The organism is Arthrobacter sp. UYP6, assembly GCF_040547315.1.
In the GTDB taxonomy this organism is placed as follows: domain Bacteria; phylum Actinomycetota; class Actinomycetes; order Actinomycetales; family Micrococcaceae; genus Arthrobacter_B.
The window spans coordinates 109549-165975 of the sequence record NZ_JBEPPM010000007.1 but is presented as its reverse complement, the minus strand read 5'-3'; the positions used below and the strand labels follow the sequence as shown (position 1 = coordinate 165975).

Genomic DNA, 56427 nt, shown 5'->3' with positions numbered 1-56427 from the left:
GCGCCGCAGCGGGATCAAAGCCTGGAAGGTCATCAGGGAAATCGGGCAACGCACGAAGCATCTGCCGGAAGGAATCACTCATGGCCCAAGGGTAGCCGCTGGGCCTGAAGACAGGCCCCCACAGCAAGGGGAGGAAGCCGAAAGGACCCCGGACGTTATGCAACGCTCCAGGGCCCTATCGTGCATCTCACCCGATCAGGCGGTGTATCCCCGCGCAGAGGCAAGCTCGGATTTCAGGGCTGCCAGCTGCGCTTCCACGGCAGACCGGGCGGTCCCGCCCTGGGCGCTGCGGCTGTCCAGGGAGCCTTCAGTGCTCAGCACTGTGCGGACCTCCGGAGTCAGATGCCCGGAAATCCCGGCGTAATCCTCGTCCGTCAGGTCCCAGAGCTCGACGCCGCGGCCCTCGGCAAGCTTCACAGCCGCGCCGGAGAGCTCGTGCGCTTCGCGGAACGGCACTCCCTGGCGGACCAGCCACTCAGCTATGTCCGTGGCCAGGGCGAACCCCTGCGGGGCAAGGGCCTGCATCCGCTCGGTGTTGAAGGTCAGCGTGGCGATCATGCCGGAGACAGCAGGAAGCAGGACCTCCAGCGTATCTGCAGCATCAAAAACCGGCTCCTTGTCCTCCTGCAGGTCCCGATTGTAGGCCAGGGGCAGGCCCTTGAGCGTGGCCAGCAGGCCGGTGAGGTCACCGATCAGGCGGCCGGCCTTACCGCGGGCCAACTCGGCAACATCAGGGTTCTTCTTCTGCGGCATGATGGACGAACCTGTGGAGAAGGCATCATCGAGGGTAACAAAGGAGAACTCCTTGGTGGCCCAAATGATGATTTCCTCGCTGATCCGGGACAGGTCCACGCCGATCATGGCGGCAACCCAGGAAAACTCGGCGTAGACATCGCGGGAAGCGGTGCCGTCAATGGAGTTCCACACCGCAGAATCAAAGCCCAGCTCGGCAGCCACAGCATTGGGATCCAGACCCAGCGAAGATCCCGCCAGGGCGCCGGAACCGTACGGGGACACGGCGGCCCGCTTGTCCCAGTCCATCAGGCGCTGCACATCGCGCAGCAGCGCCCAGGCATGGGCCAGCAGGTGGTGGCTGAGCAGCACCGGCTGGGCGTGCTGCAGGTGGGTGCGTCCGGGCATGGCCACGCCCAGATGCTTCTCGGACTGCTCCACCAGTGCATCCACCGTGGCCAGGACGCCCGCAGCGATGATGCGGGCATGGTCGCGCAGGTACATCCGGCCCAGCGTGGCAATCTGGTCGTTGCGGGACCGGCCGGCGCGCAGCTTGCCGCCCAGGGCCGGGCCGGCACGCTCAATGAGGCCGCGCTCCAGGGAACCGTGGACGTCCTCATCGGAGTCGGCGGGTGTGTAAGCGCCGGAACGGACGTCGTCGTCGAGCGCATCCAGGGCGGCAAGCATACCCGCCAGTTCGGCGTCATCGAGCAGACCGGCAGTGTGCAGCACGCGGGCATGCGCCCGCGAGCCGGCAATGTCATAGCCGGCAAGCCGCCAGTCGAAGTGGGTGGACTTGCTCAGCGCCGCGAGGGCATCCGCGGGTCCGCCGGCAAAGCGGCCACCCCACAGTGCACCCTGAACGGTGGAGCCAGCTGATCCGGTGCCGGTTGCGTTCGCCGGCGGCTTGCCGTGATTCATTTTCTTACTTACCTTCTGCCAAACGCTGGTCGCGGCCGGAGGCCACCTTGGAGGACATGCCGAACAGTTCAATGAAACCGCGGGCCATGGACTGGTCGAAGCTGTCACCGGTGTCGTACGTGGCCAGGTTGAAGTCGTACAGCGATGAGTCCGAACGGCGTCCGGTCACCACGGCACGGCCACCGTGCATGTTCATTCGGATGTCGCCGGAAACGTACTTCTGGGTGTCCTCGACAAAGGCGTCCAGGGACTTCTTCAGCGGGGAGAACCACTGGCCGTCGTAGACCAGTTCGGTCCAGCGCTGGCCAACGGTCTTCTTGAAGCGGGCCTGCTCGCGCTCCACCGTGACGTTCTCCAGTTCGCGGTGCGCGGCCATCAGCGCCATGGCGCCGGGGGCTTCGTAGATTTCGCGGCTCTTGATGCCCACGAGGCGGTCTTCGACAATGTCGATGCGGCCGATACCCTGGGCGCCGGCGCGGCGGTTCATCTCCTCGATGGCCTGCAGCGGGGTGACGGGCTTGCCGTCGATCGCCACGGGAACGCCTTCCTTAAAGGTGATGACCACTTCATCGGCGGGCAGGCCGGCAGCGGGATCGGAGGTGTACTCGTACACGTCCGGGGTGGGGCCGTTCCAGATGTCTTCCAGGAAACCGGTCTCCACGGCACGTCCCCAGACGTTGGCGTCAATGGAGAACGGGTTCTTCTTGGTGGTGACGATCGGCAGGTTCTTTGTCTCGGCAAAGGCAATGGCCTTGTCACGGGTCAGGGCCAGGTCGCGGACCGGAGCAATGCACTTCAGGTCCGGGCCCAGGGTCTGGATGCCCACTTCAAAGCGGACCTGGTCATTACCCTTGCCGGTGCAGCCGTGCGACACGGTGGTGGCACCGAACTGGCGGGCCGCAGCCACAAGGTGCTTGACGATCACCGGACGCGACAGGGCGGACACCAGAGGGTAGGAATCCATGTACAGGGAGTTGGCCTTCAGCGCCGGCATGCAGTACTCGGAGGCGAATTCGTCCCGGGCATCGGCCACATAGGCTTCGACGGCGCCGCAGTCCAGGGCGCGCTGGCGGATGGTCTCCAGGGACTCGCCGCCTTGTCCAACGTCCACCGCCACGGCGATGACTTCGGCACCGGTTGCCTCGGCTATCCAGCCGATGGCTACTGAGGTATCAAGGCCACCGGAGTAGGCCAGAACAATGCGTTCGCTCACGAAATATGCTCCTCTTGCGTTGTGCGCAGCCGCTGAAGGCTGCTGTGTTGATAAAGGTAGGTGGAAAGTTAGGTGGCCGGAACCGGTGGCGGACCCGGCATCGGACCCAGATTTACAGAATCCGGCTGTCCGGAGCCTGGCCGTTTGCGGTGGCTTCATCTGCGATCCGCAGGAATCGCGCCGCCACGTCGGGGCCGCCGTCGGGCTCGCGGGTCACCATCAGCACTGTGTCATCCCCTGCAATGGTGCCCAGGATGGACGGAAGCACTGAGTGGTCGATAGCCAGGGCCAGGAAGTTCGCGGCACCCGGAGGAGTCCGCAGCACCACGATGTTCCCGGAGGCCTCGGCCGTGACCAGCAGTTCCCCGCAAAGCCGGGCCAGGCGGGCATCCAGAACTTCGGGGGAAACACCGGACTGCGGCGCGCGCTGCCCGCCCTCGGAGGGCACCGCGTAGACCAGCACGCCCTCCTTGCCGCGCATGCGCACCGCACCCAGTTCCACCAGGTCCCGGGACAGGGTGGCCTGGGTGACCTGGACGCCGTCGTCCGCGAGCAGGGCGGCCAGTTCCGCCTGGGACCGGACCGAGAGGCCGGTGAGCAGGGCGCGGATGCGCGCCTGCCGCGCGGTCTTGGTGGCGGGCATGCTCATGATGCGGCTCCCGGAACTGTTGCATTCTCCGGAGCTGTGGCTCCCTCCGGAACGCCGGTCAGGCCCGAGCGCGCCATCAGCCAGACCATGAGCGCCTTCTGTGCGTGCAGGCGGTTCTCTGCCTCATCCCAGACCACGGACTGCGGACCGTCGATGACGTCGGCGGAAATCTCGTAGCCGCGGTAGGCGGGCAGGCAGTGGAGGACGACGGCGTTCTCCGCGGCCTGCACCATTGCTGCGGCGTCCACGGCATAGCTGCGGAACAGTTCGGAGCGGGCGGCCTTCTCGTCTTCCTGACCCATGGAGACCCAGGTGTCAGTGGCGACGACGTCGGCTCCGGCCAGTGCCTCAGCGGCGTCGGTGGTGATCATCACCGAACCGCCGGTTTCCTCGGCACGGACGGCCGCGGCGTCGACCACTTCGGGATCCGGCAGGTACCCGATAGGACCGGCCACCCGGACGTGCATGCCCGCGGTGACCCCGGCCAGGAGGTAGGAGTTGGCCATGTTGTTGGCGCAGTCGCCCAGGTAGGTGAGGGTGAGCCCGGCGAGGGTGCCTTTGTGTTCGCGGATGGTCATCAGATCCGCCAGCAGCTGGCACGGATGATAGTCATCCGAGAGGGCGTTAATCACAGGAACCGAAGAAGTGGCAGCCATTTCCTGAAGCCCGGCCTGCGCGTAGGTGCGCCAGGCAATGGTGGAGACCATGCGATCCAGGACCTTGGTGGTGTCCGTGACGCTTTCCTTGTGACCCAGCTGGGACTCCCCCGCGCCGATAATCAGCGGAACGCCGCCCAGATCGGCCACGCCCGCGGCAAAGGACACGCGGGTTCGGGTGGAGGTCTTATCGAAGATGACGGCCACGGTCCTGCGGCCCGTGGCCTCACCGGCATACGGCTGGTACTTGTACGGGTCCTTCTTCAGCGCGTCGGCAAGGTCCAGCACCTCGGCCTGTTCGGCCTGGGTGAGGTCGGTGTCGACCAGGAAATGGCGGGTCATGATTGTCCTTCTGTTGTTCCGGTGGCTTCATCGACAGTGCCGGCGGACGCCAGGATTCCCGGCAGTGCGTTCAAAAAGGTATCGGCTTGTTCGCGGGTCAGGATCAGCGGCGGAGCCAGACGCAGGGTGTGCGGCCCGGTGGCGTTAATAATGAAGCCGGCGTCCAAAGCTGCGGACACCGCGGCCGGTGCGATCTCATCGGCTAGGTCAAAGCCGATGAGCAGCCCCTCTCCGCGGACGCCGGTAACGCCCGGCACCGCGGCGATTGCCGGGCGCAGGTATGCTCCCGTGTCGCGGACCTTCTCCAGCAGGCCGGTGGATTCTATGACGTGAAGCGTGGCCAGCGAAGCCGCTGTGGCTACGGGATTGCCGCCGAACGTGGTGCCGTGCTGGCCGGCAGAGAGCAGCGACGACGTCCTCTCCCCGAAGGTGATCAGCGCCCCCACAGGGAACCCGCCGCCCAGACCCTTGGCCAGAGTCATGGCATCCGGCGTCACGCCTTCGGACGCGAACCACTGTCCGGTCCGGCCAATGCCGGTCTGCACTTCATCCACAATCAGCAGGGCGCCGGCGGCAGCGGTGATCTCCCGGGCAGCCTGCAGGTACCCGGGAGGCAGCGGAACCACTCCGGCTTCACCCTGGATGGGCTCCACAAAAACGGCGGCCACGGTGTGATCCACTGCAGCTCGGAGTGCTTCGACGTCGCCAAAGGGTACGTGCTCCACTCCCCCGGGCAGCGGTTCAAACGGAGCCCGGTAGGCCTTCTTGGCCGTCAGCGCCAGAGCGCCCAGGGTCCGTCCGTGGAAGGCACCTTCCAAAGCGATGATCCGGGTGCGCTGCGGCCCGCCCTCGGTGGAAGCATCGCCGCCTGCTGGAGCGCCATCTCCGCCGAGGGTTCCGGTGTTGCGCCGGGCCAGCTTGAAAGCAGCTTCGTTGGCTTCGGTGCCGGAGTTGGCGAAAAAGACCTTGGATCCGTCAGGCGCGCCGGAAAGCTGCAGCAGTTTCTCGGCCAAAGCCACCTGGGTGGGGCTGGTGAAGAAGTTGGAGACGTGGCCCAGCGTGGCGAGCTGGCTGCTGATCACCGAGGTCAGGAAGGGGTGGGCATGGCCTAGCGCGTTCACGGCAATGCCGCCGAGCAGGTCCAGATACTCCTTGCCGTCAGCGTCCCAGACGGTGCAGCCGCTGCCGCGGACCAGAACGCGCTGCGGAGTGCCGAAGACACCCATCAGCGAGGAGCCGTAACGCCGCAGCCAATCCTCCGAGGAACCGGTGAGCCCGGCAAGGGCAGCATCGCCGGGAGTTTGCTCGGCCTGGGTCTGGGCCTGGGCCTGGGCCTGGGCGTGTCCCTGGGCCAGTGCAGGGGAAATGTTGCTCATGCCTGTTCCTCCGGAACAACTTGGGTGCCGATGCCGGCAGTCGTGAACACTTCCAGCAGCATGGAATGGGCCATCCGCCCATCCACCACAGCAGCGCGGTCCACACCACCGTCAACAGCGGCCAGGCAGGCCTCCATCTTGGGAATCATGCCTGCTTCCAGCGAGGGAAGCATCGCCCGCAGTTCGCCGGTGGTCAAGGACGAAATCAGCGAGGTCTTGTCCGGCCAGTTGGAATACAAACCCTCAACATCAGTCAGCACCACCAGGCGGGACGCGCCCAGGGCCACGGCCAGGGCCGCAGCAGCAGTGTCCGCGTTCACGTTCAGGACCGCGCTGGTGCGGCCGCCGTCGGCGTCGATCTCGGGAGCAACAGTGGAAATCACGGGAATGCGGCCGGCGTCGAGCAGGTCCACAATGGCGCCGGGATTGACCCCCGTCACTTCGCCCACCAGACCCAGGTCCACTTCTTCGCCGTCAACCACGGTTCCAATGCGGGTGGCCTGGAGCAGCCCGCCGTCTTCCCCGGAGAGCCCGACGGCGTACGGGCCGTGAGCGTTGATCATGCCCACCAGCTCGCGGCCCACCTGGCCGGTGAGCACCATGCGGACGGCGTCCATGGCTTCGGGTGTGGTCACGCGCAGGCCGCCCTTGAATTCGGACTTGATGCCCAGGCGTTCCAGCAGGGAGCTGATCTGCGGCCCGCCGCCGTGCACCACCACCGGATGCACTCCGACGTGGTGCAGGAAGACAATGTCCTCGGCGAAGGCACGCCGCAGGTCATCGTTGACCATGGCGTTTCCGCCGTATTTGATGACCATGATGCTGCCGGCAAACCGCTGGATCCAAGGCAGCGCCTCGATAAGCGTGGCGGCCTTGTCCTGGGCAGCCAGTTGTTCCCGAACTTCTGCTGATGTACTCAAGGTGTCCCCGATTAACTGCTGTAGGCCGAGTTTTCGTGGACGTAGTCCGTGGTCAGGTCATTGGTCCAGATGGTGGCGCTTTCCGTCCCGGCCTGCAGGTCAATTTCAACCGTAACCTTTCGGCCGGTCAGATCCACCAGGTCGCGGGAATCACCGATTCCGCCGTCGCGGCACACCTGCACACCGTTGATGGTCACGCTGATCCGGTCCGGTTCAAACGCCGCGTCGGTGGTGCCGACGGCGGAAAGGACCCGGCCCCAGTTCGGGTCATTGCCGAAGATGGCGGTCTTGAAGAGGTTGGAGCGGGTCACGGCGCGGGAGGCCGTTTCAGCGTCGGCCACGGTGGCGGCGTTGAGAGTGGTGACCGCGATGTCGTGGCTGGCACCCTCGGCGTCGGTGATCAGCTGCTGGGCCAGCAAGTGGCAAACCTCGGTAAGCCCGGCCGTGAATTCTGCCGGGTCGGGGGCCGTGCCGGAAGCTCCGGAGGCCATCAGCACCACGGTGTCGTTGGTGGACATGCAGCCGTCCGAGTCGGTGCGGTCAAACGTGACGGCAGTGGCTGCGCGCAGCGCCTCATCCAGGCCGGCAGCGGCCAGCTGCGCGTCGGTGGTCAGCACTACCAGCATGGTCGCCAGGCCCGGAGCCAGCATGCCGGCACCCTTGGCCATGCCGCCGATGCTGTAGCCCGATCCGGTGAAGACGGCCTGCTTGGAAACGGTGTCCGTAGTCATGATCGCCTCGGCGGCGGAAGCACCGCCGTCGGCCCTCAACGCGTCGGCAGCAGCCTCGACGCCAGGCAGGATTTTCTCCATCGGCAGCTGTTCGCCGATAAGTCCGGTGGAGCAGACCACCACGTCGGAGGCGGAGACGCCCAGCACGTCCGCTGTCTTCTCGGCCGTGGCGTGCGTGTTCTGGAAACCCTGCGGTCCGGTGCAGGCGTTGGCACCGCCGGAGTTCAGGATGACGGCGTCGGCCCGGCCGTCCGAAATCACCTGGCGGGACCAGTGCACCGGTGCTGCGGCCACCCGGTTGCGGGTGAAGACGGCGGCTGCCGCCTTGGACGGACCGTCGTTGACCACCAGGGCCATGTCGCGGCCGCCGGAAAGCTTGACGCCGGCCGTGATGCCGGCGGCGCGGAAGCCGGCCGGTGCGGTAACGCCGGTGGAGGCAGTTTCCGCGGGGGTTCCAGCGGCGGTTCCGGTAAGGCCTGCTGAGGCCGTGCTGTTTTCGGTGCTGCTCATTACGGGGCTACTCCCTGCGTCATCAGGCCGGCGGTTTCTTCCAGGCCAAGGGCAATGTTCATGGATTGCACCGCTCCGCCGGCGGTGCCTTTGTTCAGGTTGTCGATCACGCAGGTGACAATCACGCGGTTGGCATGTGCGTCGTACGCCAGCTGCAGTGCGGCGTAGTTGGAGCCCACCACCATCTTGGTGGCCGGCCACTGGCCCTCGGGAAGCAGCCGGACAAAGTGCTCGCTGCCGTAGGCATCCTGCCAGGCCGCACGCAGCTGTTCGGGGGTGACCCCGGGGCGGACCTTCGCCGTGCCGGTGGTGAGGATGCCGCGGGCCATCGGCGCCAGGGTGGGAGTGAAGGACACGGCCACGGATTCACCGGCCGCGGCGGAGAGGCCCTGCTCGATCTCCGGTGTGTGACGGTGTCCGCCTCCCACTCCGTAGGGGCTCATGCCGCCCATGACTTCGGAGCCCAGCAGATGCGGTTTCGCGGCTTTACCGGCGCCGGAGGTGCCGGAGGCAGCAACAATCACCACGTCGTCGGGCTCCAGCAGGCCGGCGGAGAAGCCGGGGGCCAGCGCCAGCAGCGAAGACGTGGGATAGCAGCCGGGAACCGCGATGCGGGTGGCACCCTTGAGCCGGTCTCGGTGGCCGGGCAGTTCCGGCAGCCCATAGGGCCAGGAGCCGGCGTGCTCAGACCCATAAAACTTTTCCCAGGCCAGCGGATCTTCCAAGCGGTGGTCCGCCCCGGCATCGATCACCAGGACAGAGGGATCCAGCTCGGCGGCAATGGCAGCACTGGCTCCGTGCGGCAGGGCGAGGAACACGACGTCGTGTCCGGCCAGGTTTTCCACTGTGGTGTCCGCCAGGACCCGGTCCGCGAGCGCATGCAGATGCGGCTGCAATTCGCCCAGGCGGGAACCGGCGTTGCTGTGCGCCGTGATCGCGCCGATAGTGACGGACGGGTGTCCGGCCAGCAGGCGGAGAACCTCACCGCCGGCGTACCCGGAGGCTCCTGAGACAGCAACTGAAATCGTCATGACTTCACCCTACAGCAGATTTATGCAGGAACCTTCATAATTATGCATAGATGACGCCGTGCCGCTTTCGGCCCGCTGCCCGGACTGCGGGAAGGGACCGGTGCGCCGGAGGACACCGCTGCCCTACCATATCAGCAACACCGATGCCGTAACGGAAGAGACATTCCATGCATAAAGCTATTGTGGTCCCCGCGCCCGGCGGGCCTGAAATCCTGCACTACGAAAATGTGGGCCTCCCCGAGCCCGGCCCCAAGGAACTGCTGGTGCGGGTGGCCGCCGCCGGAGTGAACTTTATCGACACCTACAAGCGCAGCGGCATCTACCCCATGGAATACCCCTTCATTCCGGGCGCGGAAGCGGCCGGAACCGTGGTGGCCGCTGGCCGCGATGTAGCCGCCTTCCGCGAGGGTGCCCGGGTGGCCACTGCCGAGGGCGGCGGTACGTATTCGGAGTACACCATCATGGAGGCGGACAAGGCGCTGCCAATCCCCGACGGCGTCAGCGACGAGGTGGGCGCGGCCCTTCCCCTGCAGGGAATGACCGCGCACTACCTGTGCAATTCCGTCTTCCCTGTGGAAGAGGGCCAGACGGTCCTGACCCATGCAGGGGCCGGCGGCGTGGGACTGCTGCTGATCCAGCTGCTCAAGGCCAAGGGTGCAAGGGTCATCACCACCGCCTCCAGCGAGGAGAAGCGGGAGCTGGCACGCTCCGCCGGCGCCGACCACGCCCTGGGCTACGAGGGCTTCGCCGAGGAGGTCCGGCACCTGACGGACGGTAAAGGCGTGGACGTGGTGTACGACGGCGTGGGCAAGGCAACGTTCGACGGTTCCCTCACCAGCCTGCGCAGGCGCGGCATGCTGGTGTTGTTCGGCGGTGCCTCCGGGCAGGTTCCGCCGTTCGATATCCAGCGGCTGAACTCCGCCGGATCCCTGTACCTGACCCGGCCCACGCTGGCCGATTACCTGCTGACGCCGGAGGAACGCCAATGGCGTGCACACGACCTCTTTGAAATGGTGCGCGAGGGAACCCTGGACGTACGGATCGGTGCAACATATCCGCTGGCCGAGGCCGCGCGCGCACAGGAGGACCTGGAAGGGCGGAAGACCACGGGCAAGGTGCTGCTGATTCCCTAAGCCGCCGCCCCCTGCGGGTCAATGAGGCTTGCGGATCGATGAGGTTTGCTGGGCCACAGCACGTGAGCATCGACCATTGTGAGTGCACTTTGAGTGCACTAGAGTGCACTCATGGACAACAGTACGACAACGCTCGCCGTGGCGATCGGTGCCCGGGTCAAGCAGGAAAGGAAGGCTCGCGGCTGGACCCTGGACCAGTTGGCGCAGGCCGCAGCGGTCAGCCGCAGGATGGTGGTCAACGTCGAGCAGGGAACGGCCAACCCCAGCGTGGGAACCCTGCTGCGGCTCAGCGAGGCGCTCGGCGTCGGACTGCCGGCACTGGTGGAGCCGCCGCGGAGCAAACCGGTTCGGATCACCCGCAGCGGTGAAGGCGCCACTTTGTGGAGCGGGGACAGCGGCGGCCGCGGCGTGCTGGTTGCCGTTTCCGGGCCGCCGGACGTGGTTGAGCTCTGGGACTGGACGCTTGAACCTGACGACCGCAAGATAAGTGAGGCCCATACGGCGGGCACTACGGAGCTTCTGCAGGTTCGGCACGGAACCATCACGGTGGAGGCCGCAGGCCGGGCATTCACCCTTGCTGCCGGAGATGCGGTATCTTTCCCCGGCGACACGGACCACGCGTACGCGAATACGGGCACGGAAACGGCGCAGTTCTCCCTGGCCGTCTTTGAGCCCGGCGTATCGTCCGCGCACCGGCAGGCGGAGGAAACCAATGCCTAAAACGGAGACGCTGCAGGAATTTCTCAACCACGTGAGGCTCACCCGCCTTGGCCCGGAGATTACGGTTGCTCACCGGACGATTTCCAGCGACGGCCGGCAGTGAAGCGGATCAGCATCCAGGCTCCGCCGTGGGGGCTGGCCGTCACGGCGATGCTGTCGGTCCAGCTGAGTTCGGCCCTGTCGGTGGAGCTGATTTCGGCCGTTGGACCGGCAGGGACAGCTTGGCTGAGGCTGACCATGGGCGCACTTATCTTCCTCGCCCTGGCCAGGCCTCCCCTTCGGTCCCTGCGCCGCGGCGACATCCCCGTGCTGGTGGGGTTGGGCATCGCCACCGGGCTGATGACCATCGCGTTCCTCGCCGCCATTGACCGGATTCCGCTGGGCACGGCCGTCGCCGTCGAGTTCCTTGGCCCACTGACCGTCGCGGCGGTGCGCAGCCACAGCACGCGGGCGCTTCTCTGGCCTTGCCTGGCACTGCTGGGAGTCGTGCTGCTCACCGAGCCGTGGCACGGTCATATCGACCTTGCCGGGGTGGGATTCGCCGGGATTTCAGCTGTGGGATGGGCCGGCTATATTCTGCTCACGCAGCGGATCGGCGACCGCTTTACCGGGATCGGAGCTCTCTCGCTCACGGTGCCCGTCGCAGCGGCCACTGCGGCGGTCGCAGGCATCCCGCAGGCCTCCGGACACCTTACTCCCGGGATCCTGGCCACCGCCGTCGGGCTGGCCGTCCTGATGCCGGTGCTTCCGTTCACGCTTGAGATGCTGGCTCTGCGCCGGATGACGCCCACTGCCTTCGGCACCCTGATGTCCCTCGAACCGGCCTTCGGCGTCCTCCTCGGACTGCTGATGCTGCATCAGCAGCCCTCACCCACCCAGTTCGGCGGCATTACGCTCGTCGTCCTTGCCGGCGCCGCCGCGCAACGCGGCGGCCGGAACCATCCGCAGGTCTCCGCTGCCGACGCCGGACCCGCACCCGTACCAAAGGAGCTGTAAATGTTTACCGGACTCAGTGCGTTCCCGCTGACACCCCTGTTGGAGGATGCAGTTGACGAGGCCGCGTTCACCGGTCTCATCCGCCGTCTTGCCGAGGCAAAGGTGGACTCCATCACCGCACTCGGTTCCACCGGTTCCTACGCCTACCTCAGTGGCAGGGAGCGGGCACGGGTCGCCCGGCTTGCTGTTGAGCATGCGGGAGAAATACCTGTCTTTGTTGGAATTGGCGCACTGCGGACATCGCAGGTGCTCGCCAACGCCGAAGCAGCGGAACAGGCCGGCGCCTCCGGACTGCTGCTGACGCCCCTGACTTACCAGAGCCTCACCGAGGATGACGTGTTCGCGTTGTTTGCCACCGTCACCCAACGTTCGTCGCTGCCTGTGATCCTTTATGACAATCCAGGTACCACGCACTTCACTTTCTCCCTCGAGCTCTACGCACGGATCGCAGCGCTGCCCGGCATCGCCTCCATCAAGATTCCCGGTGTACCCGAGGAACCACTGCGGGCACATGAACGCATTCAAGAGATCCGAGCCGCCATTCCGGAACATGTCACCATCGGAGTCTCCGGTGACGCCAGGGCCGCAACTGGGCTGGCTGCGGGCTGCGATGCTTGGTACTCCGTCATCGGAGGCACGGTGCCGTCGCCGGCCCTGCGGATCATCCAAGCAGCGCGGGGCGGACGGCATTCCGAGGCCTTCGCAGAATCCGAGCGTCTGGCACCCCTTTGGGAGCTCTTTGGCGCGTACGGCGGAAGCATCCGGGTCGTAGCCGCCATTGCCGAAGAGCTGGGCCTGGCAGGCCCAGCTTGTCTGCCGCTTCCCCTTCAGGGCTTGACCACTGAACAGAGGGCCTGCGTACGCGGGATCATTGCCGATCTGGAACTTTATTCATAACTTCGTCAAGAGAGCCCTCAGGGCCCCAGATAGTGCTGCCACTGCCGAAGTAGGCCACGTGAAGCACTGCCGTAGGTGGCCGGATGGGTGATGCCCGGCACCTGAAGATCACTCTGACGCTTCCCCGCTCCGAACGGGACCGCGGCACTCACCACAGCTGGTGGCTTTGACCCAAACGCCCGGCATCTCCCAAGCGGTTCACGGGACTCCAAAAAAGCAGCAGGTCCCGTCCGGATTCCGGACGGGACCTGCTGCTTTTATGCTTCAGCGGCAGCGCGGGTTAGCGCTGGACGGCATCAAAGCGCTCGGCGGCCAGTGCGACGGCGGCGGCCCGCGACTCCGAGGCCTCGTCGGCTGTCAGAGTCCGGTCCGGCGCGCGGAAGCGCAGGGCGAAGGCCAGGGACTTGTGCCCCTCTTCAATGCCCTTGCCGGAGTAGACATCAAACAGCGAGATGTCTTCGAGCAGTTCCCCGGCGCCTTCGCGCAGGGTCTCGAGGACCGACTCGGCCGGAATGGAAGCCTCCACCACCAAGGCCACATCCTGGGTGGTGGCCGGGAACGAGGAGATCTCGCGTGCCACGATGACCTCGGGCGCGGCGTCGAACAGTGCGTCGGCGTCGAGCTCCAGTGCCACCGTGCGGGCCGGCAGGTCCCGGGCTGCAAGCAGCTTGGGATGCAGTTCGCCGGCGTAGCCCACGGTTTCGCCACTGCGCAGCGCAAGCTTGGCGGTACGGCCCGGATGGAAGGCCTGGTGTTCACCCTGGCTGACCACCAGTTCCACACCCAGCACATCACCCATCAGGCGGGCAGTATCCACGGCGTCGGCCCAGTCCCAGGCCCGAGGTGTGAATCCTGCGCCGGGCTGGGACTCGTGGCCGGTGAACAGCACGCCGATGTGCAGCGGCTGGTCCGGAACACCCTCGTACAGGGCATCCAGGACTTCCTCGGAGGGGCGGACGCCCAGCGGAGGAATGGAGGCCGTTCCCAGCTGCTCGCCGGGCAGGAAGACCGACCCGGATTCAAACAGTGCCAGGTCGCGGAAACCGCGGGACAGGTTGCGTTTGGCCACCTCGAACAGTCCCGGCAGCACCGAGGTGCGCAGGAAACCGAACTCGGCGCTCAGCGGATTTGCCAGCTTTACTGCGGCCGGCGAGGTACCGGCGTCGGGCGTTCCAAAGGTGTTGTTGTCCTCTTCCGTCACGAACGGGTAGGACAGCACCTCGGTCAGTCCGGCGGCGGCGAGCGCCTGCTGCAGGCGGCGGCGCTGCTGCTGGATCCGGGTGAGGCCGCGGCCGGGAGGAGCCGTGGGCAGCGTGGACGGAATGTGCTCATACCCCACCAGGCGGATGATTTCCTCGGTAAGGTCCTCGCGCGTTTCCAGGTCAGAACGCCAGCTCGGCGGGGTAACGGAGTAGCCGGCAGCCGTGCGGGCCACCTCGGCGCCCAGCGCGGTGAGGGTGCCGGTGATCTGGTCCTCGCTGAAGTCGTAGCCGATCAGCTTGGAGGCGAAGTCCGCCGGCAGGTCGATGGCCTTGGCTTCGGGCTTGGTTCCGACGTCGGTCACTGACGCATCGGCGGTACCGCCGGCCAGTTCGGTCAGCAGGTCCACGGCACGCTGCGCGGCGACGTCGGCGACGTTCCAGTCCACGCCGCGCTCAAAGCGCTTGGACGCTTCGGAGGGCAGCTTATGCCGACGGCGGGACCGGCCGATGCTGACTTCCTCGAAGTGCGCGGCCTCGATCAGGATGTTGCGGGTATCCGCGGACACCTCGGTGGTGGCGCCACCCATGACACCGGCAATGCCGATCACGCCGGAATCATCGGTGATGAGCAGGTCCTCGGGATCGAGGGTGCGGACCTTCTCGTCGAGGGTCTTCAGAGTCTCCCCGGGAACCGCACGGCGCACCACGATGTCGCCGGAGAGCTTGTCCAGATCGTAGAAGTGCAGCGGCTGGCCCAGTTCGAGCATCACGTAGTTGGAAATATCCACGATCAGCGAGATGGAGCGCATGCCGGCCAGACGCAGGCGCGAAGCCATCCACGGCGGCGTCGGACGGGTCGGATCCACACCGCGGACGGTGCGGGCCACAAAACGATCGCAGCCGGCTTTGCCGTAGATCGGCGCGCTATCTTCCAGGCGCACGCCGTAGCCGTTGCCGTCAGCTTCCGGAACAACGACGGCGGACGCCGGGTCCGTGAACTGTGTTCCGGTGGCATGGGCGTACTCACGCGCGGCGCCGCGGATCGAGAACACGTAGCCCCGGTCCGGGGTGACGTTGATTTCTGCAGCCTCGTCGTACAGTCCGAGCAGGTCCATGGCGTCGGTGCCGACCTCCGGGTCCAGTCCCAGGCGGGAAAGGACCAGGATGCCGTCGTGGTCATCGCCGATGCCCAGTTCGCGCACCGAGGCGATCATGCCGGCGGAGACGTGGCCGTAGGTCTTGCGCGGGCTGATGCGGAAGTCTCCGGGCAGAACGGCGCCGGGCAGGGTGACCACAACCTTGTCCCCCACCGCGAAGTTGTGCGCACCGCAGACGATGCCCTGCACTCCCGAGGGGTCAATGCCGTCGCCGGTGAGCGTCTGCTCGGTGCCCTCGGGCACCACGCGGACGGTGCACCAGTTGATGGTCTTACCGTTCTTCTGCGGCTCGGGCTCCATGGAGAGCACCTGGCCGACAACAATCGGGCCGGAGAGCTCATCGGTGGGACGGTGGACGTCCTCTTCCTCCAGGCCTACCTTGACCAGTTCTTCCATGACGTCTTCGGCGGTTGCGTCTGCCGGAACCTGGGCATACTCGCGCAGCCAGGAAAGTGGGATTCTCACTTAGATCTCCATCCCGAAGTGTTCGCTGAAACGTACGTCGCCCTCGATCATGTCGCGCATGTCCCCTACTTCGTTGCGGAACATCAGTGCGCGCTCAATACCCATGCCGAAGGCAAAACCTGAATAAACCTCGGGATCAATGCCGGCCGCGCGCAGCACGTTCGGATTGACCATGCCGCAGCCGCCCCACTCGATCCAGCGCGGACCGCCCTTGGCGCCCGGATGCCAGATATCCAGCTCGGCGCTGGGCTCGGTGAAGGGGAAATAGTTCGGGCGCAGGCGCACCTTGGCTTCATCACCGAACAGCATCCGGGTGAAGTGCTCCAGCGTGCCCACAAGGTCGGCCATGGTCAGGCCCTTGTCGATGGCCAGGCCCTCGAACTGGTGGAAGACCGGGGTGTGGGTGGCGTCGAGCTCGTCGGTGCGGAACACCTTGCCCGGGCACAGCACGTAGATCGGCAAGTCGCGTTCCAGCATGGAGCGCACCTGCACCGGCGAGGTGTGCGTGCGCATCACCAGGTGGGCCTCGGGCGGCTCGACAAAGAAGGTGTCCTGCATTTCGCGGGCGGGGTGGTCCGGCTTGAAGTTCAGCGCGTCGAAGTTGAACCACTCGGATTCCACCTCGGGGCCCTCTGCGATTTCCCAGCCCATGCCCACAAAGACGTCGATGACGCGGTCCTGCAGGGTGGAAAGCGGGTGTCGGCCGCCCATGCGGCGGCGGCGCGGAGCTGCGGTGACGTCCACCGCCTCCTCCACCAGGATCCGCGCGTCGCGCTCTGCTTCCAGCTCCACGGTGCGGGCGGCGAGCGCCGCGTTGATGCGGCCGCGGGCGGGACCCACAAGCTTTCCGGCGGCGGACTTCTGGTCCTTGGGAAGGGAACCGATGGTGCGGTTGGCCAGGCTCAGCGGCGACTTATCACCGGCGACGGCGATGCGGACGTCCTTGAGCGCGTCCAGATCAGCTGCGGCGGCGATGGCTGCGAGCGCGGAGTCGACGGCGGCAGCAACGGCCGCATCATCGAGCGGGTTGGGCGGTTCGGGGGCGGTGTCTGGGGAGTGCGTCCCCGGTATGGAGTTCGACATGTACAGTTCTTACCTATTTCCGGCCCTGTTGATGGACGTTTTGATGGGCGTTGGTTGTATGAAAGCAAAGGAAAATGCCCGTAGCGTCCAGTCTAACCAACGCAACCTCCGAACCGGGGCAGGGCGCCGGGGATGACCGTCCCGTGACGCGCTCCTGCATTACGCGCTGCGCTGCTCCAGCGCTTCTCCTACACTGGCAGCGTGGACCTGCGCCAAGTGCTGAACTTCCTCAACCTGACCACACCGGCAGGGCTTTTCCTCGCCCGTGCGGGCCGCTGCTCTGTGACGCGCGGACCGGACGGACTCCTGCTGGCAGCAGACTGGACGTGGCCGCTTCCTAAGGCGGCAGCCTTCACGATAGGGAACGTTATTCTGTACCGGCCCCGGGTTGCCCCGGCCTTCTCCTCCGGCTGTGCCGGCCCCGGGCCCAGCCCCCTGCTCCGCCACGAAGCCCGGCATTCCGACCAGTACGCGGCCCTGGGGCCCGCATTTTTGCCGTTGTATTTCGCAGCTGCCGGCATCTCCCGGCTGCGGACCGGCGATCCGGCGTCGGGCAATGTCTTTGAGCGGCTGGCAGGCCTGGAGGACGGCGGCTACCGGACGGCACCCGTTCCCGCCAGGCCGTTGCGGCGGCGGCAACACTGAGCCGGTAACGGACCTACCTCATCAACCGCAGGAGAAGCCCCCTCGGGAAAATCGAACATGTGTTCTAATGGTGGTCATGAGATGGGAAGCGCAGGAACCCAAGGCGGCGGGCTCGGAAGATGCGCTGCTGGCGCTGCAGGGCGTGGTCCGCAGCGTGAAGACACCGGAGTTTGCCGGCATCACCTTCCATGAGGTGCTGTCCAAATCCGCGCTGAACAAGGTGGGCAAGACCTCCGGGATGCCCTTCGGCTGGACCATCAACCCCTACCGGGGCTGCAGCCACGCCTGCGTGTACTGCTTCGCACGGAAGACGCACACCTATCTGGACCTGGACAGCGGGCTGGACTTCGACAGCCAGCTCATCGTCAAAACCAACATCGCTGAGGTCCTCCGGCGTGAGCTCGCTCGTCCGTCCTGGCAGCACGAGCATGTGGCCATGGGAACCAACACCGATCCCTATCAGCGGGCCGAGGGCCGGTATGCGCTGATGCCGGGGATCATCAAAGCGCTGGCGGCCTCCGGAACACCGTTTTCCATCCTGACAAAGGGCACGCTGCTGGCCCGGGACATTCCGCTGCTGAAGAGCGCCGGACAGGACACGGAAATTGGCATGGGCATTTCTCTGGCCCTTCTGGATCCGGAGCTGGCGCACCGTGTGGAACCGGGAACCCCCGCCCCCAAAGCCCGGCTGGAGTTGATCAGCAGGTTGCGCGACGCGGGGCTGCCCTGTTCGGTGATGGCCATGCCGATTCTGCCCTGGCTCACCGACGGAGACGAGTCCCTGGACGCCCTCTTCGGGGCGCTGGCTGCCGCGGGCGCCACCGGAGTCACCGCCGGGGCACTGCACCTTCGGCCCGGAGCCCGGGAATGGTACCTCGCGTTCATTGCCCGCGACTATCCGCATTTGGCCGGCAAATATGCCCGGCTCTACGGCGGGGGAACCTATGCGTCCAAGGAATACCGTCAGTGGCTGGCCGGCCGGGTGCAGTTTTTCAAGAAGAAACACGGTTTCACCGCGAAGGCGCAGTTCCTGCCCTCTCGCAGCGATTCTGCCGGACGCCCCGAGCAGCCAACCCGTGTCACGGCGGCATCCTCCGCCGTGACCGGCGTGTCCGGCTCCGGCCCCTCGGGCGTGTCCGGCCTGTCCGGCCCGGCTGCCCAGACGCTCTTCTAAGCCCGATTCCGTGCCAGGGCGCTACGACTGGCGAGCGGTCTCCAGCATTGCTCCAACGATGGGCAGATCGGCGGGGATCCACAACAGAGAATTCAGCTCATCGACGTCAAGGGCTACCCACCGCAGCTCATCGTGATCCTCCAGCGGCGCCGGCGTCCCTTCGGTGACCTCGGCAAGCCAGACCCGCATGGCAGCCTTGGCATTGAGCGGCCAGCCCTGTTCACCCGGGCCACGCACCTCGGCACCGAGCCGGACCCGGACGCCGAGCTCTTCGTGCAGCTCCCGGTGCAGGCCCTCCTCACAGGTTTCCCCCTGCTCCACTTTCCCGCCGGGGAACTCCCACATGCCGGCATACTGCTCCGGAGCGGTTCGCCGGGCGGCCAGCATTTTGGTGGGCGCAGCCAGACTGTCCACGAGCGCGGCGCCGACAACTTGTTTCAGTTCGGAAATAGACACGGATCGAGTCTACGGCCCGTCCTGGACTAAACTGGGCCCGACAGCGCTGTCGCGGGGAACCGCCCAGCCCGGGCTGCAGGTACGTCCTGCATCCCGGCGACCGCGCGTCTGCCCCGCCATCGGCGCTTTGCTGTGCCCGTGCCGCGGGGTTCAGCGGCTTCCTGCTTCGCTCAGTTATCTGCGGTTTACTGCGGACTTTCGGCTGGCGGCATGCACTTCACCCGCATCCTTTCTGAAAGAGTTTCATGTCTTCAACACCCGCGCTCCACGCCAAGCGGGCTTCCTTGGCTATTTTCGCCCTCGCTGTGGGTGGATTTGCCATCGGCACCACCGAGTTTGCGATCATGGGCCTGCTCCAGGAGATGGTCACCGATCTGAACATCTCCGTGCCTTCAGGCGGTCATGTCATCTCCGCCTACGCCCTGGGTGTGGTGGTCGGAGCTCCGATTCTCGCTGCTTTGGGTGCGCGGATGCCCCGCAAGAGACTGGCCGTGGGGCTGATGATGCTCTTCACCGTGGGCAACCTATCCTCCTTTTTTGCTCCCGACTACCAGTGGCTGCTGGTGAGCCGGTTTCTGTCCGGACTGCCGCACGGAGCCTTCTTCGGCGTCGCCGCCGTCATCGCCGCTTCACTGGTGGCGCCCACCCGCCGTGCCCGCGCCATTTCCATGGTGATGCTGGGACTGAGCATTGCCAATGTGGTCGGCGTCCCGTTCGCCACGTGGTTGGGACAGCAGGCCGGATGGCGCTGGATGTTCGTGATGGTCGGAATGATCGGCCTGCTCACCGTCGCGCTGATGGTGCGCTTCGTTCCGCACCAGGCTGCCCTTCCCGGAGCCAGCATCCGCCGGGAGCTCGGCGCCCTTCGCCGGATCCAGGTGTGGCTGGCGCTTCTAGTCGGCACCGTGGGCTTCGGCGGGTTCTTTGCGGTGTACGCGTATATCTCCCCCACCATGACCAACGTTGCCGGGTTCAACGCCGACCTGCTGCCCTTGATCGTAGGCCTGTACGGCGTGGGGAACGTGGTGGGCAACATTGCCGGCGGCCGGCTGGCGGACCGCAACGTCATGGGCAGCATCTACGCGATTCTGCTGGGAACTGTCGTCATCCTGGCCGGATACGCCTGGCTCGTGCAGTACAAGGTTGGGGCGCTTGCTCTGGTCTTCCTGGTCGGAGCGATCGGCTCAATGCTGGTGCCGCCGCTGCAGACCCGACTGCTGGATGTGTCCCCCGATGCCCAGTCCCTGGCGTCCTCCCTGACCCACTCCGCGTTGAACATGGCCAACGCCCTCGGGGCCCTGCTGGGCGGGCTCGTCATCGCCTGGGGCTGGGGCTACCGCTCCCCCGCCGTCGTCGGCGCCGTCCTGGCCCTGATGGGACTGGGCATCGCCCTGGTTAGTGGGCTACTGGACCGGAGGGGTCCCCGGGAACCTGCTGCGGCCGGTGCGGCACGAACACATCCGGTTCCAGATAAATCAGGCGCGCAATAGGCACTGCCGACCGGATCCGATCTTCAGCGCCGTTGATGGCCTCAGCGATGTGCTCACCGGTCTCCCCCTCATCCACCGAGATCTTCGCGGCGACCAGCAGTTCCTCAGGGCCCAGGTGCAGAGTCTTAAGATGAATGATGCGCGTTCCGTCTGAGGTGATGGCCTCCTCAATCCTGCGAACGTCGCTCACAGTGGCGGACTCACCCAGCAGCAGGGACTTGGTTTCCACTGCCAGCACCGCCGCGATGGCCACCAGCAGCAGGCCGATCATGGCGGTTCCGGCCGCATCCCACAGTCCGTTGCCGGTAATCAGGGTCATGCTGACCCCGAACAGTGCGAAGACCAGGCCCAACAGGGCGCCAACATCTTCGAGCAGGACCACGGGCAGCTCCGGCGCCTTAGCCGTCCGCACAAACTCGACCCAGGGCTTGCGGGCGCGGACCTGGTTGGACTCTCTGATGGCCGTGCGCAGCGAGTAGCTTTCCGCGATGATCGATCCGCCCAGGACCGCCAGCGGCACCCACCACCACTGCCCCTCGATCGGATGCGGATCCTGCCACTTGTGGTATGCCTCGTACAGGGCAAAGAGACCGCCCACGCTGAACAGGACGATCGAGACGATGAACGCATAGATGTACCGCTCACGGCCGTAGCCAAAAGGGTGCTCCGGGCTGGCCTGGCGTGCGGCGCGCTTGCCTCCCACCAGGAGCAAAACCTGGTTGCCCGAGTCCGCCACTGAGTGGATTGCCTCGGCAAGCATTGAGGATGAGCGTGTCAGCCCGTAGGCCACAAATTTGAGAACCGCAATGATGAGATTGGCGGTCAGTGCCGCAACAACCGCCTTGGTACCGCCGCTGGCAGACATGGTGGAGGCCCGTTCGCTAAGTGTCCCTGGCGCTGCCCCCGATTGGAGGAGTCCAGCGATCACTTTAGCGGTTCGAAGGGTACTTAGCACCGGCAGGACCCGACTGTACCGGCGGGTCCGCCGTATCAGCACTTCTCCTGCAGCGTCCTAACGGTTTTGGGCGCGCGCCGAGGCATACAGGCACACGGTGGCTGCGGTGCCCACGTTGAGGCTTTCGGCACGTCCGTAGACGGGGACGGCCACCCGGTAATCGGCGTCGGCAAGCTGTGTATCGGAGAGGCCCTGGGCTTCGTTGCCGAAGAGCCAGGCGGTGGGGTTCTCCAGCCTCGGCTGGGACGGCTCAGCGGTAGGCGCCGGTTCGCCGTCGGGGTCTTCTGAGGTGGCCGGGGCCAGCCGGCGGAGGGCGCTTTCGTCCTGCAGTCGGTCCAGGTCCACGTTGCCGTAGCCGTCCGCTGCCAGGACGGTGAGCCCGTGGGCGCGGAAGGCGGACATCACGAAGTCGAACTCGACGCCGGTGACCACGGGCAGGTGAAACAGGGAGCCGGCGGTGGAGCGCACGGCTTTGGGGTTGTGAATGTCCACGCTGGAGGCGGTCAACACCACGGCGTCGGCGCCCGCGGAATCCGCAGCGCGGAGGATCGTTCCTGCATTGCCGGGGTCGCGGACTTCGCACAGCACGGCAATCAGGCGGGCTCCGGAGGCCAGCACCTCATCCAGGTCGTAGTCCTGGATGCGGCAAACGGCCACGATGCCCTGCGGGGAAATAGTGGTGGCCATCGCGCCGATCACTTCATCAGTGGCCAGGCGCAGCGATACGTCTGCTGCCAGATCCGCCAGCTCGGGCAGCCGGTCCAAGCACCCTTCAGTGGCAAAGACTTCAAGTACGACGCCGGTGCCGCCGCTGTGAACATCCGCCCGGTGGCTCAACAGCGCCTCCCGGACGGCTTGCGGCCCCTCGGCCACGAAACGTCCGGTCTTTAAACGCGCTGGGCGCCCGGCCAGCTTCGCCACGTCCCTCACCCGATCTGCTCGGGGGTTGGACATTAGCGGAGCCGGCGGGCGCCCATCGATACTCATGATCGGTTAATAACCGGTCTTTAGCCCTGGAACTTCTGGCGGGATTCTCCGCCAGCAGGCTCCAGGCCGGCAGCCTTGGCTGCTTCGACGGAGTTGAACCAGTATTCGGCTACGGTCTGCTCGTACCAGGTGGAACCCGGAACGTGGTACTTGCCCGAAGCCTGGTTTCCCTTGATGACATAGCCTTCGGGGGCGTCGCCCTCAGAAGCCTTGAAGCCACCCTTGGCCTCAGCTACAGCAGCGGCCGGCTTGGAGGCAGCCGGAGCAGCCTTTGCAGCGGGAGCAGCGGCGACGGCCGGGGCGGAAGTATCGGAGGGCAGTGCGTTCTTGGCGATCTGCACCAGCGTGGCGAACGCTGCGGCGTCGTTGACGGCCAGTTCGGCCAGCATGCGGCGGTCAACCTGGATCTCGGCAGCCTTCAGGCCCTGGATCAGACGGTTGTAGGTCAGGCCGTTGGCGCGGGATGCAGCATTGATGCGCTGGATCCACAGGCGACGGAAGTCACCCTTGCGCTTGCGGCGGTCGCCGTAGCTGTACACAAACGAGTGCAGCAGCTGCTCTTTGGCCTTGCGGACCAGGCGTGAACGCTGTCCGCGGTAACCCTTGGCGCGCTCGAGAATAACCCGACGCTTCTTGTGGGCGTTTACCGCCCGCTTCACACGTGCCACGTGCGTACTCCTTTAGATAAATCTTCCGTGCACCGCGAGGTGCTCGGCCTGGTACTCAGGCCCGGAAAAGCTTGGTGGGGTGACGGCAGCCCGGACGGGCCGCCTGTCGAGGGAAAAGACTAGATGCCCAGCATCTTCTTGATGACCTTGGCGTCTGCCGGGGCAACAATCTTGTCACTGGCGAGGCGGCGCGTCAGCGTGGACGGCTTGTGCTCGAGGTAGTGGCGGCGGTTGGCCTGCTGGCGCTTGAGCTTGCCGGTTCCGGTCAGCTTGAAGCGCTTCTTGGCGCCACTGTGGGTCTTCATCTTCGGCATGACTACCGATCTCCTTTAGGTTTCCGCGGGCCTGGGCCCGCGGGGCTTTGGGCACCTTTGCAGGTGCCAGGGGTTACTGGACGCCGGGACGTCCTGCGGGAAAAGCTGAGACTTACTCCGCAGTTCCGGGCTTATTCTGGCTCGCTGCGCCCCGTGAAGGAGCAGCCTTGCCAGCAGGTTTGGGCGCTGCAGCCGGCTTGGGCCGGGCTGCAGGCTTCGGTGCGGGCTTCATTGCCGTGGGCTTAGGCACTGCAGCAGGCTTGGGAGCAGCTGCGGGCTTCGACTCGACCGGGGCGGCCGGAGCAGCGGGAGCCTCTGCGGCCGGCTGGGGAGCCGGAGCCTTGGCAGCCTGTGCCGCACGGCGTGCATCGGAAGCAGCCTTCTCAGCTGCTGCCTGTGCGCGCTTTTCGGCCATTTCCTTGTCAGCCTGTTCCTTCTCTGCACGGGCCTTGTCAGCCTCGGCAGCGGAGGAACCGAGGCGCAGGCCGTCCGGCAGAAGATCTGCCAGGCTCTGCGTCAGCGGCGCCTTGTTCTCGGCGGAGGTATCCACCCGAGCGGGGGCTTCGCCGTTCTTGGCGGCCTCGTTGGCTGCCTTGGCGTCTGCGCGCTGCGTTGCGCGGCGGGCTTCAGCCTTGGCCTCTGCCTTGTTCTTCAGCGGGCCAATGACCATGACCATGTTGCGGCCGTCGATGCGGGGAGTGGATTCAACCACACCAACCTCGGCGACGTCAGCTGCGAACTTGTTCAGCAGCTTCATGCCCATTTCCGGACGCTGCTGTTCGCGGCCGCGGAACTGGATCATGGCCTTGACCTTGTCACCGGCTGCGAGGAAGCGCATGGCGTGGCCGCGCTTGGTTTCGTAGTCGTGAGTGTCAATCTTCAGACGGAACCGGATTTCCTTCAGGACGGTGTTCGTCTGATTCTTGCGAGCCTCACGGGCCTTGACAGCGGCTTCGTACTTGTACTTGCCGAAGTCCATTAGTTTGCACACCGGAGGCTTGGCCTGCGGTGCTACCTCAACAAGATCAAGGTCGGATTCGGCTGCCAGACGCAGGGCGTCTTCAATACGGACAACCCCAACTTGCTCTCCAGCCGGTCCTACCAGCCGCACCTCAGGGACGCGGATTCGATCATTGATTCTTGGCTCGCTAATGTTGCAGCTCCTGTTTATTCCAAAACGGCTACCGCCTGCAACTGAAGAAGGCCCCCAATTGCATGCGCAATCGGAGGCCTCGAGGGGTCGGCATGTGCCGCGTGAGCAGCAACCTCCCGGGGTAACTGGCCAGGCAATGCCTGGACCCGCCACCGGGGGCCGACCATACCCGGCAACTCTGCTTCTGCACCTGCGCCCTACAGGGCACATGAACTGAAGATTCAGGTTGACGCGGGTGGGAGGAGTCTCCGCTTGCATACTGGTTGAAGTGGAACTTTCAACATCCACCTTGTGAAGTGCAGTGCCCTTACGGGCAGTACCTCTAAGGGCAGTGAAAGTAACGACAACCAGTCGGTCTGTGACAAGCTTACCAGTATGAGTACCCCACAGAGCAACCCGGCGGGCGAGCCCACCCGCCATTCCTTCCCCGGCACCACGGAAGAGGTGCACGCCCCCTCCGCTGAAGAGCAGGAAGTGGCGGCCCAGATGCGCGACATCGCCGAGGTTCCCGCAATTGAAGTCATCACCACCGCTGCCGTTCACCTGATGAGCGCGGCCGCCGTCAAGTGCGGCCTGGCCGACGGCGACGACGCCGAGGAACTGAAGGACCTCGACGAAGCCCGGAAGCTGATTACGGCCCTGGCCGGCTTCGTGACCGCCGCCGCTCCCGAGATCGGCAGCCAGCATGCCGGTCCGTTGCGCGACGGCCTGCGTTCGCTGCAGCTGGCCTTCCGTGAGGCCTCCGAGCTGCAGGACGCTCCGGGCAAGGGCCCAGGCGAGAAGTTCACCGGCCCCGTCAACTAACCCAGCACCAGCCTGCGCCCGGAGTGCCTGCCCGCTGAGGCAGGCACTCCGGGCTTTTCTGTGCCCGGCGGCGGCGCGTACCCTGTACGGGACATTCAAGGAAAGGCGGCGACTCGCAATGACCGGCAGTGGTGCGGAGGCTTACCGAAAACGGCTGGAACAGGCGGCGCGACTCAAAGCCGCCGGAACACCCGAAGCTGCCGGTTACAAGCTGCCCGAGGGGCTGGGCACTGCCGAATCCGATGAAGCGCACGAGAGACGCCGGAAGTTCACCGAGGCGCAGAAGGCGGACTACCTCATTCGGGATGCCATGAAACGCGGCGAGTTCGACAACCTCAGCTACGCAGGCAAACCCATTCCCGGCCTTGATGATCCCGATCCACACTGGTGGATCAAGCGGCTCATCCAACGGGAGAACATCAGCGGGCTGGGCCCCCCGGCCCTACTGCTTCGGGTAGAGGACGAGGAGTTCGAGGGACGCCTGGATCAGTTACCCTCCGAGGCTCAGGTGCGCGACGCCGTTGAGGACTTCAACTCGCGCGTCATCAACGCGCGCCGGCAGCTATTGGGCGGTCCGCCGGTGATTACCAAACTGCGCGACGTCCAGGACGAGGTGCACGGCTGGCGGCAGCGCCGGGGATTGCCCGTTGCTGACGCCGGAGCAGCGGCGGAAGTCGGCGCTGGGGAACCGGATGCTCCGGAACACGGCAGACGCGGCCGGAACAGCCCGGGCAATCCATCCGGCTGGGGGCGCCGACTGCAGCGGTGGCTGCCGGGTTGGCTGAGGGGAAGGAGCCTTTGGCCCTAGACCTCCGACAGACGCTGTCCGCGCCGGCTGAACCTGCGCACCGTCAGGATGACCAGGACCAGCAGCGACGCTGAGACTCCGGCGAAGGCGAAACCTGCCCACGGCCCCACAAAATCGATGGCGGCACCGGCCAGCGGAGCTCCCAGAGCGGTACCGGAGGTGAGCGCAGACCCGTACCAGCCCATCGCTTCACCGCGGCGCTCCTCGGACACCAGATCGGCCACGCGTTCGGAAGCAGAGGACAATACGGGGGCGCAAAGCAGCCCGGCCGGAATGGACAGCAGCGCCAAGCTGATCGTGTCCGTTGCCAGGGCCATGGGAAGCGTCAGGACGGCCATGGCCAGCAGGAGCAGCATGGGTGAAATCCGGCGGCTCATGGCTCCGTAAATCAATCCGCCCACCACCGAGGCTGCGCACCAGACGGCGAAAACAAGGCCCACCTGCTGGGGCTTTCCGGAGGACTCCACCAGGGCGACAATGCCCACATCGGAGCTGGACAGCAGCAGACCGGCACCCACCGCTACGGCAAAGACCACGGCCACACTGACCGTGAACCAGGAGAACCCCGAGCGCAGCCGCGCCCCGCGGCTCAGGACCGCCAGGGGCTGCAGTTCCGCCGAAGCCTCCGCCAGATGTGCCGGCGCAGCGGCAACCACGGCGGCGTTGGCCGCGTCGCGTTCCTGGACCTCGGTGGCGGCGTCGCGCGGGTTCTCCGAACGTGTGGGCGGGTTGAACCAGATCAGCAGCAGGCCTGCGAGCGACGTGGTAATGCCCACCATGGTTAGCCCCACCACGGAGGAAAGCGAGGTGGCGAGGACGGCGCCCAGGGCGGGCCCGCCCATGAAAACAACCTCGGTGGCAATGGAGTCCAGGGCGAACGCCGTCCGCCGCTGGTCCCCCGTGGCCAGCACGCCCAGTGACTGCCGGACCACGCTGAAGACCGGAAGCGTGAAGACGCCGCCGATCAGCGCCAGGACCAGCAGCCACTCATAGCTGGCATGCGGGGCGATGGACCAGATGACGGCCTCGGAGATGACCGAGGGAATCAGCGCCCGGCGCAGGCCCACATTGTCCACGCGGCGGCCGCGCCACGGGGCGCCGAAGGCAATGCCCACCGTGACAACCGCCGCAACTGCGCCGGCCTTGGCATAGCCCATGTCCATGGTCATGACCACATGCAGGGTCAGGAGCACACCTGCTGCGGAGTGCGGGAAACGGGCAATCATTCCCACCAGCAGCAGACGGCGGATCGGGGCAACACGAAGCAGCTCCCCGTAGGCGGCAAAATTCACGGCACTTCTCTTCCGGCGGTCCCCCGCCCAACGGGTCAGCGCGTGATTTTGAGTTCCAGTGAATCCACGCGCTCGACAAATAAGGGATCGGCAGCGAGCCGTTGCTGCAGCGTTCCGGCGATGCCCTGCACCGCCTGCGCATCCAGTCCCGGTGCCAGGTGAAGAACCATTCTAAGCTCAGGACCGGCACCGCCTCCGGCCATGACGGACCCGCGCGCCGACCGCGTGGCCGTCCCCGGCCCCTGAACCAGCTCCACCCTGGTAACTGAGGGTTCGACGTCGACGGCTGCGGACACAGCCCGGCCCACCTCTTCGTCGGCGTAGGAGGGGGTCCAGTCCCGCTGCTGGGCCAGTGCCCACATGGCCGGCCGGCGCACCACAAAGGTGACGTCAGCACCGGGATCCACGACCAGCAGCTGCGCCTCCTCCGACACGGCGGAGAGCGCGGCCCGGGCAGCGTACACCGCCACCGGGCGGGCTTCCGGATGCCACTTCTGCAGGGCAGGAACGGAGGTGAACACCGGCAGGGCCTTGCGGCCGTCCGGGGCCGTCAGCGTGACCAAGGCCATGTCCGCTTCTTTGTCCGCGGCCAGACCGTGCTCGGATGCCGCTTCCTCGGCCAGGGTCGCGACGATGGGCACGAACACGCGGGCGCTGGCCAGCGAGGCCACCACCTGCGCCTCGGTGCCGGTGCCGGCTTCCAGCGCCGCCAGGGCGGCGAGGTAACCTGCGTCGGCACTTCCGTCGTCGGCGTCAAAGTTGTGCAGCGGGTTGCCGTCACCGGACAGATCCCGACCGGCCCAGGACTGTCCCGCAGAGTCGGCCGGCCCGCCGGCGCCGGCAAGGGCGGCGGCGATGTGTCCGGGAAGGGCGCGCTCAGCCATGGGTCCTAGCGCTCCGGGTGGCCGGCGACGTCGAAGGCCTGCGGCAGGGTGAAGGCGCCGGCATAGAGGGCCTTGCCCACAATGGTGCCTTCCAGCCCCAGCGGAACGAGCTCGCGCAGGGCAGCCAGATCATCCAGGGACGAGATGCCGCCGGAAGCGACAACGGGACGGTCGGTGCGCTGAAGGACCTCGCGCAGCAGCTCGAGGTTCGGGCCGCGCAGCGTTCCGTCCTTCGTGACGTCGGTGACCACGTAGCGCGGGCAGCCGGCGTCCTCCAGACGGGCCAGCACCTCCCAGAGGTCGCCGCCGTCCTTGGTCCAGCCGCGGGCGGCCAGGGTGGTGCCGCGGACATCAAGCCCGACGGCGATGGCCTCGCCGTAGCGGGCAATCGCGCTGGCGGTCCACTCCGGGTTTTCCAGTGCGGCGGTGCCCAGATTGACGCGGCTGGCGCCCAGTTCCAGGGCCATGTCCAGGGAGGCATCGTCGCGGATGCCGCCGGAGAGTTCCACCTTGATATCCAGCTGGTCCACCACACGCTTGAGCAGGGGCAGGTTGGAACCGCGGCCGAAGGCTGCGTCCAGGTCCACCAGATGGACCCAGGCGGCGCCGTCGTTCTGCCAGGCCATGGCGGCATCGAGCGGATCGCCGTAGCTGGTTTCGCTGCCGGCTTCGCCCTGGACCAGGCGAACGGCCTGGCCGTCGGCTACATCCACGGCGGGCAGAAGTTCGAGGACGGGTGTTTCAACAAGTGACATGGTTCTGCTTTCCGTGGGGGTTTCGGCAGCGGCGGAGGGTGTTAGACGCTGCTGTCGATCAAGAGGTAGGCGCCAAGCAGGGACATTCCCGCAAGGACCCAAAAACTAACGGTGACGATTTGGGACATGCCCTGACGGCGGAAGGAAATGGCGCCGCCGATCAGAATTCCGGCAAGGCCCATCAAAATGACGCTCCACATAGCCCTAGCCCAGCGTCTTCAGCCAGTTTTCCAGCAGCGCCGCACCGGCGTCACCGGACTTTTCCGGATGGAACTGCGTGGCCGTCAGCGGCCCGTTTTCCACGGCTGCCACAAAGCGGCTGCCGTGCTCGGCCCAAGTGACCTGGGGAGCACGCATGGCGGGCTGGGTAACGTCGAAGTCCCATTTCTGCACGCCGTAGCTGTGCACAAAGTAGAAGCGCTCGTCCTCGATGCCGGCAAATAGCTGGGAGCCTTCCGGCGGCTGGACGGTGTTCCAGCCCATGTGCGGCACCACATCGGCGTCCAGGCGTTCCACAACGCCGGGCCACTCCCCCATTCCGGGGGTGCGCACGCCGTGCTCCACACCCTCATCGAAGAGCACCTGAAGTCCCACGCAGATGCCCATCACCGGGCGGCCGCCGGCGATGCGACGTCCGATCAGGCGGAGGGCATCCACCTCTTTCAGGCCCTGCATAACGGCGGCAAAGGCACCGACTCCGGGCACCAGCAGGCCGTCGGCCTCGAGGACATCGGCGGACTTGGAACTCAGGGTGACGTTTGCGCCTACGCGCTCCAGCGCGCGGACGGCGGAACGAATGTTGCCGGACCCATAATCAAGGACCGTGACGTTGCGGCTGCTCATAGGGCTCCCTTGGTGGACGGAATGCCCTCTACCCGGGGATCCGGCTCCACAGCGGCACGCAGGGCGCGCGCAAAGGCCTTGAACTGGGCTTCCACGATATGGTGCGGGTCCCGGCCGGCAATAACGGTCATGTGCAGGCAGATCTGGGCGTGCAGCGTGATGGCCTCGAAGACGTGGCGGGTCAGCGAACCGGTGAAGTGTCCGCCGATCAGGTGGTATTCCTGTCCTGCAGGCTCCCCCGAGTGCACCAGATAAGGGCGGCCGGAAATGTCGACGACGGCGTTGGCCAGGGCTTCGTCCAGCGGAACCGTGGCCTCGCCGAAACGGCGGATGCCGGCCTTGTTACCGAGCGCGGTCTTCAGCGCCTCGCCAATGCTGATGGCAATGTCCTCGACGGTGTGGTGGACATCGATATGGGTGTCACCGGTGGCCTGGACCGTGAGATCCATCAGGGAGTGCTTGGCCAGAGCCGTCAGCATGTGGTCGTAGAACGGCACAGATGTGCTGATGCTGGACTGGCCCGTTCCGTCCAGGTCCAGCTCCACTACCACAGACGATTCACTGGTCACCCGTTCGATCCGGGCCGTGCGTCCGGTGGTGGTCTCCACAGTCATGGTTTTCCTTTGAAAGAAGATGGTCTCTGCTAACAGTTTAGTGGCTGCCCGCCGGAGAGGTTCCGCGGCGGTGTGGCCCCCGGAAGGGCTACCGCGCGGTGGAACGTGCCGGGGCTACCGGCCAGGGCTACCGGCCAGGGCTACCGGCCAGGGCTACCGGCCAGGGCTACCGAATGCCGGCGGCCAGCAGCTCGCGGAGCCGGGACAGGAAGGCACTGGTCTCAGGCTCGGTGCCCGCGGTAACCCGCAGGTAGCCCGGGATTCCGACGTCGCGCACCAGTACGCCTGCCTCCAACAGCCCTTCCCAGACAACATGGGGGTGCTCCATCCCGCCGAAGAACACGAAATTGGCGTCCGACGGTGCGGGCTTGAGGTCCAGGACGAGCAGCTCCGAAACAATGCGGTCACGCTGGACTTTGATGGCCTCCACGTTGGCGAGCAGTGCATCGGCGTGTTCCAGGGCTGCGTTGGCAGTGGCCTGCGTGATTGCTGAAAGGTGGTAAGGCAGCCGGACCAGGCGCAGTGCGTCGGCGACTTCGGGGGCTGCCGCCATGTAGCCCACCCGGGCTCCGGCGAGCGCGAAGGCCTTGCTCATGGTCCGCGAGACGATCAGTCGCTCCCGGCCGGGCAGCAGCTGCAGCGCACTGGGGGTTCCGGCGTGGAAGAACTCGGCGTAGGCCTCATCCACGATCACGATTGTCTGAGACGCGGCGCCGGCCTCATAGACGGCTTCGATCACGTCCAGTGAAAGCGCGGTGCCCGTGGGATTGTTGGGTGTGCACAGGAAGACGATGTTCGGCGCGTGGGTGCGTACCTGTTCTGCTGCGGACTCCGCCGTGAGCTCGAAGTCATCGCTGCGTGTGCCCTTGAGGTAGCGGGTGCCGGTGCCGCTGGCCAGCAGCGGGTACATGGAATAGGTGGGAGGGAAACCCATGGCCGTGCGTCCCGGGCCACCGAAGGCTTGAAGGATCTGCTGCAGAACCTCGTTGGATCCATTGGCCGCCCAGATATTGTCAGCGCCGAGTCCGTGGCCAAGGTATGCGGCCAGCCGTTCACGCAGCTCCGTGAACTCCCGGTCCGGATAGCGGTTAAGGCCTTCCACCGCATGCTCTACGGACAGTGCAATGGCCTTGCGCACCGGCTCCGGCAGGCCATGGGTGTTCTCGTTGACGTTTAACAGGATGGGCACATCCAGCTGCGGGGCTCCGTAGGGGGTTAGGCCGCGGAGATCGTCGCGCAGGGGAAGTCGGTTCAGTCTTTCCAGCTGTTCAGTCACCTGTACAGCTTAAGACTCGAAGGCGGAGCGGGAAGAATCCCCCGCCGCGCAGGAAGCGTTGTTACGCCGTGTTAGCCAGCGGCGGTGAGTTGCGTGCCCAATTGGCTGGAACAGCCGTAAGCAGGGGCACCTGTGTCGGGACTCTGCGGCTGCGAAAGGCGACTACATGATTCAGCTACAGGGAGCGGCTGCAGGATGCGGCTACCGGGAGCAGCTGCAGGAACTCCGTGGATGATGCGAACTCAGCGGAGAGAGTTGAGCGTCCCGGGTGGCTGGGACCCCACGCCTAGTGGGGTCGGAACGAAGCGCTGCCCAGGTCAGGCCGAATCCTCAGCCTTGGACCGGCACGTACAACTGCGCGCCGACGGGGATCCGGGCCTCAGTGAGGTTGTTGAGTTCCATAATGTCGGCTATGACGTCCCTCGGATCACGCTCCGGGGCAAATTCCTGGGCCAGTCCCCACAGCGTTTCCCCGGCAGCCACACTGACCTGAACGGTCCGGGTTACCTCGGGGCTACCGCTGGATGCCATGGCCGGGGCGGTGAAGAAACCCAGAACAGTGAGTGCTGCAGCGGCGGTGAGCATCAGCGGCAGACCAATAAAGACGAGCCGGCCCCTGCGGGTCAGGCGCAACCCGCGCCGTTCCCCCGGCACGGTGGAAGACGGCAAAGGCGAACCTGGCAAAGCGGCTTCTCGGCTCTCCGGACCAGTGGAGCTCTCCGGGCCAGTGGATGCGAAGGCTTCCGACGGAAGGAGCGGGGCAACCCCGGCATGCAGGGAAGGAAGGACTGTCTGGGTGGGCATAACAACACCTTTCCGGTTCGATTGCAACGAGGAAAACCCGAAGCCATATTCGAACGATTGGAAGCTATTCGACATACCCGGACGCCGTCGTTGGCGACTTCTCGAAAGTATGTTCGACTCTTGCTGACTCATTTCTAGCACCTATCTACTAACAAAGTCGAGACTCGCTCGAACAAATGTTTGAAAACGTTGCTCCGCTCCCTTAGCGTTGAGGACGAGGGAGAGGTTTACCCGGTTTTGGTCGGGCCGCTCCCGGAGCGTGAGCTCCGGATCGGTTCGTCAGCACCACTGAACCAGCTACCTCTGACATAACCGCCGGCACGGCTTGCACAGCGTTCCGGTTCCGCCTTTTACCCGATCGACCATTTACCGACCAGCTCCGGCAACGCCCGGACCAGCTGACCCGAAGGGAACCCCACGTGGCCCGCAGGACTGCTTCCGAAGACAGCACCAACAAGCCAGCTGCCGCAGGCACCCGTGCGCGTGCCAAGGGGCTCACTCCTCGGCAGAAAACCGTCCTGGAAATGATCCAGCGGTCTGTGAGCACCAACGGGTACCCGCCCACCATGCGGGAAATCGGAGACACCGTAGGTCTGGCCAGCCTTTCCAGCGTCACCCATCAGCTCATGCAGCTGGAGAAGCTCGGCTACATCCGCCGCGACCCCAAGCGTCCCCGTGCCATGGAGATCCTCATCCCCCTGATGCTTCGCGACGGCAACGCGGGAACCCCTGAGGCGGCGGAGGACGGAGCCGCAGCCAGCGGACAGCCCGCGCCCGCCGCCTCCGACCGTCTGTCCACGGACGGGGCCAACGCCGCCACTCCGGCGCCGGCACTGGCATCAGTAACCGAACTTTCCACCTCCGTGGACACCGCCATGGTCCCCCTGGTAGGCCGTATTGCCGCCGGCGGTCCGATTCTGGCCGAGCAGGTCGTGGAGGACATCATGCCGCTGCCCCGCCAGCTGGTGGGCCACGGCGACCTCTTCATGCTCAAGGTCTCGGGAGACTCCATGGTGGACGCCGCCATCTGTGACGGCGACTGGGTGGTTGTCCGCCGGCAGCCAACAGCCGAGAACGGTGACATCGTGGCCGCTCTGCTTGATGACGAGGCCACGGTCAAGACCTTCCGGCAGCGCAACGGCCACACCTGGCTGCTGCCCCAGAACACCCGCTACGAGCCCATCGTGGGCGATCACGCCGTCATCATGGGCAAAGTTGTCTCGGTGATGCGTTCGCTCTAGCGGGGGCTCTCCAGCGGGGGCTTTCCAGCAGGGGCCATTGGAGCGCTCCCGGACAACAAAAATGGCGGTCGGAATTTCTTCCGGCCGCCATTTGCGTATCTGCTGCCTTCTTCTTGTGCCTGTCGACTTCCCAGCGCCTACTTCCGTGCGCCCTGCTTCTGCGCTGTGAGCTCCTCGGCCGCCGATTGCTCAGCCAGGCGTCCCAGCACCGAGAGCACCACTGAGCGGTCGGTGGTGGACCAGAAGGGCGGCAGCGCCGCGCGCAGGAAGCCCCCGTAGCGTGCCGTGGCCAGCCGTGAGTCGAGGACGGCGACCACGCCGCGGTCCCCGGAGGCACGGATGAGCCGGCCGGCGCCCTGGGCCAGACGCACTGCAGCATGGGTGGCAGCGACGGACATGAAGCCGTTGCCCCCGGCTTTGGCCACCGCACGGGTGCGTGCGGTCATCAGGGGATCATCCGGGCGGGGAAAGGGTATGCGGTCGATCAGTACGAGCCGGCAGGCGGCCCCCGGAACGTCCACGCCCTGCCAGAGGGACATCGTGCCGAAAAGGCAGGTGTCGGGTTCCTCCGAGAACTGCTTCACGAGTGAGGACATAGAGGATTCCCCCTGGCACAGGATGGGAAAGTCCACCCGGCCGCGCATGGCATCCGCCGCGTCCTCGGCTGCCCGGCGCGAGGAGAACAAACCCAGGGCGCCGCCGTTGGAAGCCCGAAGCAGCGCTTCAATCTCATCCAGCTGCGCTTCGGAGGTGCCCCGCTCAGGCTTGGGCAGGTCCTTGGCCACGTAAAGGACACCCTGGCGTGGATAGTCGAAGGGACTGCCGACGTCGGTTCCGGTCCACGATGGAGCTCCGGGACCAAGCAGGCCCAGGGCTCCGGCAACCGGGCCAAATTCGGAGCCGATGGCCAGGGTGGCCGAGGTCAGGACCACCGTGTGGCCGTCGAAGAGCCCTTCCCGCAGCCGTCCTGCCACGGACAGCGGCGCAACGTTCAACGTGGCCGGAGCAGTTTCATCCGGCGGTGAGAACCCGCCCGACGGCGAGAAGGAGCTGGGCCTCGAAGCCCAGATCACCTCACCGGCGGCCGGAGCCGACACCAGCCGTTCGCAGACGGTCAGCACAGCCATCAGCCGGGAGCGCGCCGTCTGGCGGCCGCCGTCGGCGGTTTCGCCAGGCTCGGGCTTGGAATCGGAAAGTGCCACCCGGCAGGCTTCACGGATCCGGCCCACCGCCTGTTCCTGCTCTTCGTTCAGTCCGCTGGCCAGCAGGCCGGAGGGAATATTCTCCAGGGACTTCTCGAAGGCTCGTGCCGCCTGTGCCAGTTCCTCCACGCTGGCGGAGGTGTGCTTGCGCGCAGCTGTCACGGCGGCGGTGACAACCGTCCCGGACAACTGTCCGGTGACAGCACCGGTGACCCGGTCCTGCAGTTCGTGGGCCTCATCGATCACCACCACGTCATAATCCGGCAGCACGGCCAGACCCTCAAAGGCGGCAATGGCCAGCATCGCGTGGTTGGTGATAACGACGTCGGCCACTGCGGCGGAGGCGCGGGCCCGCTCGCTGAAGCACTCTGCGGCCACCGGGCATTTCTGCGCGCCGAGGCACTCCATGGAGGTCACCGACACCTGCCGCCAGGCACGGTCGCTGACACCGGGCACCAGATCATCCCGGTCACCGGTGTCCGTTTCCTCGGCCCACTCGCGCAGCCGCATCACTTCACGACCCATGGCGGAGGTGGGAGCGGGCGCGGGGTGGGCCACACCGTGGTCATCGCCCAGGGTGAAGAGAGCCCCGGCGGGATCTTCCTCTTCCGGGAATCCTCCGCCGGTCTTGTGCAGGCAGACATAGTTGCTGCGGCCCTTGAGCAGCGCCACGTCAACGTCCCGGGGCAGCTTGGGCTTGAGCGTCTTGAGCAGCCGGGGCAGGTCCCGGCCCACAATCTGGGACTGCAGGGCCAGCGTGGCGGTGGACACGAGCGTGGGCTTGGTGCTCTCCAGCGCGTGATGGATCAGCGGCACCAGATAGGCCAGGGACTTGCCGGTTCCGGTGCCGGCTTGGACCAGCAGGTGCTGGCCCTCATCAATGGCCTGCGTGACCTGCCGGGCCATTTCATGCTGGCCCGGGCGGTTTTGTCCACCCATGCCGGCAACGGCGGTGTCCAGCAGTTCCAGGACTTCGCCGGTGGTGTCTTTACTCATGGGTGACGAACGGCTCCAGTTCAGCAGCGAGGCCTTCGCGGACCATGACGTGCAGCCGGGTTCCGGTTTCGGAATGGTCCACGGAGAGGATTTCGGTGTCCGGGCTATGTAGCCGTGACACCACGTCCCCGCGCTCGTAGGGCACCATCAGTGTCAAATCCACCGCGGGGCGGGGAATGCCTTCGGAGATGGCCTGCAGGAGTTCGTCGATGCCTTCGCCGGTGCGGGCGGAGACCACCACATGGCGGCGTTCCTTCTGCCGCAGCCGTTCCAGCACAAACGGATCCGCAGCATCGGCCTTGTTCAGCACAATGATTTCCGGAATCTTACGGGCATCGACATCGGTCAGCACGGTGCGGACCGCAGCGATCTGACCCTCCGGGTCAGGATGGGAGGCATCCACGACGTGCAGGATCAGGTCCGCGTCCGCCACTTCTTCCAGCGTGGAGCGGAAGGCCTCCACAAGCTGCGTCGGCAGGGACCGCACAAACCCGACGGTGTCCGCCAGGGTGTAGCCGATGCCGTCTTCGGTCTGTGCCTTGCGGATGGTGGGATCCAAGGTGGCGAACAGGGCGTTCTCCACCAGGACACCGGCATCCGTGAGCCGGTTCAGCAGCGAGGACTTGCCGGCGTTGGTGTAGCCGGCAATGGCCACCGAGGGAACCTGGTTGCGCTGCCGGTTGGCGCGCTTGGTCTCCCGCGCAGGCTTCATATCCGCAATTTCGCGACGCAGCTTTGCCATCCGGGTGCGGATCTTCCGCCGGTCCAGTTCAATTTTGGTTTCACCTGGACCGCGGGAACCCATGCCGGCGCTGGCGCTGCCGACCTGGCCGCCGGCCTGGCGGGACATGGATTCGCCCCAGCCACGCAGGCGCGGCAGCAGGTATTCAAGCTGGGCCAGTTCCACCTGGGCCTTACCCTCGCGGGATTTGGCATGCTGGGCAAAAATGTCCAGGATCAATGCCGTGCGGTCAATGACCTTGACCTTGACGATGTCTTCCAGTCCGCGGCGCTGTGAAGGAGCCAGTTCGCTGTCCACGATGACGGTGTCCGCACCCGTGGCCATCACGATGTCCTTGAGCTCCTGGGCCTTGCCCGAGCCCAGGAAGGTGCCCGGGTCCGGCTTCAGCCGCCGCTGGATGATGCTGTCCAGGACCTCGGAGCCTGCCGTCTCGGCGAGGGCTGCCAGTTCCTGCAGGGAGTTCTCGGCGTCGGCAGCTGTTCCTTCGCTCCACAGCCCTGCCAACACCACACGTTCCAGGCGCAGCTGGCGGTACTCAACCTCGGTGACGTCTTCAAGTTCGGTGGAGAGACCGGCAACACGCCGCAGCGCGTGCCGCTCGCGCAGATCTTCCTGGTCGCCGTCGTGCACCGAATGCCCTGCGTCCTCGCGGGACAGGGCCTGAGCCCTGCCGCGCGGAGCGTCGCGGGCGGGCGTCTTGGCGTCCGCGGCACTTTCCTTGGCGAGGATCCTGTCAATGACCCCCTGGATGTCTTCGGGGCTCAGCTCCGGGTTGGGCTGGGCGGAACCGGACGTGCCAGGACGGGAATTGTTGATGGTCATATTCTCCTTATAAGCCGTGTTCTCCATGGTAAGTCAGTGCACGGACATTTGGGGGCGTGATCTCTTGCCGCTGAATCCGGTTTCCGCTGCCTGCCGCAGACGCACTAATCTGGTTTGTTATGGGTTCAGACCATTACTTCAGTTCACAGCCTTCGGGTCCCGAGGTCCGCCGGCCGCTTCATGTCACACTCGACGGCCGCGAGCGTACGCTTGTCACCGCCGGCGGCATCTTCAGCCCCGACGCCATTGACAAGGGCACGGTGATCCTCCTTGACGAAGTCCCGGCACCCTCCCCCACCGGCAATCTGCTGGACATCGGCTGCGGCTGGGGTCCGGTGGCACTGACCATGGCGCTGAAATCCCCCGCAGCCCGCGTCTACGCCGTGGACGTCAACGAACGGTGTCTGGCCCTGACCCGAGACAATGCCGCCGCTCTGGGACTGGACAACGTCACTGCGTCCCGGCCCGAAGAGGTCGACCCACAGCTGCGGTTCGAGACCATCTGGTCCAATCCGCCCATCCGTATCGGCAAGGAGGAACTCCATGCCCTGCTGCTCCTGTGGCTCCCCCGCCTGGCTCCGGAAGGAAGCGCGTGGCTGGTGGTTCAGAAGAACCTTGGCGCGGATTCGCTGCAGAAGTGGATTGCCGAGCAGCTGGGCTCGGACTACTCGGTGGCCCGCCACAGCACGGCCAAGTCCTTCCGCATCCTGAAGATTGAGCGCCGCTGAGAAGCCAGCTGACTGATCAGCCGGCTTTTAGAATCCCGGCCGCTGGCTAGAGCAGGGTCCCGCGTGCCACGAGCACAGCGGGGCCGCTGAGTTCCACGTGTTCGCGGCCGTCTTCGGCGGTCAGGAAACGGACGCCCACGACGCCGCCGGGTACCGTTACTGCCCAGTCGTTCGGAGCGTCCCGGCCGGCCCAGAAACGGATGGCGACGGCGGCGGCACAGGCGCCGGTGCCGCAGGAAAGGGTCTCCCCCACACCGCGTTCATGCACACGCATCGTCAGCAGTCCCACACCGTTTTCGACCAGCGGCTCGGCAGGCACTACAAATTCCACGTTGGTGCCGTTCTCCGGTTCCGGCTGCACGGAGGGTGCGGCCACGAGGCTGGTGGCGGCGAGTTCGGACAGCTCCGCCAGGGCCACCACGGTGTGCGGATTTCCCATGCTGACGGACAGCCCGGGGCGGGGCACCTCCAGACCTGCGGCGTTAACGACGGCGTCCATGGCCTTAGCTGCTGCGTGGTCGGGGTAGATGAACTCCCACGGGCCCATGTCCACGGCGTAGCCGCTCTGAACCCGGGTGACGGTCTTGATGCCGGCACGGGTACCGATGGTCAGGGTTTCCCCTTCCGCCAGGTGGACAAGGTCCTCGGCGAGCAGGAAGTGGACAAAAACCCGGACCCCGTTGCCGCACATTTCGGAAATACTGCCGTCCGAATTGCGGTAATCCATGAACCATTCGGCTCCGGGGTCGGTCTGCAGCAGACCCTGTCCCTCCGGCAGATGCTCCGAGCGCACGGCCCGGATAAAACCGTCGGCACCGATACCGCGGTGCCGGTCGCACACGGCCGCAACTTCGGCGGCGGTGATGTCGCGGCCACCCTCGGGGTCGGCAACCAGGACAAAGTCATTGCCGGTGCCGTGGCCCTTGGCGAAGGGCAGGCCGGCCAGGGAGGCTGGCAGGCCGGAAGCGGACAGTGCGGCGGAAAGAGTTGTGTTCACTGTTCAAGGATAGCGGCGGCAGCCTTGGCGGTCAGTTCGGGATCATCCCAGTCGAGCCAGGTGATGCGCGGGTCGGCCCGGAACCAGGTCAGCTGGCGGCGGGCGAACTGCCGGGTGGCGACCACTGTCTGTTCCGTGGCCTGCGCAACTGTTGACTCGCCGTCGAGCACGCGTAGGAACTGCGAATAGCCCAGCGCCCGGCCGGCGGTCCGCCCCTCGCGCAGCCCCCGGCCGGCCAGGGTTTGAACTTCGGCGAGCAGGCCGCGGTCCACCATCTGGTCCACCCGCGCGGCCAGCCGGCGGTGCAGCAGACCGCGCTCCACACTCAGACCAATCTGGACGGCCGGCTGGAAGTACTCCCGGGCTGGCATAAAGGAGCTGAACGGCTGGCCGGTCAGCTGATGGACCTCCAGTGCGCGCACCACGCGGCGGCCGTCGCCGAGCCGGTCGGCGGACACCGGATCCACGGTGCGGAGCCGCCCGCGCAGTACCTCCAAACCTGCTTCCTCGAGTTCCCGTTCCAGGCCGGCGCGCACCGCCGGATCCGTGCCGGGGAACTCCAGGACATCCAGGGCTGCGCGCACATAGAGGCCGGATCCGCCCACAAGGATCGGATACTTTCCACGCTCCCGGATCTCGGTGATGAGATTCCGGGCGGAAGCCTGGAACGCCGAGACGCTGGCCTCCTCCCGGACATCCATGATGTCCAGCAGATGGTGCGGAACGCCGCGGCGCTCCTCAATGCTGATTTTCGCGGTACCGATGTCCATGCCACGGTAAAACTGCATGGCATCGGCATTGATCACTTCCCCGCCCAGTTCCCGTGCCAGGGCAACGCCCAGATCGGATTTGCCGGAGCCGGTGGGGCCGACGACGGCGATGACAGGGCGGGAGCGTGTGTTAGCTGCGGAGATCATTGGGTGCACCGGGGAATCACCGGCGCGCTAGGAGCGCGGCGGCAGCGCGGGCATGCCCAGTGAGACACCGGGTTTTCCGGCAGCCGTGCCGGGAGCCGGAACTCCGCAGGAATCCGCCTGCGAACGGTCCCAGGCGTCTCCGGCGCGGGAGCGGCGCAGTGAGTAGTCTGCCCCCGTGGCGGGATCCGAGACCAGGTGGAATGCCGCCGCCGAGGTGACGGGTACGGTGACAAGGTCTCCGGGGCGGGGCACCTCGCAGCCTTCGGGCACCGAGAAATGCACCAGGCGCTGGTCGCGTGAGCGGCCGGAGAGCCGCCCGGTTTCCTCGGATTTGCGGCCGGAGCCGGCGGTCACCATCACTTCCACCGTGGTGCCCACCTGCTTGGCATTTTCTTCAGCCGCAATGCGGTCCTGCAGTGCGGTGAGGCGTTCAAAGCGTTCCTGGACAACCGCCTTGGGCAGCTGGTCCGGGAGGTCGGCGGCGGGAGTGCCGGGCCGTTTGGAGTACTGGAAGGTAAAGGCGGTGGCGAAGCGGGACTTCTCCACGACGTCGAGCGTGGCGGCGAAGTCCTCTTCCGTTTCGCCCGGGAAGCCCACAATGATGTCCGTGGAAATCGCCGCGTGCGGCATGCGTTCACGGACGCTGTCCAGGATGCCCAGGAATTTCTTGGACCGGTAGGACCGGCGCATGTCCTTGAGCACCTTGTCGGAACCGGACTGCAGCGGCATGTGCAGCTGCGGCATGACGTTGGGGGTTTCCGCCATCGCATCGATGACGTCCTGGGTGAAGGCGGCCGGGTGCGGGCTGGTAAAGCGGACGCGTTCCAGACCCTGGATGCTGCCACAGGCCCGCAGCAGTTTGGCGAACGCGCCGCGGTCCCCGAATTCCACCCCGTAGGAGTTCACGTTCTGGCCCAGCAGCGTGACCTCTATGGCGCCGTCGTCGACCAGTGCCTGGATCTCGGCGAGGATCTCGCCGGGGCGGCGGTCACGCTCCTTGCCCCGCAGGGAGGGAACAATGCAGAACGTGCAGGTATTGTTGCAGCCCACGGAGATCGAGACCCAGCCCGCGTACACGGAGTCCCGTTTGGTGGGCAGCGTCGAGGGGAAAACATCCAGAGATTCCAGGATTTCCAGCTGTGCTTCATCGTTGTGGCGTGCCCGCTCCAGCAGGGCCGGCAGCGACCCGATGTTGTGGGTTCCAAAGACGGCGTCCACCCACGGCGCCCGGCGCTGGATCGTGTCGCGGTCTTTCTGCGCCAGGCATCCGCCCACGGCGATCTGCATGCCCGGGCGCGTTTCCTTGACGTGGGCCAACATGCCCAGGTTGCCGTAGAGCTTGTTGTCCGCGTTCTCCCGCACCGCACAGGTGTTGAAGACAACGACGTCGGCCTGGTCCCCTTCGGCCGGCACGTAACCGGCGTTCTCCAGCAGGCCGGCAATGCGCTCGGAATCGTGGACATTCATCTGGCAGCCGAAGGTCCGCACCTGATAGGTGCGCTGGAGCTGCAGGGGCTCGGCAGGGGACGGGGAAGTCATGGGGGAAGATACAGTCAAACTCACAGTCCTAGGGTACCTGCCGCCGGCCCCCGGAGCGGGCGTTCGCTCTGCGGGAACCTTTCGGTTGATCCTTAGCCGGTGCCGTCCGGCGGTGCGCGCGGCCGGGTTTAGTACCAGTTGTTGGCGTAGTGGAAGTTCAGTGCTGAGCAGGGGCTGCCGTACCGGGATTCAATGTAGCCCAGTCCCCAGTTGATCTGCGTCTTGTAGCTGGTCAGGTAGTCAGGTCCTGATGAGGCCATTTTTTCGGCGGGAAGTGACTGGACGATGCCGTAGGCGCCGCTGCTGGCGTTGGTGGCGCTGGTCGTCCAATTGGATTCCTTCTCCCACAGCGTGTTGAGGCAGGTCATTTCCGAGGCCGCCCAGCCGTGGCCGGCCAGAGCGGACGCGGCGTAGGCCTTTGCTCCTGCGGGATCATCCATGGGAACTGACGCTGCAGCGGCGGCAGCTGCTTCTTCCGCTGCGCGGTCCGCGGCGGCTTGGGCATCAGCCGCTGCCCTGGCGGCAGTTTCCTGCTCGGCGGCCGCCCGGGCCCGCTCGGCTGCGGCCTCGGCGGCCTTGGCTGCTTCCGCCGCTTTAGTCTCTTCGGCGGCTTTGGCCTCCGCTGACTTCTCTTCGGTTGCTTTGGCGTCCCCGGCGGCTTTGGCTTCTTCGGCTTTTTTCGCCTCGTTGGCGGCAGCCTCTTCAGCTGCCCTCTTCTGGGCGTCGGTGTCGGCGCCGCTTGCCTTCTCCTGCGCGTCGCGCTCGGCTTCGTCCGCCGAGGTAGTGGACGCGGGGTCCGTCTCGCCGGTCGGCGAGGTCAGGCTGACGAGGTTGGCGCGCAGCGTCTCGTTTTGCACCGAGGCTCCGGCAACACCAAAGAAGGCAAGACCGCCGGCAACTGCAATGGCACCAATGCGGAGTTTGCGGGTTCGTCGGGCCTGCCGGCGGTCCTGGGTGAGCTCGCGCCGTCCGGGAGTCTCTTCGGACCCCGGCGTGCGGTTAAGTGTGTCTTCGTTGCCGAGGGTGTCTTCGTTGCCGAGGGCATCTTTGTGGAGGGAAGTCATAGGACCGAGACGGTACAGACGAACCCTGAGGAACTATCTCAAATACATAACGATCGGGTTGACACGCGTGTTGTAAAAGGGCTTAATACCAGTTTTTGTCTTCGGAATGCTGCCAGGCGGCACAGGGGCTGCCGTACCGGGAGCTGATGTATCCCAGCCCCCACTCGATCTGGGTGCGGTAGTTGGTGCGCCAGTCGGCTCCGACGCTGGCCATCTTGTCTCCGGGCAGTGACTGCGGAATGCCGTAGGCGCCGCTGGACGGATTGTTTGCGCTGGTCCGCCAGCCGGACTCGCGCTGCCACAGGTTGACCAGGCACCGAAACTGGTCCTGTCCCCAGCCGCGCGACGACAGCTGCCCGGCAGCATAGGCCTGCGCAGCGGCGGGGTCGTCAACGGGTCCCGGCGCAGGCGCCGGCGTGGGAACCGGAGCAGGAGCAGGTACGGGATCCGGAGCCGGAGCAGGTTGCGGAACGGGTGGGGCAGGTGGTGCTGCCGGGGGCGGCGGGACGGGATTGGGTGCTGGGACCTGAGGCTGCGGGGTGGGATTAATCACCGGAACCGGCCCCGTTTCGCCGGGCCGCGGAGCAGGATTGCTGCCGCTGTTATCACCGGCCCTGTCCCGTGCTTCAGCTTCCCGAGCGGCTTCCTCCGCCGCCCGCGCCTCCTGCTGTTTGCGGTAGGTCTCTTCAGCCTGAAGCCCCTTCAACCGATCTGCTTCGGCCTGCGCGCTGCTGTCCCGCAGGTCAGCCAGCTGCTCCAGCAAAACGGCGCTTCGGCCCTGAACTTCACGAACGGCGGCATCCGCATCCGCTGCTGCGGCCTGGGCCTGAACGGCCAGCCGCTGGGCTTCGGCAGCGGATGATTCCCGGGCTTGAAGGGCAGCAGCTTCCCGCTCTTCAAGGCTGCGCAGGACGTTTTCGGCCGCGGAGGCCTGGGCCTGAAGACTGTCAGTACGGCCGGTAATGCCCTGAAGCGTGGTGAGCCGGTCCATGGCTCCCACGGCGGCGTCAGCGTCCAGGAGCATCAACAGGCTCGAGTCCATGCCGCCGGTTTTATAGGTCTGCGCCGCCAGGGCTCCCAGCTGGTCAGTGAGCGCGGCCGCCGATGCGGCTGCTTCGCCCCGCTGGGCAGCCAGGACATCCACAGTGCGACTGTTGGCTTCAGCTTCGTCGGCGGCCAGCTGATGGCTGGCCGAAGCCTGGACCGCGGCGGTTCCGAGGGCGCCAGCCTCAGCGGAAAGGTCACCGAAGAGCGTCTCGATTTCGACTACCTGGGCGGCCTTGGCCCCCGCGCTGTGTTTGGCCTGTTCGACGTCGTCCCAAGAGGGATAATCCGCTGCGGCTGCAGGCGCCGGAGTAAAAACCGCAGGCACAGCAGTGAAGACCGAGGCGGCAAGCACACCGGTCAGCAGCACGGATCCCAGGGAAACTCGAGTGAACTTCTTCCCCGTCAGCAACAGAGTCAACATCGGAGCTCAGCATACGGCACGGGCGGTGAATAACCCTAGGTTTCCTACCAGGCGTCTTCGGGCTGCTGCTCCAGGACGTCGCCAATGAGGTCGTTGACCACGCGGTATCCCACCGACGGGGAGTATCCCTTGCGGGCCAGCATGGAGACCAGCCGCCGGGCCTGTTTGTCCCGTGCAGCCCGGTCCGTCAGATCCACTGAAGACTGCAGCTTGCGGCGTGCCAGCGCCCGGGCAGCAACAAGTTCGTCCTCATCACTCACCTGTTCCAGGGCTTCCGCCGCAAGGTCCCCGGAGATGCCTTTCTCGGCAAGTTCACGCTTCAGGGCTCCGCGGGCCAAGGATTTGGACCGAGACCGGCTGGCCACCCACAGTCGGGCAAACTCCGCATCGTCCACCAGCTGCACTTCTTCGAAGCGGTCCAGCACGGCCAGCGCAACGTCCTCCGGTATGTCCTTTTCCGCCAGCTTCACAGCCAGCTGATGCCGGCTCTTGGGGGAATTGGTCAACTGGCGCAGGACAATGTTCCGCGCAGTCCCGTACGGATCGCGTTTCTCCTCCGCCGGCGGCTCTGCAGCGGGTTCTCCGGGCGAACGGTCTGACCCGGAAAACCCGTTGCTTGGCAGATCCACGGCGGCTAAGCGTCCTTCGGAACTGCCTTGAGCTTCGGTTCAGCCGGAGCTTCTTCGGAGGCGGGTCCGTTGATGCCCAGCTTTTCGCGCAGCCGGCGCTCCAGCTCATCAGTCAGTTCCGGATTGTCCCGCAGGAACTTACGGGCATTTTCCTTGCCCTGGCCCAGCTGGTCACCGTCGTAGGTGAACCACGCGCCGGACTTCTTGACGAAGCCGTGCTCCACACCCATATCAATCAGCCCGCCCTCACGGGAAATGCCGGTTCCGTAGATGATGTCAAACTCCGCCTGCTTGAACGGCGGCGCCATCTTGTTTTTGACGATCTTGGCGCGGGTGCGATTACCCACGGGAACCGTGCCTTCCTTGAGGGTCTCGATGCGGCGGACATCGATGCGCACGGAGGCGTAGAACTTCAGGGCCTTGCCACCGGTGGTGGTTTCCGGGCTACCGAACATGACGCCAATTTTTTCGCGGAGCTGGTTGATGAAGATTGCCGTGGTGTTGGTGTGGCTCAGGCGTCCGGCGATCTTGCGGAGCGCCTGGCTCATGAGGCGCGCCTGCAGGCCCACGTGGCTGTCACCCATGTCACCCTCAATTTCGGCGCGCGGGACCAGCGCTGCCACGGAGTCGATGACCACTACGTCAACGGAGCCCGAACCGATCAGCATGTCCATGATTTCCAGGGCCTGCTCACCGGTGTCCGGCTGGGAGACGAGGAGGGAATCGGTATCCACGCCAAGACGGGCGGCGTAAATGGGATCCAGGGCGTGCTCCGCGTCGATGAAGGCAGCGATGCCGCCGTTCTTCTGGGCATTGGCGACAACGTGCAGCGCCAGGGTGGTCTTACCCGAGGATTCCGGGCCGTAGATCTCTACGACGCGGCCGCGGGGAAGCCCGCCGATACCGAGTGCCAGGTCCAGGGCGATCGAACTGGTGGAGATGGTCTCTGCCGGAGCGCGGACTTCGTCACCGAGCCGCATGATCGAGCCCTTGCCGTACTGCTTATCGATCTGGGCCAGCGCTGCTTCAAGAGCTTTTGCGCGGTCGACTGCTGCTGCCATTCTTCACCTCGGTTGTTGGAGTTTTGCGTGGCCCGGAGGCCGGTTGTCCTGCTCACCTACGACCATATGCGGCGGCACTGACAAAACAGCAGAGCGGACTGCCGTGGGGATATCAGGGGCAATTCTGCGGTCGTATCGCCCTTGTGTAGGAGCATATCGGTATCCGAACAGGTATTCGAATCTTCACTTCGGCGTGTCCTGCTTCAATACAGGAAAGCCATCACTTTTTCGGCTGGATGTCCCGGCCCAACCGGCGTTCCACCGGAACGTCCTGGATATCGCAGACGGCCAGCCACACGGATCTGGGTTCGATTCCGCCCTTGAGTGCCTCGGCAGCTGTCTTACCGCCCAGAGAACCCAGGACAAGGTCCGAGGCAAGCACCCGTGAGTAGGCAGGGCCGAATTCATCGTCCATAAGCCGCCAAAAATCACTGAGTCGCATCGCTTAATCTTCTCACGCTCAGACCCCCGTCTGAGGTCAGGCGCGGATCCGGGAGCTCACCCTCCCCCGTCCTCCGCCTAGAATGGAGTCCATGACCGAGCAGGCCTCCTCCCCAGAACCGCGGCACAACGAAGCGGCCATCGACACGCTGGAACATGCCCTGTCCCTGCTGTGGCGCCGGGCCCGATCAAATTCGCACAAGGTGGCACGTGAGGTGCACCCGGATATGGAACCGGCGGCCTACGGCCTGCTGGTGCTACTGCAGCAACATCAGGCCATGCGTTTGACGGACATTGCCGCCAGCATAGGAATCGGCAAGCCCTCGGTCAGCCGTCAGATCGTGATTCTGGAAAGTCTGGGACTGGTACAGAAGCACGCCGATCCGCTTGACGGGCGCGCCCAGACCATTTCCTTGACTCCTGCGGGTTCGCAGGCCCTGGTTAAGACCCAGGCGGCCCGCAAGGATCTGTTCCACACGCTCCTGGAAGGCTGGGGTGAGGATGAGCTGGTCCAGCTGGGGTCCCTGCTCAATAAGCTGAACGAGGCGTATGCCCGGGAGCGCTAACAACGAAGCTGAGCCCACCCCCGTTACAGCACAAAGACCCCGCCGATATCCGGCGGGGTCTTTGTGCATCACTGGGCAGGCTGCTGAGGAGCTACAGCCTTGCTGCTGATGTAGGTCTACGGTGTGCGGGCCAGGTCCCGGGCCATGTCCTCAGGGAATTCGCGGGCAAACTCGCGCGAGAATTCCGACGGCACGGTGTCGGGTATGGCGATGCCTTCTGCACTCGCCACCCGGTCACTGACCTCACGAAGCATCAGGGACAATGGCACATCAAGCGCGGTGCAGATCGAGGATAGGAGTTCCGATGAAGCTTCCTTCTGACCCCGTTCCACCTCGCTGAGGTAGCCAAGTGAAACGCGTGCGCTGTGCGATACCTCGCGCAGGGTACGCCCCTGACGCTGACGGACATCGCGCAGTACGTCGCCAATTTCATGACGAAGAACAACCATTTTGCGCTCCTTTGGCTCCCGGTGTGCATCTTCCGCCAACCCTACATCCCGCCAGCGAATAACGCCGTTCACGGATACGGGTTGCTTAACCATCTGTATCGTCCTGCTCCCTATGTGGTCGGACTGCGGTTGCCCCGCAGGTATCTAAAGATCGTAGTCGGGAAACCTTGGCGGTTCCTGATACTAACAACTAAGCTTCTCCGGGATTTGTTCCCGGGGCTAAAACCCCGTTCCGGAACCCTGTTACGGGTGCTCCGCAAGTGCCCGGGCAAGCAGTACAAGGGCTTCGTCACAGGCCTGCCGACGGATGGCTGTCCTGTCCCCGGAAAACAGAAATTCCCGGACGAACGTCTCTTCCCGGGACGCCACAGCGATAAAGACGCAGCCCACGGCCTTGCCGTCATGCGGTTCGGGGCCCGCGGCACCTGTGGTGGACACCCCCAGGTCCGTCTCCAGGACCCGTCGGGCGCCCTCGGCCATCTGGCGGGCCACTCCGGCGTCGACAGATCCGGCGGTGGCGAGCAGATCGCCGTCGACCCCCAGGACTTTTTTCTTCACAGAGTTGGAATAAGCGATGATCCCGCCCGCGAGAACCGCGGAGACCCCGGGAACGGCGCCCAGTTCCGCTGCGACCATGCCCGCCGTCAGCGATTCGGCGGTGGCCAGGGTCAGGCCTGCCGTCTGGGCGGCACCTACCACCGCTGCAGCTGTGCCGGCATCGGCCATGTCGCTCACCGTCACCGTCCACCCGGGTTTTGCAGTGCCCGCCGGCGAAGCTGGACGGCTTTGATGACGTAGTCCACACCCGTCACCACGGTGATGACCAGCGCGGCGGCCATCACCACGGCACCAATCCACCAGGCCCAGGCACCAAGCCAGGTTGTCAGCGGCAACAGGTACAGGAAGATGGCGAAGGTCTGGACCACTGTCTTGAGCTTGCCTCCGCGCGAGGCCGCCATGACGCCGTAGCGGATGACGACAAACCGCAGCAGGGTGATGCCGATCTCGCGGACCAGGATCACGATGGTGACCCACCACCACAGCTCGCCCAGGGCGGACAACATCACCAGTGCCGAGCCGATCAGCAGCTTGTCCGCAATCGGATCCGCGATCTTGCCGAAGTTGGTGATCAGGCCGCGGCTCCGGGCCAGGTCGCCGTCGAGCTTGTCGGTGTAGATGGCGACGGCGAAGGTGGCCACCGCCAGCCAGCGGTACAGGCCGTGGCGTCCGTCATCGGCGAGAAGCAGCCAGATGAAAAGCGGAACCATAAGGATCCGCACAACCGTCAGTACGTTGGCGATGTTCAGGAGGGGGGCGTTCCCGGTAGAAGAGTTGCTCACGGTTCCAGCCTAGCGGGGTTTCAGCGGCCGGTCAGACTCCAGGCGTCTTCGGATCCGCCGTCTTCATCGCCGCCCTCGCCGTCGTAGTACTCGGTGGCCTGCTGCCGGCCCTCCAGATCCTGGGCGACCAGGTCCACGGGACCCTCGGGTTGGAATCCGTGGTTGGCGTTGGCGTTCTCCGCCAGCGCGGCAGTCGCGGCCGATGACGGACCGTTGGCGGCCTCTCCCCCGCTAATGGCCGCCAGCGTGGCCGCAAGATCATCGGGCTTGACCAGCACGTCACGGGCCTTGGAACCTTCGGAGGGCCCGACGACGCCGCGGGACTCGAGCAGGTCCATCAGGCGGCCGGCCTTGGCGAACCCGACGCGGAGCTTGCGCTGGAGCATGGAGGTGGAACCGAACTGAGTGGTGACCACCAGCTCGGTGGCCTGCAGCAGCACGTCCATGTCATCGCCAATGTCATCTTCGATCTGCTTCTTCGGCGCAGTGACCGTGACATCCTCGCGGTACACGGCACCGAGCTGACCCTTGACGTGTTCCACCACGCGGTGGATTTCGGACTCGGTGACCCAGGCGCCCTGAACACGGATGGGCTTGTTGGCACCCATCGGCAGGAACAGGGCGTCACCCTGGCCCAGCAGCTTCTCGGCGCCGGGCTGGTCCAGGACCACGCGGGAGTCGGTGACCGAGGACGTGGCGAAGGCCATCCGGGAGGGCACGTTGGCCTTGATCAGGCCGGTGACCACGTCCACGGAGGGCCGCTGGGTGGCGAGCACCAGATGGATGCCGGCGGCACGGGCAAGCTGGGTGATGCGGACAATGGAGTCTTCTACGTCCCGCGGGGCCACCATCATCAGGTCCGCGAGCTCATCCACAATCACCAGCAGATACGGGTAGGGCCGGACCACGCGCTTGGATCCGGCCGGCGGAATGACCTTGCCCAGCTTGACGGCCTTGTTGAAGTCATCAATGTGCTTGAAGCCAAAGTTCGCCAGGTCGTCGTACCGGGTGTCCATTTCGCGGACCACCCACTGCAGCGCTTCGGCGGCCTTCTTGGGGTTGGTGATGATGGGCGTGATCAGGTGCGGCACGCCCTCATAAGCGGTCAGTTCCACGCGCTTGGGGTCCACCATGACCATGCGCACCTCATCCGGGGTCGAGCGCATCAGGATGGAGGTGATCATGGAGTTCACGAAGGAGGACTTACCGGCACCGGTGGCACCGGCCACCAAGAGGTGCGGCATCTTGGCAAGGTTGGCGACTACAAAGCCGCCCTCCACATCCTTGCCCACACCCATGACCATCGGATGTTCGGTCTTGCGTGCCGCGTTGGAACGCAGCACATCGCCCAGGGCCACTACTTCCTTGTCCGCGTTCGGAATTTCGATGCCGATCGCCGACTTGCCGGGAATGGGCGAGAGGATGCGCACGTCCGAGGAGGCGACAGCGTAGGAAATGTTCTTGGACAGGGCGGTAACGCGTTCCACCTTGGTGCCCGGGGAGAGCTCGATTTCGTAGCGGGTCACCGTGGGGCCGCGGCTGAAGCCGGTCACATGCGCTTCCACCTTGAACTGGTCCAGGGTGTTGGTCAGCGCGTCGACGACGGCGTCATTGGCCTCGGAGCGCTCCTTGGCGGGTGGTCCTGCGGGCAGGAAGTCCGACGGCGGCAGGGTGTAGGTCACGTCCCCGGAGAGCTGGAGCTGTTCGGTGCGCTGCGGAATGGGCGTGGCCGGGGTGAGGTTCTTCACGGTCCGTGCGGGGACCGGCGGCACTGCGGGAGGCACCGGCAGCCCGCCCGGCGTTCCAAGGGCTGCTCCGGCTTCGGGAACCATCGCGATCGCCTCGGTGGGAGGCTCGGCGCCGTCGAACACTCCGTCCAGGTCTCCATCAACCGGCAGGCCCTGGGCGCGGCGAATCTTCTGGGTGGCCAGTTCGGACCGGGTGGGGCGGCGGACTCCCGGCGGAACAGCGGGTTCGGCTGCGGCCGCGGCGAGGGCTTCCTCGTCTTCATCGGCCAGCACCGCGCGTTCAAAGGCCTCGTCTCCGGCGAAGCCTTCGGCGGAGGGGTCCTCCTGGGGCCCGGTGTTGCGGCCGAACATTTTCGATTTCTTCTTCGGCGCCTTGGCCGGACGGCGGTCGCGTTCGTACAGGTAGCTCTGGTCGTGCGCCTCGGGATCGTCCGGTGCCAGGTCCTGGCCCATCAGGTGCTCGTACAGCCCGCGCAGGCGCAGCGGAATGTGCCGGAAGGGAGTGGCGGTGATGATGAGCAGGCCCACAAAAACCAGCAGCCCCAGCAGGATGGCGACGGGCCATGTGGTCAGCGCCGCCGACAGCGGGCCGGCCACCAGGAAACCGACAATGCCGCCGGATTCCCAGAGCCGGTCAAAGCCGTCGGAGAGTGCCGGTGAACCGCCCACAATATGGGTGATCCCGGAACCGGCGAAAAGGATGAGGGTCAGCCCAATGCTGATGCGGCTGTTGGCCTGGTGCCGCTCCGGATAGCGGAACAGCCGGACGGCTCCCGTGAGGAGCAGGAAGGGTACGACGACGGCCATCCAGCCGAAGGTGCCGGCAGCACCGGCGTGGATGACATCCGCCACCGGACCGCGCAGCGCCCACCATTCGACAGTGGCCACGGCCAGGGCGGTGAGGATCAGGAAGAAACCGGTGCCGTCCCGGCGGATGTCCCGGTCCGGGCTGACGTCGGCGCCGAGCTTGCGGATGCCCGCACCGGCCAGCCGGGCCACCCCCATCCAGGCACCCTGAACTGCGCGCAGCGGCAGCGGAACCTGTTCGGCGTCGGCGTGGGCCTTGGCGGCAGCACCGGAGCGGCCGGTCGCTTTGCCTCGCGGCTGGGTTTTGCCGGAGCTTTTTCCTGAGGTGCCCCCGGTGGTCCGGCTGGTGGTCCGGCCGGAAGCACCGCCGCGTGCGGCAGGGGAAGTACGAGTGGCCATAGGCTCCACCGTACCCGATGGGGCCGGGCAAACCGCGGATTTACGCGTCTGCCCGGCCCCATTTACTGCGCTCCCGAAGGCATGCCGGGAGGTTGCAGGCCTAGGCTTCCAGCACCACCGGAACAATCATCGGGCGCCGGCGCAGGCGCCGGTTGACCCAGGTGCCGACCACGCGGCGGACCACCTGCTGGAGCTGGTGGGTGGTGTGGTCCTTGTTGGAAGTGACGGCTTCCTCCAGCGCCTGGCTGATCTTGGGTTTGATTTCGTCGAACACCGCGTCGCCCTCCGCGAAACCCCGGGCATGGATCTCCGGACCGGAGACAATGGTGCCCGTGCTGCGGTTGACCACGGTGATGACCGAGATGAAGCCTTCCTCCCCGAGGATGACGCGGTCCTTGATGTCAGTGTCGGTGATCTCGCCGACGCTGGAGCCGTCCACATAAACAAAGCCGCACTCCACGGCGCCGACTACCCGGGCCGTGCCGTCGCGCAGATCCACCACTGTGCCGTCGTCGGCCAGGATGATGTTCTGTGCCGGAACGCCCGTCGCCTGCGCCAGTTTGCCGTTGGCGATCAGGTGCCGGGTCTCGCCGTGCACGGGCATGGCGTTCTTTGGTTTGAGGATGTTGTAGGTATACAGCAGTTCGCCGGCGGACGCGTGTCCGGAGACATGGATCTTGGCGTTGCCCTTGTGCACCACATCGGCGCCGAGTTTCATCAGGCCGTTGATGACGCGGAAAACGGCGTTTTCGTTGCCGGGGATCAGCGAGGAGGCAAGGATGACGGTGTCGCCCCGGCCCACCCGGATCCGGTGGTCGCCGTTGGCCATGCGGGAGAGGGCCGCCATGGGTTCGCCCTGCGACCCGGTGGACATCAGCACCAGCCGGTCATCGGGCATTTCGTCCACGTTCTTGAGATCCACCAGAATGCCCTCGGGCACATTCAGGTATCCGAGCTTCTCGGCGATGGCCATGTTGCGCACCATGGACCTGCCGACAAAGCAGACCTTGCGGTTATGCACCGCTGCGGCATCCAGCACCTGCTGCACGCGGTGGATGTGGGAGGAGAAGGACGCCACGATGATGCGCTTCTTCACCTTGCCGAACAGGGCCTCCAGCACCGGCCCGATTTCGCGCTCGGCAGTGGTGAAGCCGGGGACGTCGGCGTTGGTGGAGTCCGCCATGTACAGGTCCACGCCCTCCTGTCCCAGCCGGGCGAAGGCACGCAGATCGGTGATGCGGCCGTCCAGCGGCAGCTGGTCCATCTTGAAGTCGCCGGTGTGCAGCACAGTGCCGGCCTCGGTACGGATGAACACGGCCAGGGCGTCGGGGATGGAGTGGTTCACGGCGACGAACTCACACTCGAACGGCCCGAACTGCTCCACCTGCCCCTCGGTGACAGTGAAGGTGTAGGGCTTGATGCGGTGTTCCTGCAGCTTCGCCTCGACCAGGGCCAGCGTCAGCTGGGAGCCGATCAGCGGGATGTCCTGCTTCATTCGCAGCAGGTACGGAACCGCGCCGATGTGGTCCTCGTGGCCGTGCGTGAGTACAACGCCCACCACGTCGTCGAGCCGGTCTTCGATGTAGGAGAAATCCGGCAGGATCAGGTCAACGCCCGGCTGGTTCTCCTCCGGAAAGAGGACGCCGCAGTCCACAATCAGCAGTTTGCCGTTGATCTCGAAGACCGCCATGTTGCGGCCGATCTCGCCCAGGCCGCCCAGCGGCACAATCCGCAGAGTTCCCTCGTCCAGGGCCGGCGGGGTCCTCAGCGCGGTGTCCACTGCCTCCATCATGGCGCCTTAGGCCTTTTCCGAAGTCAGGGTCCGGGAAAAGTCCCAGCCGGCTTCGGCCAGATCAGTCAGCACGGTTTCCATTTCGACGGCGTCGGGACCCACCAGCGGCAGCCGGACGGCTGAGTTGGGGATCGCTCCCTGCATTTTGAGGATCGCCTTGGCGGCAACGGCACCGGGAATGTGGGTCATCACTGCCCGGATCACGGGATCCAGTTCGAAGTGGATCCGGCGTGCAGTGGCAAAGTCGCCGGCGGCGGCGGCATCCACGAGGGCACGGAACCGGGCGGTGGCCACGTGGGCGCTAACGCTGACCACGCCCACAGCTCCGGCGGCCATCCAGGGAAGGGTCAGGCCGTCGTCGCCGGCGTAGACATCAAGGGTGGTGTTGGCCAGGACCTGCGTGATCGCGGCAAAGTCCGCCTTTGCGTCCTTCAGAGCCAGGACCGACGGAATGTTCGCAAGCTTGACCATCGTGTCCGTGGAGATGGCAATGCCGGCGCGGCCGGGAATGTCATAGACCATGATCGGCAGGTCGGTGGCCGCAGCCACGGCCTCGAAGTGGGCGAGAACGCCGGCCTGGGTCGGCTTGTTGTAATACGGCGTCACGACCAGTTGAGCGTCCGCACCTGCCCGGAGCGCCCGTCGGGCCATTTCCACTGAGTGGGAGGTGTGGTTGGTGCCGGTGCCGGCGATGACCTTGGCGCGACCGCCCACGGTTTCGGCAACAACGCGGAACAGGTCTTCCTTTTCGCTGTCCTCGAGGGTGGAGGTTTCACCCGTGGTTCCGGAAACCACCAGGCCGTCGCAGCCGTCTTCGACCAGCTTATTGGCGAGTTTGGCCGTGGCGTCGTAGTCCACGGCTCCGTCCTCGGTGAACGGTGTCACCATTGCAGTGACGAGGGTTCCAAACGGAAGTGCACGAATATCAGAGTCAGCCATGGGTAAAACGTTACCCGGTGCACGCATGGTTGGGACAACGCGGACACGGTTCTGGCGGGCTCGGAGGGCACTGCGGGCTCACTGCGGAAGTTCTGCGCCGCTGTGAGACGATCGGATCATGATCGGACGGCGGCTTACGGGCATCGACGCGGCCCGGGGCATAGCGCTTCTGGGCATGATGGCGACCCACATTTTTTCCCTGTACAACGAGCAGACCGGCGAGCCGAGCTGGACCGGACTTGTGCTCTCCGGACGTTCCTCGGCGCTGTTCGCCGTGGTGGCCGGGATCGGCCTGGCGCTGCTCACCGGCGGTAGCCAGCCGCGGACCGGACGGGCGCTGTCCGCAGACCGCCGCGGCATTGCCGTGCGGGCACTCATTATTGCGCTGGCCGGGCTGACGCTCGGCGGGCTGGACACGTCCATCGCGATTATTCTGTTCCACTACGGGATCCTGTTCCTGCTGGCCCTGCCGTTTGTGGGTATGCCCGTCACGAAGCTTGCGCTCTGGGCCGGCGGCTGGCTGCTGCTCTCGCCGGTTGCGGCGTACCTCGTCCGGCCGTGGATCTACGATCACGTCTCTCCCGCCACACTGGGGTCGAACGTCAGCTGGGAAGCGTTCCTGGAACCGGCCACGCTGGCCGCGGATGTCCTCTTTACCGGCTTCTACCCCGTGGTCCAATGGCTGAGCTATCTGCTGATCGGTCTGACGATCGGCCGGCTGCGGCTCGGCGAGCTGCCGGTTCAGGTGGGGCTGGTGGCAGCTGGAATTGTTGCTGCCGCGGGGGCGAAGTTCCTGAGCTATTACCTGTTGCTGGAGAAGGGCGGCTGGGATGCCATCCTTCAGACCAATGCCGGCCGCACCTGGCCGCTGGCGCAGATGCTGGAAGTCAATCTGGCCGGAGTGGAGCAGACCGGCACCTGGTGGTGGCTGGCGGTCAGCGGGCCGCATTCAGGCACTCCGCTGGATCTGCTGCACACGGCCGGTACCGCAGCCGCCGTCGTCGGCGTGTGCCTGCTGCTGACCCGGGCCCGGCCCAACCTGCTGCTGCCGCTGTCCGCCGCCGGGGCCATGACGCTCACTCTGTACAGCCTGCACGTGTGGATCATGTCCGTCACGGACGCCCAACCGGTTCCGCCGGAACCGGTGTGGCTGTTCTGGATTTCGGCGGTCCTGGCTGCCGGCATCGGCATTCTCTTTGCCAGGCTCGGCTCCCGCGGGCCGCTGGAAATGATCACGCACGGCGCCTCGTCCCTGGCCCGCCACGGGTCCCTCACGAAATAACAGTAGATGTCCTTCTCAGCGCTGAGACGGACATCTACTGCCATCTCGCGGGTGGAGTGGGGCGGGAGAGGGAGGCGCGTTGAGGAAGAGCCGGTTACTTGTAGAGCTTGCCGGCCTGCCGCATGGCACTGCGGGCGCGCTTGCGGTCCCCGGCGGCGTCATATGCGCAGGAGAGCCGGAACCAGGCGCGCCAGGAGGCGGGCTTTGCCTCCACCTCGGCCTGATACTTGGGGAACTCGGCGTCGGCGGCTTCACGGATGATCCGGCCGCCCGGGGTGCGGGGCAGATTATCCACCGGGAGCCCGCCCTCTTCAGCGAGGATGTGGGCCATCTTCTCGGTCCTGCCGCCGAACTGCAGTTCCCGGATCAGCGCCCAGGCCCCCACGATCGGCAGCACCAGGTACGCCGCGCCGAGGGCCTTGGCGCTGAGCTCATCGGTGCCCAGCAGCGTCCAGCCGCGCTGGAAGGAAATCACCAGATAGAACACCAGCAGGAGGGTGACCAGCAGGACGCCGATCTTGGCTTTGTTGGAGAAAAGCCCGGTAAAAAAAGACAAGGTGTTCCTTAAGCGATCAGTGTGGGGAGCAGGAGTTTAGGCATTG

At 65.7% G+C, this 56427-nt stretch carries 56 protein-coding genes (2 of these 56 cut by a window edge); 13 read left to right on the top strand and 43 right to left on the bottom strand.

Features of this window, described 5'->3' with window-relative positions; translation table 11 throughout:
- From ABIB35_RS08260 to argC, 9 genes are all read right to left on the bottom strand, one after another.
- Nucleotides 1-82: the beginning of a pyridoxine/pyridoxamine 5'-phosphate oxidase gene (locus tag ABIB35_RS08260; RefSeq protein WP_354180444.1), read on the bottom strand. 437 nt of this gene lie to the left of the window's left edge; 82 of the gene's 519 nt are visible here — the first part of the coding sequence; its start codon is at nt 80-82; the stop codon falls past the left edge of the window.
- Between the two features lie 113 nt (nt 83-195).
- Nucleotides 196-1653: an argininosuccinate lyase gene (gene argH, locus ABIB35_RS08255; protein ID WP_354180442.1), complete on the bottom strand. Its 1458-nt coding sequence runs from the start codon at nt 1651-1653 to the stop codon at nt 196-198.
- Nucleotides 1654-1657: 4 nt separating this feature from the next.
- A complete protein-coding gene (locus ABIB35_RS08250) occupies nt 1658-2866 on the bottom strand; it encodes an argininosuccinate synthase (RefSeq protein ID WP_354180440.1) in 1209 nt (402 codons plus the stop codon).
- Between the two features lie 112 nt (nt 2867-2978).
- Complete coding sequence (locus ABIB35_RS08245) at nt 2979-3515, bottom strand: arginine repressor (protein WP_354180439.1); 537 nt, start codon at nt 3513-3515, stop codon at nt 2979-2981.
- Nucleotides 3512-4513 carry an ornithine carbamoyltransferase gene (gene argF, locus ABIB35_RS08240; RefSeq protein ID WP_354180437.1) on the bottom strand — a complete coding sequence of 334 codons (1002 nt, stop codon included), beginning with the start codon at nt 4511-4513 and terminating at the stop codon, nt 3512-3514. Before argF ends, ABIB35_RS08245 begins: the two co-directional genes overlap by 4 nt.
- On the bottom strand, nt 4510-5889 hold the full coding sequence (locus ABIB35_RS08235; protein WP_354180436.1) for an acetylornithine transaminase: 1380 nt from the start codon (nt 5887-5889) through the stop codon (nt 4510-4512). The genes argF and ABIB35_RS08235 overlap by 4 nt, the downstream gene beginning before the upstream one ends.
- Nucleotides 5886-6809 carry an acetylglutamate kinase gene (argB, locus tag ABIB35_RS08230; protein WP_354180435.1) on the bottom strand — a complete coding sequence of 308 codons (924 nt, stop codon included), beginning with the start codon at nt 6807-6809 and terminating at the stop codon, nt 5886-5888. The genes ABIB35_RS08235 and argB overlap by 4 nt, the downstream gene beginning before the upstream one ends.
- 11 nt (nt 6810-6820) lie before the next feature.
- A complete protein-coding gene (gene argJ, locus ABIB35_RS08225) occupies nt 6821-8050 on the bottom strand; it encodes a bifunctional glutamate N-acetyltransferase/amino-acid acetyltransferase ArgJ (RefSeq protein ID WP_354180433.1) in 1230 nt (409 codons plus the stop codon).
- Nucleotides 8050-9081, bottom strand: a complete 1032-nt coding sequence (gene argC, locus ABIB35_RS08220) for an N-acetyl-gamma-glutamyl-phosphate reductase (RefSeq protein ID WP_354180431.1) — start codon at nt 9079-9081, stop codon at nt 8050-8052. Before argC ends, argJ begins: the two co-directional genes overlap by 1 nt.
- Nucleotides 9082-9248: 167 nt before the next feature.
- Between argC and ABIB35_RS08215 the strand changes: the two genes are divergently transcribed.
- The 4 genes from ABIB35_RS08215 to ABIB35_RS08200 all read left to right on the top strand — a co-directional run bounded on the left by ABIB35_RS08215 (nt 9249) and on the right by ABIB35_RS08200 (nt 12827).
- Nucleotides 9249-10214, top strand: a complete 966-nt coding sequence (locus ABIB35_RS08215) for a quinone oxidoreductase family protein (RefSeq protein WP_354180430.1) — start codon at nt 9249-9251, stop codon at nt 10212-10214.
- Nucleotides 10215-10325: 111 nt separating this feature from the next.
- Entirely contained in the window at nt 10326-10934 is a 609-nt protein-coding gene (locus ABIB35_RS08210) for a helix-turn-helix domain-containing protein (RefSeq protein ID WP_354180428.1), read from the top strand.
- Nucleotides 10935-11084: 150 nt separating this feature from the next.
- Nucleotides 11085-11930, top strand: coding sequence for an EamA family transporter (locus ABIB35_RS08205; protein WP_354180476.1), 846 nt, complete (start codon nt 11085-11087; stop codon nt 11928-11930).
- Nucleotides 11931-12827, top strand: coding sequence for a dihydrodipicolinate synthase family protein (locus ABIB35_RS08200; protein WP_354180426.1), 897 nt, complete (start codon nt 11931-11933; stop codon nt 12825-12827).
- A gap of 280 nt (nt 12828-13107) precedes the next feature.
- Here ABIB35_RS08200 and pheT read toward each other — a convergent pair whose 3' ends face one another.
- Both pheT and pheS read right to left on the bottom strand, forming a co-directional pair.
- Nucleotides 13108-15651 (bottom strand): phenylalanine--tRNA ligase subunit beta, encoded by a 2544-nt coding sequence (gene pheT, locus ABIB35_RS08195; protein ID WP_354180424.1) that lies wholly within the window; start codon nt 15649-15651, stop codon nt 13108-13110.
- Nucleotides 15652-16734: a phenylalanine--tRNA ligase subunit alpha gene (gene pheS, locus ABIB35_RS08190; RefSeq protein WP_354180422.1), complete on the bottom strand. Its 1083-nt coding sequence runs from the start codon at nt 16732-16734 to the stop codon at nt 15652-15654.
- 201 nt (nt 16735-16935) lie between these two features.
- On the opposite strand from pheS, the gene ABIB35_RS08185 reads away from it, so the two are divergent.
- Both ABIB35_RS08185 and ABIB35_RS08180 read left to right on the top strand, forming a co-directional pair.
- Nucleotides 16936-17379 carry a hypothetical protein gene (locus ABIB35_RS08185; protein WP_354180420.1) on the top strand — a complete coding sequence of 148 codons (444 nt, stop codon included), beginning with the start codon at nt 16936-16938 and terminating at the stop codon, nt 17377-17379.
- 76 nt (nt 17380-17455) lie between these two features.
- The gene (locus ABIB35_RS08180; RefSeq protein ID WP_354180418.1) at nt 17456-18553 is read left to right on the top strand and encodes an Rv2578c family radical SAM protein; all 1098 of its coding nucleotides are present in this window, start codon (nt 17456-17458) and stop codon (nt 18551-18553) included.
- A gap of 21 nt (nt 18554-18574) precedes the next feature.
- On the opposite strand, the gene ABIB35_RS08175 is transcribed toward ABIB35_RS08180, so the two are convergent.
- Nucleotides 18575-19003 (bottom strand): (deoxy)nucleoside triphosphate pyrophosphohydrolase, encoded by a 429-nt coding sequence (locus ABIB35_RS08175; protein WP_354180475.1) that lies wholly within the window; start codon nt 19001-19003, stop codon nt 18575-18577.
- 251 nt (nt 19004-19254) lie between these two features.
- Here ABIB35_RS08175 and ABIB35_RS08170 point away from each other — a divergent pair, with 251 nt between their 5' ends.
- Complete coding sequence (locus tag ABIB35_RS08170) at nt 19255-20499, top strand: MFS transporter (RefSeq protein ID WP_354180416.1); 1245 nt, start codon at nt 19255-19257, stop codon at nt 20497-20499.
- On the opposite strand, the gene ABIB35_RS08165 is transcribed toward ABIB35_RS08170, so the two are convergent.
- The 5 genes from ABIB35_RS08165 to infC form a co-directional block, all read right to left on the bottom strand.
- Entirely contained in the window at nt 20405-21364 is a 960-nt protein-coding gene (locus ABIB35_RS08165) for a cation diffusion facilitator family transporter (protein ID WP_354180414.1), read from the bottom strand. The two genes, ABIB35_RS08170 and ABIB35_RS08165, sit on opposite strands and share 95 nt — an antisense overlap.
- A gap of 147 nt (nt 21365-21511) precedes the next feature.
- On the bottom strand, nt 21512-22441 hold the full coding sequence (locus ABIB35_RS08160) for a TrmH family RNA methyltransferase (RefSeq protein ID WP_502915753.1): 930 nt from the start codon (nt 22439-22441) through the stop codon (nt 21512-21514).
- 20 nt (nt 22442-22461) lie between these two features.
- Nucleotides 22462-23109 carry a 50S ribosomal protein L20, sunset domain variant gene (gene rplT / locus ABIB35_RS08155; RefSeq protein WP_354180410.1) on the bottom strand — a complete coding sequence of 216 codons (648 nt, stop codon included), beginning with the start codon at nt 23107-23109 and terminating at the stop codon, nt 22462-22464.
- A gap of 119 nt (nt 23110-23228) precedes the next feature.
- Nucleotides 23229-23423, bottom strand: coding sequence for a 50S ribosomal protein L35 (gene rpmI / locus ABIB35_RS08150; protein WP_354180409.1), 195 nt, complete (start codon nt 23421-23423; stop codon nt 23229-23231).
- Nucleotides 23424-23535: 112 nt separating this feature from the next.
- Complete coding sequence (gene infC / locus ABIB35_RS08145) at nt 23536-24534, bottom strand: translation initiation factor IF-3 (protein ID WP_502915752.1); 999 nt, start codon at nt 24532-24534, stop codon at nt 23536-23538.
- 417 nt (nt 24535-24951) lie between these two features.
- Here infC and ABIB35_RS08140 point away from each other — a divergent pair, with 417 nt between their 5' ends.
- Nucleotides 24952-25380 (top strand): DUF1844 domain-containing protein, encoded by a 429-nt coding sequence (locus ABIB35_RS08140; protein WP_354180407.1) that lies wholly within the window; start codon nt 24952-24954, stop codon nt 25378-25380.
- A 118-nt stretch (nt 25381-25498) separates the two neighbouring features.
- Complete coding sequence (locus ABIB35_RS08135) at nt 25499-26188, top strand: DnaJ family domain-containing protein (RefSeq protein ID WP_354180405.1); 690 nt, start codon at nt 25499-25501, stop codon at nt 26186-26188.
- Here the strand turns inward: ABIB35_RS08135 and ABIB35_RS08130 are convergent.
- The 8 genes from ABIB35_RS08130 to ABIB35_RS08095 form a co-directional block, all read right to left on the bottom strand.
- Nucleotides 26185-27480, bottom strand: a complete 1296-nt coding sequence (locus ABIB35_RS08130) for an MFS transporter (protein WP_354180403.1) — start codon at nt 27478-27480, stop codon at nt 26185-26187. The two genes, ABIB35_RS08135 and ABIB35_RS08130, sit on opposite strands and share 4 nt — an antisense overlap.
- A gap of 35 nt (nt 27481-27515) precedes the next feature.
- Complete coding sequence (locus tag ABIB35_RS08125) at nt 27516-28364, bottom strand: SseB family protein (RefSeq protein ID WP_354180401.1); 849 nt, start codon at nt 28362-28364, stop codon at nt 27516-27518.
- 5 nt (nt 28365-28369) lie between these two features.
- Nucleotides 28370-29119, bottom strand: a complete 750-nt coding sequence (priA, locus tag ABIB35_RS08120) for a bifunctional 1-(5-phosphoribosyl)-5-((5-phosphoribosylamino)methylideneamino)imidazole-4-carboxamide isomerase/phosphoribosylanthranilate isomerase PriA (RefSeq protein ID WP_354180400.1) — start codon at nt 29117-29119, stop codon at nt 28370-28372.
- Between the two features lie 41 nt (nt 29120-29160).
- The gene (locus ABIB35_RS08115) at nt 29161-29319 is read right to left on the bottom strand and encodes a CG2302 family histidine operon protein (RefSeq protein WP_354180399.1); all 159 of its coding nucleotides are present in this window, start codon (nt 29317-29319) and stop codon (nt 29161-29163) included.
- Between the two features lie 4 nt (nt 29320-29323).
- Nucleotides 29324-29962, bottom strand: a complete 639-nt coding sequence (gene hisH, locus ABIB35_RS08110; protein ID WP_354180398.1) for an imidazole glycerol phosphate synthase subunit HisH — start codon at nt 29960-29962, stop codon at nt 29324-29326.
- Nucleotides 29959-30576, bottom strand: coding sequence for an imidazoleglycerol-phosphate dehydratase HisB (gene hisB / locus ABIB35_RS08105; protein ID WP_354180397.1), 618 nt, complete (start codon nt 30574-30576; stop codon nt 29959-29961). The genes hisH and hisB overlap by 4 nt, the downstream gene beginning before the upstream one ends.
- A gap of 166 nt (nt 30577-30742) precedes the next feature.
- On the bottom strand, nt 30743-31852 hold the full coding sequence (locus ABIB35_RS08100) for a histidinol-phosphate transaminase (RefSeq protein ID WP_354180395.1): 1110 nt from the start codon (nt 31850-31852) through the stop codon (nt 30743-30745).
- A 330-nt stretch (nt 31853-32182) separates the two neighbouring features.
- Nucleotides 32183-32521 (bottom strand): LysM peptidoglycan-binding domain-containing protein, encoded by a 339-nt coding sequence (locus ABIB35_RS08095; RefSeq protein WP_354180393.1) that lies wholly within the window; start codon nt 32519-32521, stop codon nt 32183-32185.
- A gap of 659 nt (nt 32522-33180) precedes the next feature.
- Here ABIB35_RS08095 and lexA point away from each other — a divergent pair.
- Complete coding sequence (lexA, locus tag ABIB35_RS08090) at nt 33181-33897, top strand: transcriptional repressor LexA (RefSeq protein ID WP_502915755.1); 717 nt, start codon at nt 33181-33183, stop codon at nt 33895-33897.
- A gap of 137 nt (nt 33898-34034) precedes the next feature.
- Here lexA and ABIB35_RS08085 read toward each other — a convergent pair whose 3' ends face one another.
- Nucleotides 34035-36095, bottom strand: a complete 2061-nt coding sequence (locus tag ABIB35_RS08085; protein ID WP_354180390.1) for an ATP-dependent DNA helicase — start codon at nt 36093-36095, stop codon at nt 34035-34037.
- On the bottom strand, nt 36088-37659 hold the full coding sequence (hflX, locus tag ABIB35_RS08080) for a GTPase HflX (protein WP_354180388.1): 1572 nt from the start codon (nt 37657-37659) through the stop codon (nt 36088-36090). Before hflX ends, ABIB35_RS08085 begins: the two co-directional genes overlap by 8 nt.
- Before the next feature lie 119 nt (nt 37660-37778).
- On the opposite strand from hflX, the gene ABIB35_RS08075 reads away from it, so the two are divergent.
- Nucleotides 37779-38387 (top strand): class I SAM-dependent methyltransferase, encoded by a 609-nt coding sequence (locus ABIB35_RS08075; RefSeq protein WP_354180387.1) that lies wholly within the window; start codon nt 37779-37781, stop codon nt 38385-38387.
- A 46-nt stretch (nt 38388-38433) separates the two neighbouring features.
- Here ABIB35_RS08075 and dapF read toward each other — a convergent pair whose 3' ends face one another.
- The 8 genes from dapF to ABIB35_RS08035 form a co-directional block, all read right to left on the bottom strand.
- Nucleotides 38434-39384 (bottom strand): diaminopimelate epimerase, encoded by a 951-nt coding sequence (dapF, locus tag ABIB35_RS08070; protein WP_354180386.1) that lies wholly within the window; start codon nt 39382-39384, stop codon nt 38434-38436.
- Nucleotides 39381-40301, bottom strand: a complete 921-nt coding sequence (gene miaA / locus ABIB35_RS08065; protein WP_354180385.1) for a tRNA (adenosine(37)-N6)-dimethylallyltransferase MiaA — start codon at nt 40299-40301, stop codon at nt 39381-39383. Before miaA ends, dapF begins: the two co-directional genes overlap by 4 nt.
- Before the next feature lie 27 nt (nt 40302-40328).
- On the bottom strand, nt 40329-41864 hold the full coding sequence (gene miaB / locus ABIB35_RS08060; RefSeq protein WP_502915751.1) for a tRNA (N6-isopentenyl adenosine(37)-C2)-methylthiotransferase MiaB: 1536 nt from the start codon (nt 41862-41864) through the stop codon (nt 40329-40331).
- 104 nt (nt 41865-41968) lie between these two features.
- Nucleotides 41969-42904 carry an aggregation-promoting factor C-terminal-like domain-containing protein gene (locus ABIB35_RS08055; protein ID WP_354180383.1) on the bottom strand — a complete coding sequence of 312 codons (936 nt, stop codon included), beginning with the start codon at nt 42902-42904 and terminating at the stop codon, nt 41969-41971.
- An 82-nt stretch (nt 42905-42986) separates the two neighbouring features.
- Nucleotides 42987-44372: an aggregation-promoting factor C-terminal-like domain-containing protein gene (locus tag ABIB35_RS08050; RefSeq protein WP_354180381.1), complete on the bottom strand. Its 1386-nt coding sequence runs from the start codon at nt 44370-44372 to the stop codon at nt 42987-42989.
- A gap of 44 nt (nt 44373-44416) precedes the next feature.
- Entirely contained in the window at nt 44417-45001 is a 585-nt protein-coding gene (locus tag ABIB35_RS08045) for a regulatory protein RecX (RefSeq protein WP_502915750.1), read from the bottom strand.
- Nucleotides 45002-45006: 5 nt separating this feature from the next.
- The gene (gene recA / locus ABIB35_RS08040) at nt 45007-46062 is read right to left on the bottom strand and encodes a recombinase RecA (RefSeq protein WP_354180379.1); all 1056 of its coding nucleotides are present in this window, start codon (nt 46060-46062) and stop codon (nt 45007-45009) included.
- 220 nt (nt 46063-46282) lie between these two features.
- On the bottom strand, nt 46283-46504 hold the full coding sequence (locus tag ABIB35_RS08035; RefSeq protein ID WP_354180377.1) for a DUF3046 domain-containing protein: 222 nt from the start codon (nt 46502-46504) through the stop codon (nt 46283-46285).
- A 91-nt stretch (nt 46505-46595) separates the two neighbouring features.
- On the opposite strand from ABIB35_RS08035, the gene ABIB35_RS08030 reads away from it, so the two are divergent.
- Nucleotides 46596-47069, top strand: coding sequence for a MarR family winged helix-turn-helix transcriptional regulator (locus tag ABIB35_RS08030; protein ID WP_354180375.1), 474 nt, complete (start codon nt 46596-46598; stop codon nt 47067-47069).
- Nucleotides 47070-47185: 116 nt separating this feature from the next.
- Here the strand turns inward: ABIB35_RS08030 and ABIB35_RS08025 are convergent, their stop codons facing one another.
- The 6 genes from ABIB35_RS08025 to dapA all read right to left on the bottom strand — a co-directional run bounded on the left by ABIB35_RS08025 (nt 47186) and on the right by dapA (nt 54543).
- Entirely contained in the window at nt 47186-47611 is a 426-nt protein-coding gene (locus ABIB35_RS08025; RefSeq protein WP_269436918.1) for a helix-turn-helix domain-containing protein, read from the bottom strand.
- A gap of 150 nt (nt 47612-47761) precedes the next feature.
- Entirely contained in the window at nt 47762-48244 is a 483-nt protein-coding gene (locus ABIB35_RS08020; RefSeq protein WP_354180468.1) for a CinA family protein, read from the bottom strand.
- Between the two features lie 11 nt (nt 48245-48255).
- Nucleotides 48256-48858 carry a CDP-diacylglycerol--glycerol-3-phosphate 3-phosphatidyltransferase gene (gene pgsA, locus ABIB35_RS08015; protein ID WP_354180373.1) on the bottom strand — a complete coding sequence of 201 codons (603 nt, stop codon included), beginning with the start codon at nt 48856-48858 and terminating at the stop codon, nt 48256-48258.
- 20 nt (nt 48859-48878) lie between these two features.
- Nucleotides 48879-51812 carry an FtsK/SpoIIIE family DNA translocase gene (locus tag ABIB35_RS08010; protein WP_354180371.1) on the bottom strand — a complete coding sequence of 978 codons (2934 nt, stop codon included), beginning with the start codon at nt 51810-51812 and terminating at the stop codon, nt 48879-48881.
- Nucleotides 51813-51912: 100 nt separating this feature from the next.
- The gene (locus tag ABIB35_RS08005; RefSeq protein ID WP_354180369.1) at nt 51913-53604 is read right to left on the bottom strand and encodes a ribonuclease J; all 1692 of its coding nucleotides are present in this window, start codon (nt 53602-53604) and stop codon (nt 51913-51915) included.
- A gap of 6 nt (nt 53605-53610) precedes the next feature.
- A complete protein-coding gene (gene dapA, locus ABIB35_RS08000) occupies nt 53611-54543 on the bottom strand; it encodes a 4-hydroxy-tetrahydrodipicolinate synthase (protein ID WP_354180367.1) in 933 nt (310 codons plus the stop codon).
- 118 nt (nt 54544-54661) lie between these two features.
- Between dapA and ABIB35_RS07995 the strand changes: the two genes are divergently transcribed.
- Entirely contained in the window at nt 54662-55825 is a 1164-nt protein-coding gene (locus ABIB35_RS07995) for a heparan-alpha-glucosaminide N-acetyltransferase domain-containing protein (protein WP_354180365.1), read from the top strand.
- A gap of 94 nt (nt 55826-55919) precedes the next feature.
- On the opposite strand, the gene ABIB35_RS07990 is transcribed toward ABIB35_RS07995, so the two are convergent.
- Both ABIB35_RS07990 and dapB read right to left on the bottom strand, forming a co-directional pair.
- Nucleotides 55920-56381 carry a hypothetical protein gene (locus ABIB35_RS07990; protein ID WP_354180363.1) on the bottom strand — a complete coding sequence of 154 codons (462 nt, stop codon included), beginning with the start codon at nt 56379-56381 and terminating at the stop codon, nt 55920-55922.
- Between the two features lie 36 nt (nt 56382-56417).
- Nucleotides 56418-56427 carry the final stretch of a 4-hydroxy-tetrahydrodipicolinate reductase gene (dapB, locus tag ABIB35_RS07985; RefSeq protein WP_354180361.1) on the bottom strand. The gene runs 758 nt beyond the window's last position, so only the last 10 of its 768 coding nucleotides appear in the window; the start codon falls outside the window, past its right edge; its stop codon occupies nt 56418-56420.

Coding starts and splice junctions, on each gene's coding strand:
- argH (WP_354180442.1), bottom strand. CDS start 1,653: ATGAATCACGGCAAGCCGCCGGCGAACGCAACCGGCACCGGATCAGCT.
- ABIB35_RS08245 (WP_354180439.1), bottom strand. CDS start 3,515: ATGAGCATGCCCGCCACCAAGACCGCGCGGCAGGCGCGCATCCGCGCC.
- argF (WP_354180437.1), bottom strand. CDS start 4,513: ATGACCCGCCATTTCCTGGTCGACACCGACCTCACCCAGGCCGAACAG.
- ABIB35_RS08235 (WP_354180436.1), bottom strand. CDS start 5,889: ATGAGCAACATTTCCCCTGCACTGGCCCAGGGACACGCCCAGGCCCAG.
- argJ (WP_354180433.1), bottom strand. CDS start 8,050: ATGAGCAGCACCGAAAACAGCACGGCCTCAGCAGGCCTTACCGGAACC.
- argC (WP_354180431.1), bottom strand. CDS start 9,081: ATGACGATTTCAGTTGCTGTCTCAGGAGCCTCCGGGTACGCCGGCGGT.
- ABIB35_RS08215 (WP_354180430.1), top strand. CDS start 9,249: ATGCATAAAGCTATTGTGGTCCCCGCGCCCGGCGGGCCTGAAATCCTG.
- ABIB35_RS08210 (WP_354180428.1), top strand. CDS start 10,326: ATGGACAACAGTACGACAACGCTCGCCGTGGCGATCGGTGCCCGGGTC.
- ABIB35_RS08205 (WP_354180476.1), top strand. CDS start 11,085: ATGCTGTCGGTCCAGCTGAGTTCGGCCCTGTCGGTGGAGCTGATTTCG.
- ABIB35_RS08200 (WP_354180426.1), top strand. CDS start 11,931: ATGTTTACCGGACTCAGTGCGTTCCCGCTGACACCCCTGTTGGAGGAT.
- pheS (WP_354180422.1), bottom strand. CDS start 16,734: ATGTCGAACTCCATACCGGGGACGCACTCCCCAGACACCGCCCCCGAA.
- ABIB35_RS08180 (WP_354180418.1), top strand. CDS start 17,456: ATGAGATGGGAAGCGCAGGAACCCAAGGCGGCGGGCTCGGAAGATGCG.
- ABIB35_RS08170 (WP_354180416.1), top strand. CDS start 19,255: ATGTCTTCAACACCCGCGCTCCACGCCAAGCGGGCTTCCTTGGCTATT.
- ABIB35_RS08165 (WP_354180414.1), bottom strand. CDS start 21,364: ATGTCTGCCAGCGGCGGTACCAAGGCGGTTGTTGCGGCACTGACCGCC.
- ABIB35_RS08160 (WP_502915753.1), bottom strand. CDS start 22,441: ATGAGTATCGATGGGCGCCCGCCGGCTCCGCTAATGTCCAACCCCCGA.
- rpmI (WP_354180409.1), bottom strand. CDS start 23,423: ATGCCGAAGATGAAGACCCACAGTGGCGCCAAGAAGCGCTTCAAGCTG.
- ABIB35_RS08140 (WP_354180407.1), top strand. CDS start 24,952: ATGAGTACCCCACAGAGCAACCCGGCGGGCGAGCCCACCCGCCATTCC.
- ABIB35_RS08135 (WP_354180405.1), top strand. CDS start 25,499: ATGACCGGCAGTGGTGCGGAGGCTTACCGAAAACGGCTGGAACAGGCG.
- ABIB35_RS08125 (WP_354180401.1), bottom strand. CDS start 28,364: ATGGCTGAGCGCGCCCTTCCCGGACACATCGCCGCCGCCCTTGCCGGC.
- priA (WP_354180400.1), bottom strand. CDS start 29,119: ATGTCACTTGTTGAAACACCCGTCCTCGAACTTCTGCCCGCCGTGGAT.
- ABIB35_RS08115 (WP_354180399.1), bottom strand. CDS start 29,319: ATGTGGAGCGTCATTTTGATGGGCCTTGCCGGAATTCTGATCGGCGGC.
- hisH (WP_354180398.1), bottom strand. CDS start 29,962: ATGAGCAGCCGCAACGTCACGGTCCTTGATTATGGGTCCGGCAACATT.
- hisB (WP_354180397.1), bottom strand. CDS start 30,576: ATGACTGTGGAGACCACCACCGGACGCACGGCCCGGATCGAACGGGTG.
- lexA (WP_502915755.1), top strand. CDS start 33,181: ATGATCCAGCGGTCTGTGAGCACCAACGGGTACCCGCCCACCATGCGG.
- ABIB35_RS08085 (WP_354180390.1), bottom strand. CDS start 36,095: ATGAGTAAAGACACCACCGGCGAAGTCCTGGAACTGCTGGACACCGCC.
- hflX (WP_354180388.1), bottom strand. CDS start 37,659: ATGACCATCAACAATTCCCGTCCTGGCACGTCCGGTTCCGCCCAGCCC.
- ABIB35_RS08075 (WP_354180387.1), top strand. CDS start 37,779: ATGGGTTCAGACCATTACTTCAGTTCACAGCCTTCGGGTCCCGAGGTC.
- miaA (WP_354180385.1), bottom strand. CDS start 40,301: ATGATCTCCGCAGCTAACACACGCTCCCGCCCTGTCATCGCCGTCGTC.
- ABIB35_RS08055 (WP_354180383.1), bottom strand. CDS start 42,904: ATGACTTCCCTCCACAAAGATGCCCTCGGCAACGAAGACACCCTCGGC.
- ABIB35_RS08050 (WP_354180381.1), bottom strand. CDS start 44,372: ATGTTGACTCTGTTGCTGACGGGGAAGAAGTTCACTCGAGTTTCCCTG.
- recA (WP_354180379.1), bottom strand. CDS start 46,062: ATGGCAGCAGCAGTCGACCGCGCAAAAGCTCTTGAAGCAGCGCTGGCC.
- ABIB35_RS08035 (WP_354180377.1), bottom strand. CDS start 46,504: ATGCGACTCAGTGATTTTTGGCGGCTTATGGACGATGAATTCGGCCCT.
- ABIB35_RS08030 (WP_354180375.1), top strand. CDS start 46,596: ATGACCGAGCAGGCCTCCTCCCCAGAACCGCGGCACAACGAAGCGGCC.
- ABIB35_RS08025 (WP_269436918.1), bottom strand. CDS start 47,611: ATGGTTAAGCAACCCGTATCCGTGAACGGCGTTATTCGCTGGCGGGAT.
- ABIB35_RS08020 (WP_354180468.1), bottom strand. CDS start 48,244: ATGGCCGATGCCGGCACAGCTGCAGCGGTGGTAGGTGCCGCCCAGACG.
- ABIB35_RS08010 (WP_354180371.1), bottom strand. CDS start 51,812: ATGGCCACTCGTACTTCCCCTGCCGCACGCGGCGGTGCTTCCGGCCGG.
- ABIB35_RS08005 (WP_354180369.1), bottom strand. CDS start 53,604: ATGATGGAGGCAGTGGACACCGCGCTGAGGACCCCGCCGGCCCTGGAC.
- dapA (WP_354180367.1), bottom strand. CDS start 54,543: ATGGCTGACTCTGATATTCGTGCACTTCCGTTTGGAACCCTCGTCACT.
- ABIB35_RS07995 (WP_354180365.1), top strand. CDS start 54,662: ATGATCGGACGGCGGCTTACGGGCATCGACGCGGCCCGGGGCATAGCG.